This window comes from Burkholderiales bacterium (assembly GCA_023511995.1).
GTDB lineage: Bacteria > Pseudomonadota > Gammaproteobacteria > Burkholderiales > Thiobacteraceae > Thiobacter.
On the sequence record JAIMAL010000001.1, the window covers coordinates 1 to 56,582 of the forward strand.

Consider the following 56,582-nt stretch of genomic DNA (forward strand, 5'->3'; position numbering starts at 1 on the left):
CTGTTCGCCATTTAAAGAGGTACGTGAGCTGGGTTTAAAACGTCGTGAGACAGTTTGGTCCCTATCTGCCGTGGGCGTTGGAGATTTGACGGGGGCTGCTCCTAGTACGAGAGGACCGGAGTGGACGCACCTCTGGTGTACCGGTTATCACGCCAGTGGTATCGCCGGGTAGCTAAGTGCGGAAGAGATAACCGCTGAAAGCATCTAAGCGGGAAACTCGCCCGAAGATGAGATCTCCCTGGGGGCTGGCTTTATGCCTCTTGTCGGTGATGACAGGCTTGCCGCAGCGAAAACCGCGCAAGGCAAAGCCTCCTCATGACCGCCCAAGAGCCAGGGGGCATAAAGCCAGACCCCCCTGAAGGGTCGTCGAAGACCACGACGTTGATAGGCTGGGTGTGGAAGCGCAGCAATGCGTTAAGCTAACCAGTACTAATTGCCCGTGAGGCTTGACCCTATCACCCCAAATGGCTTGCATTCAGGGAACAGAAGACAGGGAACAGTCAAGGCGTGTCAGTTCCCCGTCTGTCCATCCCTCAACCCCACCGACTCCTTCCCCTTCAGGGACATCATCCCTGACCAAGTTTCCGCCTGGCGGCCATAGCAGCCTGGACCCACCCCTTCCCATCCCGAACAGGACCGTGAAACGGGCTCGCGCCGATGATAGTGGAGATCCCCTCCGCGAAAGTAGGTCACCGCCAGGCACCCCCACCCCACAAAGCCCTCGAAAAGAGGGCTTTGTCTTTTGCACGAGGTACACCCGCCAGGTGCTGTGCTACCATCCAGCCGGCCTTCCCTTCGTTCACCCCCGGCCCATGACGCCTCTGGCTTTTTCCCTGTTGCGACGCCTGTCCCCCAGCGAATTCCGCTCGGGCGAGGTGCTGGCGGCGGAACTCGGGGTCTCCCGCGCCACCATCTGCAACGTGGTGGCACAGTTATCACGCCAGGGCATTGGGATTTACCGACTGCCGGGCCGCGGCTACCGGCTGGCGCGACCCCTGGATTGGCTTGATGCGCCGCGGCTTGCGGCGCAGCTGGGCGATCGCTTCCTCCTCCACGTGCTGGAGGTGACGGACTCGACCAACACGACGCTCATGCGCTGGGCCGCGGAAGGGGCGCCGCACCGGAGCTGTCTGGTGGCGGAATTGCAGACGGCGGGGAGAGGCCGGCGGGGACGCCGCTGGGAGAGCGTGCTGGGGGGCAGCCTCACCTTCTCCGTGTTGTGGCGCTTCCAGCAGGGGGTTGCCCAACTTTCCGGTTTGAGCCTCGCCGTGGGGCTGGCGCTTTATCGCGCGATGGTGGCGCTGGGGGTGCGGGAGGCGGCCCTGAAATGGCCCAACGATCTTCTGCACCGGCACCGCAAGATGGGGGGCATCCTGGTGGAGTTGCAGGGCGATGCCCTGGGGCCGGCCGCCGCCATCATCGGTGTGGGCATCAATGTGTGGCTCGGGGAAGCGCGCGCGCGCATCGACCAGGCGGTGACGGATCTGGCCACCGTGCTGGGTGAGGCCCCTTCCCGCAACGAGGCGCTGGCCACCGTGCTTCGCCATCTCGATGAGGTGCTGTCCCTGTTCGAGGCGCAGGGGTTTGCCCCCTTGCGGGCCGAATGGGAAGCCGTCCACGCCTACCACGGCCGCCATGTCGCCCTTTCCCTCCCCTCCGGCCAGGTGGTGCAGGGGGTGGTGGCGGGCGTGGGGGAGGAGGGGGCGCTCCTCGTGCAAACCATGCGCGGCGTGGAACGCTTCGGCAGCGGCGAAATCAGCCTGCGGCCGGCGAAATTCGCTCCGGCCTGAGGGGAAATTCATGCTCCTTGCTGTCGATGCGGGAAACAGCTTCGTCAAGCTGGGCTGGTACGACGGGGCGTGGCGGGAGGTGGAGCGCGTGCCCCTCGCCGCTTTTGGCAGTTGGGTGGAAGAAACCGTGGCCCAGCCCATGCCCCGGGCGGTGGTGATCGCCAATGTGGCCGGCGAGCGCTTCCGCGCGCCCATGGAAAGGCTTTTGGCGGGCTGGCGCTGTCGCGTGCTGTGGGTGCGCCCGGCCGCCCAAGGCTATGGCATCGTCAACCGTTACCGGCGGCCGGACCAGTTGGGTGCCGACCGCTGGTGTGCCCTGGTGGCCGCCCAAAAGGCGGGGCGGGCGAAACTGGTGGTGGATGTGGGCACGGCAGTGACGGTGGATGCCCTTACTGCCGCGGGCGTGTTCGAGGGCGGCGTCATCCTGCCCGGCCCGGCGCTCATTCACACGAGTCTTGCCGCCAACACGGTGCAGCTTGCGGGTGAGCCGGGGGAGTACGAGATGTTTCCGCGGGAGACGGCCAATGCCATCATGACCGGCGCTCTGCTCGCCATTGCGGGCACGGTGGACCGCATGGCGGAGACCCTGGCGCAGCAGGCGGGCGAAGTGGAAGTCTGGCTTACCGGCGGCGGTGCCCCACCCCTTCTGCCCCTGCTGCGACCCCCCGTGCGCCATGTGCCCCATCTGGTGCTGGAGGGTTTGCTGGCCATTGCCCGTGCGGAGGGTTTGACGTGAGGGTCGTGTTTTTCATTCTGCTTCTGGCCAACGCGGCGGCGCTGGCCTATTTCCTTTTGCAGCCTCACGCCTCTGGCGGGGAGGCCCATCCGCCCCTGCGCCCCGAGGCCGTCCGCATCGTCGCCGCAGCGCCTGCCGCGGCGAAGGCGGCCCCCCAATGTGTGGCGTGGCGGGGCCTTGCCCCCGCGGATGTGCCGCGCGCCCGGGCGGCGCTCACGGAACTTGGGTTGGGCAGCCGCACGACGGTGATCGAGGAGCCGGAATACTGGCTAAACATCCCGTCCCTGAAAAACCGCGCCGAGGCCGAGCAGAAGCTGGGCGAGCTCAAGGCGCTGGGCGTGGGTGAGGCAACCGTGGTGGAGGAGGGCCCTGGCCTCTTTGCCCTTTCTTTGGGCAGCTTCGCCACGCGGGAGGAGGCGGAGGCGGCGTTGAAACGGCTGCAGGAAAGGGGCGTCAAATCCGCGCGGGTGGCGGAACGCCCGGTGCCCCGGGGCCTGCTGGTAACGGAGGTGAGTGAAGCCCTCATGGACCGCCTGCAACAGCTTGCCGCCGAATACGGCGAGTCGGCCCTCAAGCCGGTGCCCTGCCCCACGTCTTGAGCTCTTCTTCCGTGGGGAAGAGCTTGCCCGGGTTGAGGATGCCGTTGGGGTCGAAAACCCCCTTGACTTCCTGCATCAGGCGCAGGGTCACCGGGTCGATCTCCCGTCCCACGAAGGGGCGCTTTTCCCGCCCCACTCCATGCTCGCCGGAGAGGGTGCCGCGCAGCCGGATCACCAGATCGAAAATGCGGGTAAGGCACGCCTGCGCCCGCTGCATCTCCTCCTCGTCCTCCGGATGCACGAGGAGATTTACATGGATGTTGCCATTGCCGGCGTGACCGAAATTCACATTGGCCACGCGGTATTCCCTGGCCAGTTCGGCCACCCCGGCGAGGAACTCCGGCAAATGGGAAACGGGCACCGCCACGTCCTCGTTGATCTTCTTCGGCGCGATGTCCCGCAGCAGGGGGGAGAGCGCCTTGCGTGCCGCCCACAGGGTGCCCGTGTCGGGCAAGGGTTCGGCCTTGATCAGGGCAGGGTCGGCGCAGGCGGCAAGGATCGCCGCCTGGCTGGTTGCGATTTCGCTGGCACTGCCATCCACCTCGATCATGAGCATGGCGCGGCTTTCCTCCGGCACCAGGCCTGGATAATGGGCGCGGATGAGATCCAGGGCACCGGCATCGAGAAACTCCAAAGCCGCGGGCAGGCGGGGCTGCGCCATGATGCGCGTGATGGCATGGGTGCAGGCGACGAGGTCCCGGTAGTGGGCCGTCACGCCCGCGGCCGCTTCCGGCAGTGGGGTGAGCTTGAGCACCGCCTCGGTGATGACGGCGAGGGTTCCCTCGGAGCCGATCAAAAGACGCGTGAGGTCATAGCCCACCACGCCCTTGGTGGTGTAGGTTCCGGTATGGATGATCTCCCCCTTGCCGGTGACGGCGGTGAGGGCCAGCACATGATCGCGGGTGACGCCGTATTTCACCGCGTGGGGGCCGCCGGCGCAGGTGGCCAGGTTGCCCCCCACGGAGCAATAAGCGGCGCTGGAGGGATCGGGGGGCCAGAAGAAGCCGTGTGGCCGGGCCGCCTCCTGCACTTCCTGGTTGAGCACGCCGGGTTCCACCACCATGAGGCGATTGGCGGGATCGATGGAAAGAATGCGGCGCATGCGCTCCAGGGAGAGCACCAGGCCGCCCCGCTCCGGCACGCTGCCGCCGGCGGTGCCCGTGCCCCGTCCCCGCGGGGTGACCGGCACCTGGTAACGGTTGCAGATTTCCAGAATGGCCTGCACCTCCGCCGTGCTCAAAGGGAAGGCCACGGCATCGGGCGCAGTGAGCCTGCGGCTGTTGTCGTAGCCGTAGGCCAGACAATCCGCGGCACTGACGAGGAAGCGGTCCGCGCCCAACAGGCGCAGCAGACTGGAGTGGCAATCGGGGTCGAGCACGGTGGACCTGGTGCGGGTGGCTGAAGAATAGTGATCATACCCACGCCCTTGCCCCTTGCGCCACAGGGAAACGCCGCGCTTCAGGGCAGGTGGATCACGGCAAGGGAAATGTCATCGTGGGGGGTGTGCCCCGCCAGGTGCTTTTCCAGGGCCGCGAGGATGGCGGGGAAAGGACTTTGGCCGCGGGCGGCTTGCGCCGCCTCACGCAGGCGCTGAAAGCCGAAAGCCTCGCCGCTCACCCCGGTGGCCTCCAGGAGCCCATCGGAATAGGCGATGAGGAAGCTTTCCGGCTGCCAGGTGAAAATTTCCGTGGTGGCGTCGAACTGCTCCGGCTCGAGAATGCCCAGGGCCACGTGCCGGCTGTGCAGGATGTGGCTTGCACCATCGGCGGCGAGGATGAGGGGGCTTGGCATGCCGCCATTCCAGACTTCCAGGGTACGCCTTACCGGGTCCACGGCGAACAGGGCCGCAGCGACGAAACGGCCCCGGGGCAGGGCGGTGCCCAGGCGGGCATTCATTTCCGTGACGATCTTTGCCGGGGGAAAGGCTTTGTTCACCATGGCGTAGAAGATATCCACCACCGGCAGCAGGCTCACCGCGGCGGCAAGTCCATGGCCCATGGCATCGGCGACGAAGACGAAAAGCCGCTCATCCGGGCTGCGTGCACTCAGCACCACATCGCCGCTGAAGGCTTCCGCCGGCTGGAGTTTCCACTCCAGGAGGGGATCATCCGGCCGACCCCGCTTGATCATGCAATCGACGAGCGCCCGGGTGGTCTCATGCGCCTCTTCCACCCGCTTCTGGTAGGCCTCGAGTTCCTTCACCGTGCGGGCAAGGAGGTGTTCCTGCCGCTTGCGTTCGGAAATGTCCTCCACCACGGCGACGAAGTGCTTGCGCCCCAGCCATTCCATCTCGGTGAGGGAGATGAAGAGGGGCACCAGGGTGCCATCCTTGCGCTTGCCGTAGATGTCGCGGCCGCGGCCCATCACCGTCGGCTCCCCAGTGGCCTGGTAGCGGCCCATGTAGGCGTCGTGGCGGTGCGCATCCGGGAGGGGCATCAGCATGGACACGTTGCGCCCCACCACTTCATCCGCACGGTAGCCGAAAATTCTCTCTGCGGCGGGGTTGAAGCTTTCGACGATGCCCTGGGTGTCGGTGGCGATGATGCCTTCCAGCACGTGGTCGAAGAGGGTCTGGAAGCGGTGCACTTCCAGCAGGCGCCGCTGCAGGGCAAGGCCCACCCCCAGAAGATTCATGCGGGCAAGAAGCTGCCGCGGCTCGATGGGTTTGGCCAGCCAATCGTCGATGCCCCATTCCACACAGTGGGCGGGCTCCGGTGGGGTGGTGGCCATGAGCAGCGCGGGCACCCAGCGGCTTGCGCGCAGGCTTTCCCGCAGGCGGCGGGGAAGCTCAGGTTTTTCGGCGGGGCAGACCGCCTCATCGATGAGGACGACGTCGGGGCGGGATTTTTGCAGGGCGGCGATGGCCTCTGCGCTGCTCCCGGTGATGACGAGATCATGGCCCCGCACCGCGAGCAGATGTTGCAGGCTGCGCGCGATCTCGTCGCTGTCGGTGGCGACCAGAAGCCGCAGGCTTTCCGGACACTCTAGGACCTCGCCGCCGACCCCGAACACGGGCCCGGCCGGTGGGTGCCATCCCCAGGCATTCATGCCATCCTCCGCGTGGACTCAATGGGCCGAGGGGCCCGTCGCGTCTTTCTTGCGCGATTGACCATTCGATGATGTCAACTATAGCCGGCTGTCATTTTTCTGACAACCGTGGACTTTAGCTCCTGCCGCGGATGCGCGCGATGAGGTGGGTGGTGGATTGGGGATGGAGGAAAGGGATGCTGTGCACCTGGCCACCCCAGGCGAGCACTTCAGTGGCGCCGACGATGCGCTCCACGGGCCAGTCGCCGCCTTTGACCAGCACCTCCGGGCGGACGGCGAGGATGAGCTCGAGGGGCGTGTCGGCATCGAAGAGCGTCACCAGGGACACACTCTCCAGGGCGGCGAGCACGGCGGCGCGGTCGGCTTCGGGGTTGATGGGGCGGTCTTCCCCCTTGCCCTGCCGCCGCACCGATTGATCGCTGTTGACGGCCACGAGGAGGCTTGCACCCAGGGCGCGGGCTTGGGCGAGATAGGTGACATGGCCCCGATGCAGGATGTCGAAGCAGCCGTTGGTGAAGACCAGGGGGCGGGGCAGGCGCGCCACCCGTGTGTGGAGTTCCTGCGGCGGGCAGATCTTCTGCTCAAAGGCGGGTGGCGGATAGTCGCGCATCAATCCAGGTATTCGAAGAGGCGCACCACCCTTTTTACGCCCGGCGTGGTGGCGGCGATGTCGGTGGCGGCCTCGGCCTCGGCGCGCTTGACGAGACCCATGAGATAGACCACCCCGGCCTCCGTCACCACCTTCACGTGATTGGCATTGAATTTGCGTGCGTCCACCATGCGCGCTTTCACCCGGGTGGTGAGGTAGGTGTCATGGCTGCGCTCGGGGAACGAGCTGGGTTGCCCAATCACGGTTTCGTTGAAGACCTGGCGCACATTGGGTACGCCCTTGGCGATCTCCGCCACGGCGGCGCGGGTGGCCTCGTCTGGCACCTCACCGGTGAGGAGCACGGCGAGGTTGAAGCTGGTGACATTGACGTGGGTGTTGCTGCCGAAACGTTCGGCGATGCGGTTGGCCACCTTGAGCTCGATGTTCTGGTCCTCGATGTAGATACCGGAGGTGCGGCGGTCATCCGCCATCAGCACCCCGGCGCCCACGCCGGTGGCCACCACGGGGAAGCAGCCGGACAGGAAAAAGGGGAGGACAACGAGCAGGGCAAAAGGCAGGGACGGGCGCATCATTCGGCTCCCAGAAGCAGATAATCGATGGCATCGCAAAGACAATGCAGGGTGAGCAGGTGCACCTCCTGGATGCGGGCGGTGACGGTGGACGGCACGCAGATGTGCACATCCTCGGCGTTCAGAATTTCGGCGAGCTGGCCGCCACCCCTGCCGGTGAGGGCGATGACGCCCATCTCCCGCTCATGGGCGGCGTGCACCGCCTCCACCACGTTGCGGGAATTGCCGCTGGTGGAAATGGCCAGCAGCAGATCGCCGGGCTGTCCCAGCGCGCGCACCTGCTTGGAGAAAACCTGCTCGTAGGCGTAATCGTTGGCAATGGAGGTGAGCGTCGAGGTATCGGTGGTGAGCGCGAGTGCCGCCAGCCCCGGACGTTCCCGCTCGAAACGGTTGAGGAGCTCGGAGGAGAAATGCTGGGCGTCGGCTGCCGAGCCGCCATTGCCACAGGCCATGATCTTGCCGTCTTTCATCAGGCAGGCCACCATGCGCTCCGCCGCCTGGGCGATGGGCTCGGCGAGCAGCTCCATGGCCTGCAGCTTGAGATGGGCGCTGTCCGTGAACTGCTGATGGATGCGGCTGGCGAGATCCATGACGGGGAAGGGCGGGCCGGAATCAGTCGGCGCTGAAGGCATTGCGCAGCCATTCTAGCGTGGGCGGGTTGCCGGTGCCAAGCAGCACCACGTCGAAGCGGCAGGGCGGAAGGGGGTTCTGCCGGGCGAGGAAGTGGCGGGCGGTGGCGATGATGCGCCGCTGTTTGTCGGCGGTAATGCTCGCTGCGGCGCCGCCGAAACGATGGCTTGTGCGCTGGCGGACTTCCACGAACACCAGGGTCTCGCCATCGCGCAGGATGAGGTCGATCTCACCGAAGCGGCAGCGGTAATGGGTGGCGACGGGAGTGAGCCCCTGCGCCACGAGATGGGCGAGGGCCACCTGTTCCGCGGCCTCCCCTTTTTGCCGGCTCATGGGCGCGCTCCGGGCGCGGGTTCCACCACCACCACGGTATCCTGCACGAATTCGGCGGCCACCGCGCGCCGGCTGACGATTCCCTCCGCACCCAGGGTGAGTCGGCCGGTGACGCCATCGAGCTCGACTTCGCCCACCCCCTGCCGCCAGAAGATCGCGGCCAGACGTGCCGCATCAATGCCCAGGGCATAGAGGCGTTCCAGCTCCACCGGCAGCGACTGCGGCCGGGGAAGAAGCATCACCGCCGGATGATCCGGCTCCAGCAGCCAGGGGATGTCCACGAAACGCACGCCGGCGAGGTCCACGTTGCGGGGGTCGCTCAGCCGGCCGCCAAAGGCCTGGGAGGTGGCATAGACGGGTAGGGTGGCGGCGAGATAGGGGCGGACGGCGCGTGCTTCGCCTGCACCGGCGGCGAGGAAGACCATGTCCGCCCCGCCGGCGGCCACCCCTTTGACGGCGGCCTCCCGTCCCGGCGTGAAACGCACGCTGGCGGCAAGCCGTCCCCCCAGCGCCAGCCATTGCTCGGCGAAGGCCGACTGCATGCGCCGCGCAAGGGCGGTGTCGGCGACGACGACCAGGGCGTGGCGGTGCCCATCGGCAAAGGCGAGCGTTGCCACCTGGCGGGCTTCCTCCTCGGCGGAAAGGCCGAAACCCACCAGATTGGGCGGAAGCAACAGCTCCCGTTCCGGTAGGCTCAGGGTGAGGGTGGGTACAGGCACCCGGCCGCTTTTTGCCAGCGCGGTGACAGCGTTGCGGGTGAGCGGCCCCACCACCACCCGCGCGCCATTCGCCACCGCCGCCTCGTAGGCGGTGAGGATCTGTGCCACCTCCGCCCCCGTGGCCTCGATGCGCACCGGGATGCCTTCCCCCTTGGCTGCGGCGAGGAAGCCATCGCGCACCGCCTGGGCGGGCGCCTTGAGCGCCGGCTCGTTGAGGGGCAGCAGAAGAGCGATGTGGGGCGGCTGCCCCTTCTCTGCTAGGCTGTCGTCTGCGGCGCGCGCGGCTTCGCCGCGGACCAAGGCAAGACAGAGGAGCAGCAGGACATGGAAGAGGCGCATGGGGGCGAAGCAGCCGGGGGATGCGGGGCATTATATGTCGTCGCCACCCCCATCGGTAACCTGAAGGACATCACCCGGCGCGCCATCGAGGTGCTAGCCAGGGTGGAGCGGGTGGCCGCGGAGGACACGCGGGTGGCGGGCCAGCTCCTCGCCCATCTGGGCATCTCCAAACCGCTTGTCGCGGTGCATGAACACAACGAGGAGGCCGGCGCGGAAAAAATCCTTGCCGCATTGGCGCGGGGGGAATCCGTGGCCCTCGTCACCGATGCCGGCACCCCCGGCGTGAGCGATCCCGGGGCGCGGGTGGTGAGACGGGTGCGCGCCGCCGGCTTCCGCGTGGTGCCCATCCCCGGCCCCAGCGCCCTGACGGCGGCGCTGTCGGTGGCGGGGCTCAATCAGCCCCAGGTGCTCTTCTACGGCTTCCTGCCGGCAAAAGCGGCGGAACGGCGGGCCGTGCTGGAAAGCCTGAAGCACCTGCCCTATGCCCTGGCCTTCTACGAGTCACCCCATCGCATCCGCGACACGGTCGAGGATCTCGCCGCCATTCTCGGTGAGGGGCGCAGTGTGGTCATCGCCCGCGAGCTCACCAAGCGCTTCGAGGAAATCCACGCGGGCCCCTTGAGCGAGGCCGCCCGGTGGCTTGCCGCCGACCCCCACCGCAGCCGCGGCGAATTCGTGCTCATCGTCTCCGGCGCGGAAGAAGAGGCGGCGGAGGAGGCCGAAGCGCAGCGGGTGCTCAACATCCTCCTTGCGGAATTGCCCGCAAGCCAGGCCGCACGGCTTGCCGCCGCCATCACCGGCCACAAACGGAGGAGGCTCTATGAGCTCGCGCTGAAGCAGCGCGGGGACTGAAAGGGGGAAATCACAGCGTATGCAGAGGAACGCGCAGTTTTTTCTGATCCCTGATCCCTGCCCTATCGCGTCGTGCGCACTTCGTCGAAGATTTCCCCCAGGTCCTTTTCCCAGCGCTCGAAGATGGGTGCCAGCTCCGGCTGGGGGAAGAATTCCTTGAGCACGGTGGGGCGGGCGGTGGTGAGCAGGGTCTGGCCCTCCTCGGCAAAGATGGCCACGTTGAGGGGCAGGTAGGGGATGAGCTCGGGGTGTTCCGCGGCGAGTTTTTCCACCTCGCCGGGGCGCCCGAAAAAGACCACGCGGTAGCGGTCGGTCTTGTAGCCCTTCGCTTCCAGCCCCACGTCCACCCGTTGCACCTTGGCCACTTTGTAGCCGCGGGCGGCGATGGCCGCCTGCAGGGTGGACATGGCCTCTTCGAAATTCTGTGCCGAGCGGACGAGCAAAAGCTGGTCGGCCCATGCAGCGCAGGCGAAAAAAAGCAGGATGAGGCAGGCACCCAGGCGTTTCATAACGCGGCCTCCTCCATGATGGTGCGGTAGAGTCGGGACATCTGATCACACATTTCGTTGAGCTCGCTGTTGTTGAAGATTTTCGATAGACGCTTGGGATTGATGCTCATCATGCGCACCTTGCCATTCTGCTCCACCACCGTGATGCGGCAGGGGAGGAAAAGGCCGACCCGGGGATCGATCGCCAGGGCCTGGTTCAGCATGCCGAAGTTGCAGAAATAGACGATGTGCTGCCGCGGATTCTCCTGACCTTCGGCGGCGATGCCCGAATCCAGAGTTTGTTCCCGGATGAAGACGAAGTTGTTGGAGGTGGCGGCACGCTTGACGTTTTCCACCGTGGTGGCGAGATCGTAGGGGGAATCCACCACCAGGATGGGCTGGTCGGTCTCCAGCACCGGGGTGGCCGGCGGATGTTTTTCCAGGCTGCGCACGAAGGCGACGATGTCATTGAGATCGCGGTCGGAAAGCCCCCGCGATTTGAAGGCCACCATGGGGGTGCCTTCGCGGCCCCTGACCAGGGTGGCGCGGATCATGGCGTCCGAGGCAGCGGCGAGATAGCCCGGGTTGTTGAGGGCGGGCGGCATGATGGGTAGATCCCGGGGCCGGGAGAAGGTGACGCCGGTGCCGTGGCTGCCCTCGCCGCGGGGCCCATGGCAGCCGGCACAGTAACGGGCGAACAACTGTTCCCCCCGCGTCGCGTTGCCGCGGATGGGTTTGCGGTCGAAGACGGGTTTTTTGCCCCGGTGGAAACGACGTAGATGGGCCACGATGGCGTCCACCTCGGCATCGGAAAGCTGGGTGAAGGCCGGCATGACCCGCCCCGGCCGGCCCAGCCGGATGGTGCGGCGCAGATATTCGTCGTCCACCGTGGCCTGGAAGGAAGGCAGGGCCAGGGGGACACCGATGCCGCCCCGGCCATCCTCGCCATGGCAGGCGGCGCAATGACGGGAATAGAGCTCGGCGCCATCCGCCGCCCAGAGGGGAGGCGCGGAAAAGACGGCAAGGAAGAGCAAAATGAACGAGCCAGGCAGGCGCGGCATGGAAGCCTCCTTTCAGGATAAGAATATCCGCAAAAACGAATATAGCCGCAATGGCCGGTCCTGCCAAGGGCAAAAACGGAAGCCGGGATAAAACGCGAAGAACAGCGAAGCCTGCCGCAGGGGGCAGGCGCATGGGCTATACTGCCGGCCTCATTTCCCTTTTTCTTCCCATGCAGCTCACCCTCATCCGTCCCGACGACTGGCATCTGCATCTGCGCGATGGCGCCATGATGGCCGCCGTCTTGCCGGACACCGCGCGGCGCTTCGCCCGCGCCATCGTCATGCCCAATCTGAAGCCGCCGGTGACCACCACCGAACAGGCGCGCGCCTATCGGGAGCGTATCCTCGCGGCCCTGCCGCCGGGGCTTTCCTTCACGCCCCTGATGACCCTCTACCTCACCGACAACACGCCCGCGGAGGAAATCCGCCGTGCGCGAAACTCGGGTTTCGTCCACGGGGTGAAATACTACCCGGCAGGCGCGACCACCCATTCCGATGCGGGCGTGACCGACATCCGGCGCTGTGATGGGGTGTTGGCGGCGATGGAGGAATGGGGCATGCCGCTTTTGGTGCACGGAGAGGTCACCGACCCCGCGGTGGATGTCTTCGACCGCGAGGCGGTCTTCATCGATCGCGTGCTTGTCCCCCTGCTTAAGCGCTTCCCGCGTCTGCGCCTCGTGCTGGAGCACATCACCACCCGCGAGGCGGTTGAGTTCGTGGAAAGTGCACCGCCCCAGGTGGCGGCCACCATCACCGTGCATCATCTGCTCTACAACCGCAATGCGATGTTCACCGGCGGCATCCGTCCCCACATGTACTGCCTGCCGGTGCTGAAGCGAGAGACCCACCGGGCCGCGTTGCTGCAGGCCGCCACCAGCGGCAACCCGAAATTCTTTCTCGGCACCGACAGCGCGCCGCATGCCCGCCCCGCAAAGGAAAGCGCCTGCGGCTGCGCCGGCATCTACACCGCCCACGCCGCCCTCGAGCTTTATGCGGAAGTGTTCGAGGCGATGGGGGCTTTAGACCGTCTGCAGGCCTTCGCCAGCTTCCACGGGGCCGATTTCTACGGTCTGCCCCGCAACCAGGACACCATCACCCTGGTGCGGGAGCCGTGGACAGTGCCCGCGGAGCTTCCCTTCGGTGAGACCACTCTGGTGCCCCTTCGCGCCGGCGAGACCGTCGCCTGGCGGCTTGCAACGGAAAAAGAACGAAACCCATGAGCCTTGCGCCCCTGCCTGCGGAGCGTTTGTTCCGCCCCTGTGATCCCGCCTGTTTTCCCTTCGAGACGACGGAGGAGGTCCCCGACCTCGACCAATTCATCGGCCAGGACCGCGCCGAGGCCGCCATCCGCTTCGCCGCCGGCATGCGCCACGATGGCTACAACCTCTATGCCCTCGGCCCGGCGGGAACCGGCAAACGCTCCCTGGTGGAGCAGCTTCTGCGCAAGCGGGCGGCGCAGGAGCCGGTGCCCGATGACTGGTGTTATGTGCACAACTTCGCCGCCCCCCACCGGCCGCGTGCCCTGCGGCTTCCCGCCGGCCGCGGCGCGCGACTGCGTGGCGACATGGTGCGCCTCGTCGAGGAGCTGCGGGTGGCCATTCCGGGTGCCTTCGAGGCGGATCAGTACCGGACGCGGGTGGAGGCCATCCACGCCGAATACGGCGAGCGTCAGGAAAAGGCGCTGCGGGAGCTGGGGGACGAGGCGGCAGCCCATGGCATTGCGCTGCTGCGCATGCCCGATGGTTTCGTCTTCGCCCCCATCCGGGAAGGCAAGGTGCTCTCCCCGGAGGAATACGAGAAGCTGCCGGATGACGAAAAACGACACATCGACGCCCAGGTGGCGGGCTACCAGGCCCGGCTGGAGGAAATCCTGCGCGCCATCCCGAAATGGCGGCGCGAAATGCGCGAGGCCCTGCGGCGGCTCAATGAGCAGACGGCCATGCTGGCGGTGGGGCAGATCATGGACGAGCTCTTCGACGCCTACCAGGACCTGCCGGATGTGCTCGCCTATCTGCAGGCCGTGCGTGACGACGTGCTGCAGAATACCGACCTCTTTCTCAAGGCGGGCGAGGCCGCGCCGGGTGGCGAGGGTGGCATTGGCCCCTTCAACCGCTACCAGGTGAACCTCCTCGTGGATCATGGCGATGCCAGCGGTGCGCCCATCGTCACCGAGGATCATCCCACCTACAACAATCTCATCGGGCGCGTGGAGCACCTGGCGCAGATGGGGGCCCTCATCACCGACTTCACCCTCATCAAACCGGGCGCCCTGCATCGGGCCAACGGGGGCTATCTGCTGCTCGAGGCCCACCGCCTGCTTGCCCAGCCCTTCGCCTGGGAGGCGCTGAAGCGGGCGCTGTATGCCAAATCCCTGCGCATCGAATCGGTGGGCCAGATTCTGAGCCTGGTGCCCACCGTCTCCCTGGAGCCGGAGGCGATCCCCCTCGAGGTGAAGGTGGTGCTGCTGGGGGACCGCTTCCTCTATTACCTGCTGCAGGAACTGGACCCGGAGTTTGCGGAACTTTTCAAGGTGGCGGCCGATTTCGAGGACACCCTGCCCCGGGACGATCGCCAATCGGCGCTCTACGCCCGGCTCATCGCCACCCTCGTGCGCCGCGAGGGCCTGCTGCCCTTTCACCGCGAGGCGGTGGCGCGGGTGGTGGAGCATGCCTCGCGGCTGGCGGAGGATGCGGAAAAACTCACCGCCCACATGCGCAGTGTGGCCGACCTGCTGCGGCAGGCCGATTACGCGGCGCGCGCGGTGCAGGCGGAACGGGTGGAGGCAGTCCATGTGGAAGAGGCCATCGCCGCCATGGAGGCGCGCAGCGACCGCCTCAAGCGCCGCCTGCAGGAAGAAATCCTGCGGGGCACCCTCCTCATCGACACCGAGGGCGCCACGGTGGGCAGCATCAACGGGCTGTCGGTGGTGGAGCTGGGCGAAGCCCGCTTCGCCCACCCCACCCGCATCACCGCCACCACCCGGATCGGCGATGGGGACGTCATCAACATCGAGCGCGAGGTGGAACTGTCGGGCGCCATCCATTCCAAGGGCGTGATGATCCTCGCCTCCTTCCTCGCCGCCCGTTACGCCCGCAACCGGCCGCTTTCGCTGACCGCGAGTCTCGCCTTCGAACAGTCCTATGGTTTCGTCGAGGGCGATTCCGCTTCGCTAGCCGAGCTTTGCGCCCTGCTTTCCGATCTCGCCCAGGTGCCCATCCGCCAGGGGCTCGCGGTGACGGGTTCGGTCAACCAGTTCGGCCAGGTGCAGGCCATCGGTGCGGTGAACGAGAAAATCGAGGGATTCTTCGACATCTGCGCCGCGCGTGGTCTTACCGGGGAGCAGGGGGTGCTGATCCCTGCTGCCAACGTCAAGCATCTGATGCTCGCGCGGCGGGTGCGGGAGGCCTGCGCCGCGGGTCGATTCCACATCTACGCGGTGGAGACGGTGGACGAGGCGATGGAAATCCTCACCGGCGTGCCCGCCGGGCTGCCCGACGAAGAGGGCAACCTGCCGGAGGGCAGCATCAACTGGCGGGTGGCGGCCCAGCTCTACGAACTCTCCCTCATCCGTCAGGAATTCGCCGGCGCCGGCCGCAAGAGGGGCAGGAAATCAGGGAGCAGGGATCAGTAATCGGGGATGAGCGGGCAGGGGGCGCAGCACGCCGTCTCTCCCGTGGTCTTCCCAGCCTTTGCCCCCTGCTTCTTCCGTGGTGAAAGAAAAAGGGGAAGCAAAACCTTGCCCTTCCCCTTGCGGGAGGCTTACCCCCGGAAGCGCTGCACGCTGCGGCCCAGGTGTTCCGCCGCCTCCCCCAGGCGCTGGGCGAGGGCGCAGGCTTCCTGCATGGTGGCCACGGTGCGGTCGCCGTTTTCGGCAATGCGGGCGATCTGGTTGGAGATATCCTGGATGGCCCGTGCCTGTTCCTGGGTGGCACCCCCCACCTCGTCCATGCGGCCGGCGGCCTGGCGCACCGCATGGCCCGATGCCGCCATCAGTTCCGCGAAGGTTTCCATGGCCTCCTGCATGGCCGAAAGTTCCGACAGCCCTTCCTTGACGGTCTTGTCCACGGCCTGGCTGTCGGCCTCGATGGTGTGGGTGACCTGATCGATTTCGTGGGCGGCGAGGGCCGATTTCTCGGCAAGCTTCCTCACTTCGTCCGCCACCACGGCAAAACCTCTCCCCTGCTCGCCCGCCCGCGCCGCCTCGATGGCCGCGTTCAGGGCCAGCAGATTGGTCTGGTCGGCGATTTCCTTGACCTGGCGGGTCATGCGGCTGATCTTCGCCGCTTTCGCCACGAATTCCTGCACGGCGCCGGCCATGGTCTGCACCAGGTTCTCCACGGTGAAGATTTGCCCCGCCATGCTGGAAATACCCTCGTTGGCCCGCTCGGTCTGCTCCAGGCTGTGGTGGGCGTCTTCCCGTACCTGCTGGCCCAGCTCGGCGACACTCTCGACGCTGGCGGAGAGTTGCTCCACCGCCGCCGCGCTTTCCTGGGCCGCCGCGCTTTGCGCCTCGACGGCGCTGCGCACACCATCGGCATGGGCGAGGAGCTCCCGGGAAACGGTGTCCAGGGTACGGGTGGCGGCGGCGACTTCATGGCTGATGCCGCGGATCATGAGCAGCAGCGCATTGTAGGCCTTGGCCACCTGTCCGATCTCGTCGTCACTGGGAACCGGCGCCCGCCGCGACAGATCGCCATCCCCCTGGGTGGCCAGCATGGTGTCCCGCAGCGCCTCCAGCGGACGTACGATGCGGGCAATGGCCAGGGGGGCAAGGCCAAGGGTGAGCAGGAGGCTTGCCCCCGCGGTGAAGGCGGCGGGCACACCGGCAAGCCAGCCGGCCACGGGAACCAGGCCGATGACCGCCGTGAGCGTCCAGATTTTGCTGCGCAGGCCGAAGTTTTTCAGGCGTTGGCCGATGCCGTTAAGCTGCGCCCGGCCGGCGTTGAGGTCGGCGTAGAGTTTTTCCGCCGCGGCAATCTGGGCCCGGCTTGCCTTGGTGCGCACGGAAACATAGCCGGTGATGCGGCCGTTTTCCTTGATGGGGGCGACGTTGGCCTCCACCCAGTAATGGTCGCCGTTCTTGCGCCGGTTCTTGACGATGCCATTCCACAGCCTGCCCTTGCGGATGGTGGCCCACAGATCGGCGAAGGCGGCGGCGGGCATGTCCGGATGGCGAAGGATGTTGTGGGGCTGGCCGATGAGCTCCTCGCGGCTAAAGCCCGAGACTTCGACGAAATCGTCGTTGGCCTCGGTGATGATGCCCTTGGGGTCGGTCTTGGAAATGATGATGGCGCTATCGCGAAAGTCGTATTCGTGCTGGGTGACGGGCAGATTCCGCCGCATGATGTTCTCCTCTTTCCTCTGCAAAGGGCCCGGGGCCTGGGTCTGTATCGGCAGGGGGGAGGGGAACTTGAGGGCGCAGGGCGCGGCGGACCGGAGTCCACTCCGGAGGGGCAGGCTTTTTAGCGGCGGATGGCCGCCTCCACTTCCTGTTCGCGCCGGGTGATGCGGGCGAGCGCCATCATTTCCTCCGCCAGCAGGGCCAGCAGGTCGTCGAGGGAAACGATGCCCACCAGGGCCCCTTCCCCATCCACCACCGGCATGCGGCGCACCCCGTGCAGGCGCATGCGCTGGATGGTCTCATAGACGCCGTCCTGCTCCCGGGCGGTGGCGAGCTCCCGGGTGATGAGGTCCCCCATGCGGAAGAGGGAGGGGTCCACCTCCTTGGCCATGACCTCGATGACCAGGTCGCGGTCGGTGACGATGCCCACGGGCACGCGCCTGCCCTCGCGCTCCTCGACGATCACCACGTCCCCCACGTGGTACTGGCGCATGAGTTTGGCTGCTTCCACGGCACTTTCCCGGGCAAAGGCGATGACGACTTCGCGGTTGCAGATTTCTCCGATGGGCATGGTAGGTTTTCCTCGTTCAGGTTCAGGGGGTGCATGGTAAAGCCTTTTGCCGGTCGGCGAGAAGGGGCGCGGGGCAAAAAAAACGGCCCCACGGGGGCCGCAGCCGAAGGGGTACGGCTGATCAGGGGAAGGCGGGAATGGTGGGTTCCTGGCCGCCGCTCGCCGCTTCCGGATGACGGCGGCTGATGAGTTCCCGGATTTCCCGCACCCGCCCCGCTGGGACGTCCACCATGAGCAGGATGCGCCCCTCGGCAATGGCTTTCTCGAAAGCCTTGAGGCGGGAGTTGGGCACTGAGCTTGCGATCATGCTGGACACCCAGGCGCCAAAGGCCGCCCCCAGCATGGTGGTGAGTAGCAACGTCACCAGATGCAGGGGCGTGTCGGTGGGCGGAAACAGGAGCACCGTCAGACCGGCGACGATGCCGGCCACGGCACCCACCACCAGGCCCGTTTCGGCGCCGTGGACGATGTCGGATTTCTGCAGGATGGACGCCTCGTGCAGTCCGGTGAGGGGGATGTCGTCCCGCGCCAGGAAGTGCATGTGGCGTTCCTCGATCCGGGCCAGCAGGAGGTCATCGGCCACCTGCCGGGCGCTGGCGGGGTCCGGCAGGAGGAAATAGAGTCTGCGTCGCATGGCACACTCCTTGGAAGGAAGGGCGGGCAGGGCGCCCGCACCCGGTTTGGGCAGAAGGGGGAAGCCCCGTTCTTTGTATAGTAAATTGCTCGGGAATCGCCAAGGGCTTCCCGCCCCGCGGGGGGATGCAGGAAGCCGTGATTTTTGGCAGGATTCCGCTTTTTGTCCGCGCCCCCATGGATGCCGCCAGCCGTCGCCAGGAACTCAAGCGCCGCGAACGGCAGCTTTCGCTGCTGTTGTCCAAGATCCTCAAGCGGCAACTGCCCCCCGCCGTCTATGGGGCGCTGGGTGCGCTGCGCACGGGCTTTGCCGCCTTGCGGGGGGCCGAGAACAGCCGCTTGAGCCAAGCCCTCATGGAGATGATCGAGGGCTTCGATGCCCAGGCCCTGACCCAGATCGTGCGTGCCGCCGGGGTGTATTTCAGCCTGCTCAACATCGCGGAGGAATCCATTGCTCTGAAGGAGCGGCGCCAGGCCATCCGCGCCACCGCTCACATGTGGCCCGGTTCCTTCCACGACACCCTGCTGGGCTTGCGAAAGGCGGGCTTTTCCGCAGCGCAGGTGGAAACCCTGGTCAGCCGCCTCTGCTTCATGCCGGTGATCACCGCCCATCCTTCGGAAGCCAAGCGGCGCACCATCAAGGGGGCTCTGCGCAATATCTTCCTCACCATGGAGAGCCTGAACGAGGGACGGCTGCTGCCCTTTCAGCGCGCGGAGCTCATCCAGCGCTTGACCAACCAGATCCAGATCCTGTGGAAGACGGACGAGGTGCGTGCCACGCGGCTCGACGTGCGGGATGAAATCCGCGCCGGCCTGTCGTATTTTCCCCTGTCGCTTTTCGAGGCGACGGTGCAGGTGCACCGCAACCTGCGCCGCGCCATGGGGGATGTCTATGGCGAGGCGGCCGCCGCCCGGCTGGATACGCGGCGGCTTTTGCGCTTCGGTTCCTGGATCGGCGGCGACCGGGACGGGCATCCCGGTGTCACCGCGGAGGTGACCCATCTGGCCTGGCTCATGCAGGCGCGCACTGCGCTGGAGGAGTATTCGGCGCGGCTTGCCGCCCTCTCCGAGCAGCTTTCCTACTCCCTGCGCCTGTGCCAGCCCTCGGCGGCCTTCCTCGAAAGCCTGAAGGAGGATGCCCACTATGCGGCGCTGCGCTTTGCCGCCCAGCCCAACCGCTACCAGCAGGAGCCCTACCGGCGCAAGCTGGAAATCATGCGCTACCGGGTGCGGCGCAATCTGGCCCTGGTGCAGGCCGCCATCGACGGCGAGGCGGTGGAGGGCGAGGAGCCGGGTTATGCCAGCGCCGACGGGCTTTTGCGCGATCTCTACCTCATCCGGGATTCCCTCATCCAGCACGGTGACGAAGCGGTGGCGGCGGCGGAGCTCACCGATCTCATCCGCCTCGTGGAAACCTTTGGCTTTCACCTGCTGCAACTGGACGTGCGGCAGGAGTCGGCGGTGCACACCCGGGCGGTGGCGGAAATCCTCAAGGCGGCCCTCGACGTCGATTACCTGGCGCTGGAAGAAGGGGCGAGGCTTGAACTTCTCGCCGACCTGGTGGGCCGGCCGGAGGTACTGGAGTTCGACGTGGAGAAGCTGAGCGGCGAGACCCAGGAAGCGCTGCGGGTCTTCCGCGTCATCGCCCATCACCGGCGCACGCTGGGGCCGGCCTGTTTCGGCCGTTATGTGATTTCCATGACCCACCACGCCAGCCACGTCATGGAGGTGATGTTCCTCGCTGCCCTCGCCGGGCTGGCGGGACGGGTGGCGGGCAACTGGTTCTGCCATCTGGGGGCAAGCCCCCTCTTCGAGACCATCGACGATCTCGCGCGGGTGGGGCAGGTGCTGGAACAGCTCTACGCCCTGCCCGCCTACCGGCAGCTCCTGGAGGCGTTTGGTGAAGGGCAGGAGGTGATGCTGGGCTATTCCGATTCCTGCAAGGATGGCGGCATCCTCGCCTCGGCCTGGTCCCTCTATCAGGCGCAGAAGAAGATTCTCGCCCTCTCCGACCGCTATGGCATTCCCTGTCGCCTCTTCCACGGCCGCGGCGGCACCCTGGGGCGCGGCGGCGGCCCCACCCACGAGGCCATCCTCGCCCAGCCGCCGGGCACGGTGCGCGGTGAACTCAAGCTCACCGAACAGGGCGAGGTGTTGTTCTACAAGTACAACAACATGGAAACGGCGGTCTATGAGCTCACGCTGGCGCTCACCGGCGTGCTCAAGGCGAGCACCCATCTCGTGGGCGAGGTGAGGGAGGATCGCGAGGACTATGCCCGGGTGATGGACGACATCGCCCGCGCCGGGGAGATCGCCTACCGGGCGCTCACGGAGCAGACGCCGCACTTTATGGATTACTTCTACGAGGCCACACCGGTGCAGGAAATCGGCCTGCTCAACATCGGTTCCCGCCCTTCCCACCGCCGCCAGGGCGACCGTTCCCGCGGTTCGGTGAGGGCCATCTCCTGGGTGTTCGCCTGGGCGCAGTCACGTCATGCGCTGCCGGCCTGGTATGGCATCGGCGCCGCCCTCGAAGCCTGGTGTGGTGGGGATGCGGCGCGCCTTGCCCTGCTCAAGCAGATGTACCGGGACTGGCCCTTCTTCCGCACCCTGCTTTCCAACGCCCAGATGGCGCTGGCCAAGGCCGATTTCCGCATCGCCCATGAATACGCGCGCCTGTGCAGCGACCCGGCTTACGGGGAAGGGGTGTATGGCATCATCGCCGCGGAATATGCCCGCTCGGTGCGGGAGATTCTCCGTGTGGCGCAGGCGGACACCCTGCTCGCGGATAACCCCGTCCTCGCCCTCTCCTGGGATCACCGGCGTTTCTACCTCGACCCCCTCAACTATCTGCAGACCGTGGTGTTGCGCAAATTCCGCGCTGACGGCCGCGAGGACAGTCCCTGGCTCGAGCCCCTGCTGCGCTCCATCAACGCCATCGCCGCCGGCATGCGCAACACCGGCTGAGCCCTCACTGGGAGGGATTGCGCCAGGTGTGGCGGCCGGCGCTCTTGGCCCGATACATGGCGGTATCGGCACGGGCGATCAGCGACTGGGCCTCGGTGGCGTCGTCCGGGAAAAGGGCGATGCCGATACTGACGCCGATGTGGAGCACATGGCCTGCCACCTGGAAGGGCGCGCCGATTGCCTCCAGGATTTTCTCGGCCACCCGCACGGCATCGTTACGGTGGCCGATGCCGGGGAGGATCACCGTGAATTCGTCGCCGGCGAAGCGGGCCACGGTGTCGGCTTCCCGCACACAGGAAAGAAGCCGCTCCGCCACCACCCTGAGCAGGGCATCGCCCACTTCGTGGCCGTGGATGTCGTTCACCGGTTTGAAACGGTCCAGGTCGAGGAAGAGGAGCGCCACTCTGCTGCCATTGCGACGGGCAAGCGCGAGCGCCTGCTCCAGGCGGTCGAAGAAGAGGCTGCGGTTGGGCAGTCCGGTGACGGTGTCGAAGTAGGCCAGGCGCTCGATGCGGGCCTGGGCGGCGAGGGCATCGGTGATGTCCTCGTGGGTGGCGATGAAATGCTGGATTTCGCCCCGGGCATCCCGCACCGGGGTGATGATCTGATGCACGGTGTAGAGACTGCCGTCCTTGCGCCGGTCAGTGGTTTGGCTGACGAAGGTCTGGCCGGCGAGGATGGTGGACCAGAGATTCTGGTAATAAGCCGCGTCGTGGACACCGGACTTGAAGAGGCGCGGTGTGTGGCCCAGGATTTCTTCCGGCGCATAGCCGCTCAAACGGCTGAAGGCCTCGTTCGCCCACTCAATGCGGCCCTCCCGGTCGGTGATGAAAATGGCATTGGCCGCCGTGGCAAGCGCCGTCTGCAAAAGACGCAATTGCGCCTGCTCGAAGGCGGCCGCGAGCGCCGCGGCCAGATGGGTCACCCCCCTCTGCAGCAGGTGCAAAAGCTCCGCATCGGCGAAGGCTTCGCGCGCCCTCCCATAGGCGGACAAGGCCCCCCAGATTCTGCCCCGTACCACGATGGGCAGGCTGTAGACGGCGGCCACCCCCTCCTGCCGCGCCGCCTCGCACCAAGGGGCGGGCGCGGCATCGTCGAGGTATAAAAGCTGTGCCTCGCCAAGCTCCACGGCGCGGGCGGCGGGACTTTCCTCCCCCGGCCTTTGGCCCAGGGCCTCGCGTAAGCGGGCGGCGGGCCCATTAGCGGCCATCAGGCATAGTGTGCCCTCCTGCTCCCGGCGCACGACCGCGACGAGGGCAAGCCGCAAGGTTCGGGCCACCGCCTCGCAGAAAAACTCGAGCAGGGCTTCCGGGTAGCGCCCTGCCAGGAGCTGCTCGTCCATTTCCCGCAGCAGGCATTCCATGGCAAGCCGGCGGTGGGCTTCCGTGATGTCCCGGGCATAGACGGCCACAAGACGCACACCGCCACCGTCCACGATGGGTTGCATGCGGATGAGGTAGTCGCGGCCATCGAGCGTGTCCTCAAACTGCAGCGGCTGTCCGGAGCGGGTGACTTCCGCCAGCTTGAGCTTGCGGCTTTCCGCCACCTCCGGGGGCAAAAAATCCCACAGGGGCCGGCCCACCATGGCCTGGGGCGTCTGCTTGAGGCGCTGTGCGCCGGTCCCGTTGATGGCCAGCACCTGGCCCTCGGGGCTGATGAGGAGCGCCGACTCGTTGATGGCATCGAGCAGGGCCTCGAGATCGGCCCTGCTTCGCGCCTCCGCCCGCCTTCCCTCGGCCTCCAAGGGACGTAGCACGAGCCAGCGGAGGAGCGGCAGCCCCGCCGGTAGCAGGGCCATTGCGGCGACGAGGTCAAGCCACAGGGGCGCGCCTTGTGCCGGCAGTAGCCGGTGTAGCAAAGCCAGAACCAGGAATTCCGTGAAGGCCAGGGCGAGCAGGGCCGCAGTGACGCGGAAAGCGGGGCGCGGATGAGGCATGGGGTCTCCAAATCGTCAGCAGACAATAGCGTATGCCCTGCGCTTTTCTTGAGACGGGGAACCTGGGGGCGGGTTGTTATACTAAGCACCGGAAGCAGGCCAGACAGTCGCCGGCGCCAAGGCGCCGGAGGAAAGTCCGGGCTCCACAGAGCAGGGTGCCGGCTAACGGCCGGACGCCGTGAGGCGATGGAAAGTGGCACAGAAAACAGACTGCCCAAGCCCCTTTGCGGGCCGGCGATGGTGAAAAGGTGCCCTCCGCAAGGAGGGGGCGGTGAACCCGCCGGGTAAGAGCCCACCGCGGACGTGGTAACACGGACGGCACGCCAAACCCCACCCGGAGCAAGACCAAATAGGGGAACCATGACGTGGCTCGCGTCGTTCCCGGGTAGGTCGCTCGAGCGCGGCGGCAACGTCGCGCCCAGATAGATGACTGTCCTCGACAGAACCCGGCTTATCGGCCCGCTTCCCCCCCTTTCCTCTGCCCAAGCGGTTTCCATAGGTATCAATGCCTTGCGGCTTAAACCGAACAAGCCGTCTCAGCATATTGTCCTAGCCATTTATTTTTCTTGCATTTCCGTAATCACCGGTCAGACCGCGTAAGTCTTTGTCACGCCGGGCAAATTCGTCCGTTGGCCGCCGGATTTCGGCTTGACCCCCCTGTTTTTTTCCCCTATAGTGGGCCGAAGTGGAGAAAAGTGGGGGATAGTGGGAGATGGCGCCAAAGGGGGGTCGATGTTTCGCGGCGCGACGGCGCTGAGCCTGGATGCCAAGGGGCGGCTCGCCGTCCCCGCCCGGCACCGGGAAGCCCTTCAAGTGCAGGGCGGGGGCCGGCTCGTGCTCACCGCTCATCCCCATCGTTGTCTCCTTCTCTATCCCCAGCCCGAGTGGGAACCCATCCAAGAGAAGATCATGGCCCTGCCCAGCCTGGATAAGCAGGCGAGCCTCCTGCAGCGCCTGCTCGTGGGTTTTGCCGAGGACGTGGAAATGGATGGCGCCGGCCGGGTGCTCATCTCGCCGGTGCTGCGGGAATTCGCCGGACTGGAAAAACAGGTGATGCTGGTGGGGCAGGGCAGCCATTTCGAAGTATGGAGCGAGGCGTCATGGCGCGCCCAGTTGGAGGAGGCCCTCGCCCAGGGCGACCGCGTGTTGCCGCCGGAGCTGGGGAATCTTGCCCTGTGAGGAAACCGGGCGAGCACCTGCCGGTGCTCCTTGCGGAGGCGGTGGAGGCGTTGCGGGTGAGAGAGGACGGCGTGTACGTGGATGCCACCTTTGGCCGCGGCGGTCACAGCCGGGAAATCCTGCGCCGGCTGGGTCCGCAGGGACGCCTGATCGTCTTCGACCGCGATCCGGAAGCCATTGCCGCAGCGCGAAGCCTTGCGGATCCCCGCCTGGTGGCCATCCACGCGCCCTTTTCGCAACTCAAAGCGTGCCTGCGTGAGGAGCGGGTGGAAAAGGTGGACGGGGTGTTACTGGACCTGGGGCTTTCCTCGCCGCAGCTTGACGAGGCGGGACGCGGTTTCAGCTTTCGCATGGCGGGTCCCTTGGACATGCGCATGGACCCCACCCGGGGGAGGACAGCCGCAGATTGGCTGGCCGAAGTCGATGAACGCGAATTGACAGAGGTGTTGGCCGATTATGGTGAAGAGCGGTTTGCTAAACAGGTTGCAAGAGCGATTGTTGCGGCGCGCGCGCGAGGGCCGATTGTTGACACCCGACAGCTTGCCCAGATCGTGGCTCAAGCCGTGCCCACGCGTGAGCCAGGCCAGGATCCGGCGACGCGCACCTTTCAGGCTATACGGATTTACATCAATCGGGAGCTCGAGGAGCTCTCGCTAGTGTTGCCCCAGTGTGTGGACGTGCTCCGTCCGGGTGGCCGTCTGGTGGTGATCAGCTTTCACTCCCTGGAAGACCGTATCGTCAAGCGCTTCCTGCGCACTGAAGCGCGTCCCGACACGCTGCCGCCGCGGCTTCCCCTGCGCGCCGAGGAACTGCCCAAACCGCGGCTCGTCCTGGTGGGCAAACCGGTGCGTCCTGCTCCCGCGGAAATCCAGGCCAACCCCCGCGCGCGCAGCGCCGTGATGCGGGTTGCGGAACGTACACCCTGGAGGCTTGCCGCATGATCCGCCTCAACCTGGTGCTCCTTGGCATCGTCGTCGCCTGTGCGCTCGGCGTGGTCACCTCCCAGCACAAGGCCCGGCAACTCTACGCCGAGCTGCAGCACGCCGAGGAGCAGGCCAAGAACATGAACACAGAATACGGTCAGTTGCAACTGGAACAGAGCACCTGGTCGATGCATGCGCGCATCGAGAAAATCGCCAGTGAGCGGTTGCAGATGAAGGTGCCCGAGCCTTCGCGCATCCACGTGCTTCTGCCCGCGGATGGGACGAACCCATGATGGCGCCGGCTGCCGCCCTGCCGGTGAAGCTGCCCGTGTGGCGGGCGCGGCTCCTCCTCGTCGTCCTGCTTGCCACCTTCGTCGTGCTGGCCGGACGCGCCTTCTACCTGCAGGGGGTGAACAAGGATTTTCTGCGGCAGAAAGGCGAGGCCCGCTACAGCCGCGTCATCACCCTGAAGGCCAACCGCGGCAACATCCTCGACCGCAACGGGGAACCGCTTGCCATCAGCACCCCGGTGGAATCGGTGGCGGCAAGCCCCCGCGATGTGGAAATCACGCCCCAGCAGTTGGCGCGGCTTGCGCAACTCCTCAATATGCCCGCCGCCGATCTGAAGCGCCGCCTTGCCGATGACAAACGCGACTTCGTCTATCTCAAACGCCAGTTGCCGCCGGATGTGGCGGAACGGGTGCTGAGCCTCAACATTCCCGGCATCTTCCTGCAGCGGGAGTACCGGCGCTTTTACCCCTACGGCGACCAGACGGCGCATCTCATCGGCTTCACCGATGTGGATGACCGCGGCCAGGAGGGAGTGGAGCTTGCCTTCGATGCGCGTCTTTCCGGCATCAACGGCAGCCGCCGCGTGCTCAAGGATCGCCTGGGGAACATCATCGAAGGCGTGGAAAGCATCCGCGCGCCCCAGGATGGCCAGCCGGTGACCCTTTCCATCGACCGCAACATCCAGTACCTCGCCTATCGGGAACTGGTGGCCGCGGTGGTGCAGCATCGCGCCCGGGCGGGTGCGGTGGTGGTGCTGGATGCGCGCACGGGCGAGGTGCTGGCGCTCGTCAACCAGCCCAGCTACAACCCCAACCGGCGGAGCAAGGACGTGCCGCCCGCCTACATGCGCAACCGGGCGGTGACCGATGTCTTCGAGCCGGGCTCCACCCTCAAGCCCTTCACCGCCGCCATGGCGCTGGAGGCGGATCGGGTGCGTCCGGATACCGTCATCCAGACCGCACCGGGCATCCTGACCATCGGCCCGGCCACCATCCGCGACGTGCATTCGGCGGGGGCGATCACCGTGGCCCAGGTGATCCAGAAATCCTCCAACGTGGGCGCGGCGAAGATGGCCCTCATGCTGCCCGCCGAATACATGTACGACCGTTTTCAGAAACTGGGCTTTGGCCGGCCGCCCGGCATGGGCTTTCCCGGGGAGGCGGCGGGCAGGCTGCGGCCGGCGAAGCTCTGGCGGCCCATCGAGCAGGCCACCATGTCCTACGGGCATGGCATTTCGGTGAGCCTCCTGCAGCTTGCGCGGGCCTACACCGTGTTCGCCAACGATGGGGAACTGCGGGAGCTTTCCCTGTTGCGCCTCGATCATCCCGCACCCAGCCACCGGGTGTTCTCCGCCGCCACCGCGCGGGCGGTGCGCGCCATGCTGGAGCTGGTGGTGCAGGCGGGGGGCACGGCGCCGCGGGCGCAGGTGGTGGGCTATCGGGTGGCGGGCAAGACCGGCACCGCCCACAAACTCAATGCCAATGGCACCTATGCGGAGGACCGCTACGTGGCGAGCTTCGTCGGCATGGCGCCGGCTTCCGATCCCCGCCTCATCGTCGCCGTGATGATCGACGAGCCCGGCAACGGCCAGTATTACGGCGGGCAGGTGGCCGCCCCCGTCTTCTCCCGCATCATGGCCGGAGCGCTGCGCATGCTGTCGGTACCCCCGGACAATCCGGGGGCCAACGTCTTCCCCGACTTCCCGGAAATTCAGGAGAGCACATGAGGGCGGTGGCGCGCATGGCGGAGACGGGGCGGGGCGGTGGCGGCCAGCTCGCCTTCGATTTCAAGGTGCTGGATGCCCTGGGCATTCCCGTGCACGCTGTGGCCATCGACAGCCGGCAGGTTCAGCCCGGGGATGTCTTCCTCGCCTATCCCGGGGAGACCGCCGATGGCCGGCAATTCATTCCCCAGGCCATCGCCAACGGCGCCGCGGCGGTGTTGTGGGAGCCGGAGGGGTTCACCTGGGATCCGGCCTGGCGCGTGCCCCATCTGCCCGTGGCGGGCCTGCGGCAGAAGGTGGGCTTCATCGCCGCGGAGGTCTACGGACATCCTTCCCGCGCCCTGTGGACGGTGGGCATCACCGGCACCAATGGCAAGACCTCCTGCTGCCACTGGATCGCCCAGGCCGCGACCTTCTGCGGCCGGCCCACGGCCATCATCGGCACCCTGGGCAATGGCCTGCCGGGGGCATTGAGCCCGGCCACCCACACCACGCCGGACCCGGTGACGCTGCAGAAACTTTTGCGGCAGTTCCACGATGCAGGCGTTCAGGGCGTCGCCATGGAGGTGTCCTCCCACGCCCTCGACCAGGGGCGGGTGAATGGCGTGGCCTTTGACCTGGCTGTCCTCACCAACCTCTCCCGCGATCACCTGGATTACCACGGCACCATGGAACGCTATGCGGCGGCGAAGGGTCAACTCTTCCACTGGCCGGAACTTTCCACGGCGGTGGTCAATTACGACGATGCCTGGGGGCGGGAACTTGCCGCCGACTGTCGCCGCCGGGGCACGCCGGTGGTGGACTATGGCTTCGAAGGCGGCGAGGTGCGGGGTCATCACCTGGAGGTGTCGCCGGCGGGGCTTGCCTTCGAGGTCACCACGCCCTGGGGCGAGGGCCGCGTGGAAAGCGGCATCCTCGGGCGCTTCAACGCAGCCAACCTGCTGGCGGTGGTGGCCGCCCTGGGCGCCGGGGGATTGCCCTTCGACCGCATCATCGCCGGCGTCTGTCGCCTTAAGCCGGTGCCGGGGCGCATGCAAACCCTTCGCCTGCCGGGCAAACCCCTGGTGGTGGTGGACTATGCCCACACGCCGGATGCGCTGGAAAAAGTCCTCACCACGCTGCGGGAGCTTTTGGCCGAATCCCGCGCCGCTGCGGCGGGTGCGCGGCTCATCGTCGTTTTCGGTTGTGGCGGCAACCGCGACCGCGGCAAGCGTCCCATGATGGGGGAGGTGGCCTCCCGCCTTGCCGACAGTGTGGTGGTGACCAGCGACAACCCCCGCAACGAAGACCCCGCCGCCATCATCGAGGCCATCGTCGCCGGCATGGGCGCCAATTATCACGTCATCGAGGACCGCGCCGCCGCCATCGACTACGCCATCCGCGAGGCAAGGCCGCAGGACGTGGTGCTGATCGCCGGCAAGGGCCACGAAACCTATCAGGAAATCCGCGGCACCCGGCTGCCCTTTTCCGATGTGGAAGTGGCCATGCGTGCGTTGGAGAACTGGAAATGATGAGTCTTGCGGAAGCCGCGGCAGCCCTCGATGCGGAGCGCGGTGGCGAAGACGTGACCTTCACCTCGGTGAGCACCGACAGCCGCACCCTCAAGCCGGGTGCCCTGTTCGTGGCGCTGCGGGGGCCGCGTTTCGATGGCCATGCCTTCCTCGAGGCGGCGCGCCAGGCCGGTGCGGTGGCGGCCATGGTGGACGCGCATTTCCCGCAAAGCCGGGCAGTGCTGCCTCTGCTGCGCGTGTCGGACACCCGCCTGGCTCTGGGACGGCTGGCCGCCTGGTGGCGCCGCCGTTTCGAGCTGCCCCTGGTGGCGGTGACCGGCAGCAACGGCAAGACGACGGTGAAGGAAATGATCGCCGCCATTTTGCGCACCCATTGCGGGGCCGATGAAGCGGTGCTCGCCACCGAGGGCAATCTCAACAACGACATCGGCGTGCCCCTGATGCTGTTGCGCCTGACGGCGGCGCATCGCTATGCGGTGCTGGAAATGGGCATGAACCATTTCGGCGAAATCGACTATCTGAGCCGGCTGGCGGCGCCCACGGTGGCGCTGGCGAACAACGCCCAGGCCGCGCATCTGGCCGGGGTGGGCAGCATCGAGGGTGTGGCGCGCGCCAAGGGGGAAATCTACGGTGGCCTGACCGGGACGGGGATTGCCGTCATCAATGCCGACGATGCCTTCGCCCCCCTGTGGCGCACGGCGGCCGGTGAGCGGCCACGCATCGAGTTCGGATTGGAACGGCCGGCGGCGGTCAGCGGCCGCTTCGAGGTGACGGCGGAAGGTACGCTGCTTGCACTGACCCTGCCCGCAGGCCAGGTGACCACGCGGCTTGCCGCAATGGGGGTGCACAACGTGCGCAACGCGCTGGCGGCGGCGGCGGTGGCAACCGCGCTTGGCATTCCGCCGGAGACCATCGCGGCGGGGCTTGCCCGCTTTACGCCGGTGGCGGGGCGCCTGAAGCGCAAGCGCGCGATCCTGGGCGCGACGCTGATCGATGACACCTATAACGCCAATCCCGATTCCATGCGCGCGGCCATCGACGTGCTGGCGGCGTTGCCAGGCAAACGCATCCTGGTTCTCGGCGATATGGGGGAATTGGGGGACGAGGCCTGGCGTCTGCACGGCGAGGTGGGGGCATACGCGCGCGACAAGGGGATCGATGTCCTCTTCTGCCTGGGTGAGAACGCCCGCAACATGGCGGCGCAGTTTGGCCGCCATGCCCGGCATTTCGAGCGCATCGAGGAACTGCTGGCGGACCTGGAAAACCTGCTCGGGCCCGATGTGACGGTGTTGGTCAAGGGTTCCCGCTTCATGGAGATGGAGCGGGTGGTGAAAAGCTTCGAGGTGGCCGAATAGCATGCTCCTTCTCCTTACCCAGTGGCTGGCCAGTGAGTGGCAGATCCGCGCCTTCAACGTGTTCAGCTACATCACGTTGCGGGCGGTGCTGGCCACCCTGACGGCGCTTGTCATCTCCTTCCTCATCGGGCCCCTGATGATCCGCAAGCTCACCGCCTACAAAATCGGGCAGGCGGTGCGCGACGACGGGCCGCAAAGCCACCTCGCCAAGGCGGGCACGCCCACCATGGGCGGGGCGCTGATCCTGGTGGCTATCCTCGTCTCCACCCTGCTGTGGGCGGACTTGAGCAATGCCCATGTCTGGGTCGTGTTGCTGGTCACCGCCGGCTTCGGTGCGGTCGGCTGGGTGGACGACTATCGCAAGGTGGTGCACCGCAATCCAAAGGGACTGTCGGCAAGGGCCAAGTTTTTCTGGCAGTCGGTGATTGCCCTCATCGCCGCAGCCTATCTCGCCTTCACCGCGACGCTGCCGGCACAGACGGAACTCATCGTGCCCTTCTTCAAGAACGTGGCCATCCCCCTGGGGATCACCGGCTTCATCGTGCTCGCCTATTTCGTCATCGTCGGCACCAGCAACGCGGTGAATCTCACCGATGGTCTGGATGGTCTGGCCATCATGCCCACGGTGATGGTGGCGAGCGCCCTGGCCATCTTTGCCTACGTGGCGGGCCATGCGGTCTTCGCCAGATACCTTGGCCTGCCCCATATCCCGGGGGCCGGCGAGCTCGCCGTGTTCTGCGCCGCTTTGGCGGGGGCGGGCCTTGCCTTCCTCTGGTTCAACGCTTACCCGGCGGAAGTGTTCATGGGGGATGTGGGTGCCCTCGCCCTCGGCGCTGCTCTGGGTATGGTGGCGGTGATCGTGCGCCAGGAAATCGTGCTCTTCATCATGGGCGGCGTGTTCGTGGTGGAAACCCTGTCGGTGATGCTGCAGGTGGCCTCCTACAAGCTTACCGGCAGGCGGGTGTTCCGCATGGCGCCGCTGCACCACCACTACGAACTCAAGGGTTGGAAGGAAACCCAGGTGGTGGTGCGCTTCTGGATCATCACCATGATCCTGGTCTTGATCGGGTTGTCCACGCTGAAACTGCGCTAGTCAGGGAAAGCGGCTTTTGAGGGGTTGAAAGTTAGGCGATGAATGTATCGGGCAAGAAAGTCCTGGTGCTGGGACTGGGCGAGACCGGCCGCGCCACCGCGCGCTGGCTGGCGCGCCATGGCGCCCGGCTGCGTCTTGCCGACAGCCGGCCGGATGCCCCCTATGCGGGAGCGCTCGCGCAGGAATGGCCCGCCGCGGAAGTGGTGCTCGGGCCCTTCACCGATGCGCTCTTTGCCGGTGTGGATCTGCTGGCCATCAGCCCCGGCGTGCCCCTCGCCGAGCCCCATGTGGCGCGCGCCGTGGCCGCCGGCCTGCCGGTGGTGGGCGATGTGGAACTCTTCGCAAAGGCAAGGCGCCAGGTAAGCCCCGCCGCCCGCCTGATCGCCATCACCGGCTCCAATGGCAAGACCACCGTCACCGCCATGGTGGGGGCGATGTGCCGCAAGGCGGGACTGGCCACCGTGGTGGCGGGCAACATCGGCCTGCCGGTGCTGGAAGCCCTCGGCGCCATCGAAACGGGCGCGGCCGCCCCGGACGTGTTCGTGCTGGAACTGTCCAGCTTCCAGTTGGAGACCACCGCGAGTCTCGACGCCGACGCTGCGACCGTGCTCAACGTGAGCCAGGATCACCTCGACCGCTACCGGAGCATGGCGGAGTATGCGGCGGCCAAGGCGCGCATCTTCCAGGGACGCGGCGTGCAGGTTTTGAACCGCGACGATGCACAAAGCCTTGCCATGGCCCTGCCCGGGCGGCGGGTGGTGACCTTCGGCCGCGGCCCCCATGCCACCGACTGGGGGCTTTTGCAGGCGCAAAACCGCCTCTGGCTCGCCCAGGGCGGAAAGCGGCTGCTCGCAGTGGACGAGCTCCCCCTGGCGGGCTTGCACAACGCGCTCAATGCGCTTGCCGCCCTGGCCCTGTGCCGGGCCATCGGTTGCCCTCTGCCGCCCCTCCTCGATGCGCTGCGGGAATTCGAGGGGCTGCCCCATCGCGTGCAGCGGGTGGCGGAAATCGACGGCGTGCTCTTCTACGACGATTCCAAGGGCACCAACGTGGGCGCCACCGAGGCGGCCTTGAGCGGCATGGGACGCAAGGTGGTGCTCATCGCCGGCGGCGATGGCAAGGGTCAGGATTTCTCGCCGCTGGCGGAACCCGTGGCGCGCCATGCGCGCGCAGTGGTGTTGATCGGCCGCGATGCAGGGCGGCTCGCGTCTGCGCTCGCGGACACCGGGGTGCCCCTCCTTTACGCCCGGGACATGGAAGAGGCAGTGCGGCGGGCCGCCGCGGCCGCGCGCCCGGGGGATGCGGTGTTGCTTTCGCCCGCCTGCGCCAGCTTCGACATGTTCCGCAACTATGAGCACCGCGCGGAAGTCTTCGTCGCCGCCGTGCGTGCCTTGGCGGAGGGGAGGCGGTGATGCTCTATTCCACCCCCTTCAAGGCCCAGCATGCCAAACCCGAGTACGACCAGGGGCTGCTGTGGGTGAGTCTGCTGCTGCTTGCCTTTGGCGTGGTCATGGTCTATTCCGCCTCCATTGCCATCGCCGATGCCGCCGCCTACACGGGGCACCGGGAGACCTATTTCCTGCTGCGCCACGTGCTGTATGTCCTGGTGGGGCTGGTTTTGGGTTTCATCGCCTTCCAGTTTCCCACACGGGCTTTGCAGAAACTCGCCCCCTGGCTGTTTGTTGCCGGTATCTGCCTCCTGGTGCTGGTGCTGGTGCCCGGCATCGGCCGCGAGGTGAACGGCTCGCGCCGCTGGATTTCCCTCGTTTTCTTCAACCTGCAGCCCTCCGAGCTGATGAAACTGTTCGTCGTGCTCTACGCGGCGGACTACACCGTGCGCAAAGCCGGGCACATCGAAAGTTTCACCAAGGGTTTTCTGCCCATGCTGGTGGTGATGCTCTTCATCGGTGGCCTTCTGCTGCGGGAACCCGATTTCGGCGCCTTCGCCGTGATCCTCACCATCGCCATGGGCATCCTCTTTCTTGGCGGGGTGAATGGCCGCCAGTTCGGCGCCCTCATGCTCATGCTGCTGGTGGGCTTCGTCATCGTCATCTGGAGCTCGCCCTACCGCATGCAGCGCATCATCGGCTTCATGGACCCCTGGGCCGATCCCTATGGCAAGGGCTATCAGCTCTCCCACGCCCTTATCGCCTTTGGTCGCGGCGAATGGTTCGGTGTGGGGCTGGGCGCCAGCGTGGAAAAGCTCCTCTACCTGCCTGAGGCCCACACCGACTTCCTGCTGGCGGTGGTGGCGGAGGAACTGGGCTTCGTTGGTGTCCTCGTGGTGGCGCTCGCCTTTGCCTACATCGTCCTGCGCGCCTTCGCCATCGCCCGCCAGGCGGAGCGTCTCGAGCGGCCCTTCCCGGCGCTGGTGGCCTACGGCATCGGCATCTGGATCGGGGTGCAGGTGGTCATCAACATGGGGGTGAACATGGGGCTTCTGCCCACCAAGGGGCTCACCCTGCCTCTGCTCTCCTATGGCGGTTCGGGTATCGCCGCCAACTGCGCCGCATTGGCCATCCTGCTGCGCATCGACTGGGAGTCGCGGCAGGTCCTCAAGGGGTACGCGGTATGAGCCAGGCGGCGCGCACCCTGCTGGTGATGGCCGGCGGCACCGGCGGGCATGTCTATCCCGCCCTCGCTGTGGTGGAGGTGCTGGCAGCGGAGGGCTGGCGCATCGTCTGGCTCGGCACCCGCACGGGCCTCGAGGCGCGTGTGGTGCCGGCGCGGGGCATCCCCCTTTTCCCCCTTGCCATCGGTGGCGTGCGCGGCAAGGGAGGGATGGCGCGCCTCCTCTTGCCCTTTTTCCTGCTGGTTGCCTTTTTCCAGAGTGCGCGCGTGCTCTTCAGCCAGCGCCCAGACGTGGTGCTGGGCATGGGGGGCTATGCCTCCTTCCCCGGCGGGCTCATGGCCGCCCTCTTCGCCCGTCCCCTCGTCATCCACGAGCAGAATGCCGTCGCCGGACTGGCTAACCGCATCCTCGCCTGTCTGGCTGATCGCGTGCTGGTGGGGTTCCCCCAGGCCTTCCGGGGCAGGCACGACGCGCCTATCGGCTGCGGCCGGGTGGAGACCACCTGGACGGGGAATCCGGTGCGGCAGGCCATCGCCGATCTGCCTCCCCCCGCAGCGCGCTATAGCGAACGCAGTGGTCCCCTGCGGCTCCTCGTGGTGGGGGGAAGCCTTGGCGCCAAGGCGCTCAACGACACCGTTCCCCAGGCGCTGGCCTGTCTCGATCCCCCGGCGCGGCCCGTGGTGGTGCACCAGGCGGGGGAAAAACACGTGGAGACCGTGCGCGCCACCTATGCCCGGCTGGGGGTGGCGGCGGAAGTGCTGCCCTTCATCGAGGACATGGCGGCGCGTCTTGCTGAGGCCGATCTCGTCATCTGCCGCGCCGGCGCCCTCACCATCGCCGAGCTGGCCGCGGCCGGGGTGGCAGCCGTGTTGGTGCCCTACCCCCATGCGGTGGACGACCATCAGACGGCGAATGCGGCATTCCTCGCCGAGGCGGGGGCAGCCGTGCTCCTGCCCCAGTCGGCACTCACGGTCGAGGGGCTGGCCAAGTTCATCCGGAAGGCAAGCCGCGAGCGCCTCGCCGCCATGGCGGAAAAGGCGCGCGCTGTGCATCGGGCGGATGCCGCGCAAAGGGTGGCGGCGGTGTGCCGGGAGCTTGCGCCATGAGGGCGCTTCACCCCAGGAGCATGAGGCGGGGGCTCACCGCCGGGAAGACAACGGGATGAGACACAAGGTCAAGCACATCCATTTCGTCGGTATCGGCGGCGCGGGCATGAGCGGCATCGCGGAAGTGCTGCTCAACCTGGGCTTCCGGGTGAGCGGGTCGGATCTGGCCGACACGGCCACCACCCGCCGCCTCGCACGCCAGGGGGCGAAGGTGTGCCGCGGCCACGCGCCAGAAAACGTGGGCAAGGCGGACGTGGTGGTGGTCTCCAGCGCGGTGCCGGCGGACAACCCGGAAGTGGCGGCGGCGCGCAGCCGTGGGATTCCCGTGGTGCCGCGGGCGCTGATGCTGGCCGAATTGATGCGTTTCAAGCAGGGCATTGCGGTGGCGGGCACCCATGGCAAGACCACCACCACCAGCCTGGTGGCGAGCGTCCTTGCCGAAGGGGGGCTCGATCCCACCTTCGTCATCGGCGGCCGGCTGGAGGCGGCCGGTGCCCATGCGCGTCTTGGCTCCGGTGAGTTTCTGGTGGCGGAGGCCGACGAGTCCGACGCCTCTTTTCTCCACCTGATGCCGGTGATTGCCGTGGTCACCAACATCGATGCGGATCACATGGAAACCTACGGCCACGATTTCGAGAAGCTGAAACAGGCTTTCGTCGATTTCGTGCAGCGTCTGCCCTTCTACGGGGTAGCCGTGCTCTGCGCCGATGACGCCAACGTGCGCAGCATCCTGGCGCGCATCACCAAGCCCATCGTCACCTATGGCACGGTGGAGGATGCCGACGTGCGCGCCACGGACATCCGTGCCGTGGGCGGGCAGATGCATTTCCGCCTCGTGCGGCGGGGACGACGGGAGCTGGCCATCCGCCTCAACTGTGCCGGCCGCCACAACGTGCTCAATGCCCTGGCGGCCATTACCGTCGCCCAGGAGGTGGGGGTAGCCGATGCCGCCATCAAAAAGGCGCTGCTGGAGTTCCGCGGTGTGGGCCGGCGCTTCCAGCGCTATGGGGAGATTCCGCTGGCAGGCGGGGAGAGCTTCACCCTCATCGACGACTATGGTCATCACCCGGCGGAAATGGCCGCCACCCTGGAGGCGGTGCGCGGGGCTTTCCCCGGTCGGCGGCTGGTGCTCGCCTTCCAGCCCCATCGCTATACCCGTACCCGCGATCTCTTCGAGGATTTCGTGCAGGTGCTGTCCACGGTGGATGTGCTGCTGCTGACGGAGGTCTATCCGGCCGGCGAGACCCCCATCGTCGCTGCCGACGGACGGGCACTCGCCCGCGCGGTGCGGGTGCTGGGCAAGGTGGAGCCCATCTTCGTCGAGGACGTGAAAGCGCTGGCGCAAGCCATCTGCACGGTGGTGCGTCCCAATGACGTGGTGCTCACCATGGGGGCGGGTTCCATCGGTCAGGTGCCGGCGGTGGTTGCGCTGGGTTGTGGTGTGCAGGACGTGCGGGGGGAGCTATGAGGGGCAGGCTTTACCTCAACGAGCCCATGAACCGCCACGTGAGCTGGCGCGCGGGGGGTGTGGCGCGTCGTGTCTACGTGCCTGCCGATGTGGCCGACCTCGCCGCCTTCCTGCAGACGCTGCCTGCCGGGGAGCCGGTGTTGTTCGTGGGCCTAGGTTCCAACCTCCTCGTGCGCGAGGGCGGTTTCCCCGGGACGGTGATTCTGCTCCACGCCGCCCTGAACGCCATTCACCTGGAGGGAGGCCGCATCTATGCCGAGGCAGGGGTGGCGGCTCCCAAGCTTGCCCGCTTCGCTGCGCGTCATGGATTCGAGGGCGGGGAGTTTCTCGCCGGCATCCCCGGCACCGTGGGCGGTGCGCTGGCGATGAACGCGGGCTGCTTTGGCGCGGAAACCTGGCAGATCGTGGACGAGGTGATGACCATCGACCGCAGTGGCACCCTGTGCCTGCGCAAACCCGCCGAATTCGACATCGGCTATCGCCATGTCGCCCTGCGCGGCCAGGGGGAGGAAGCGTGGTTCGTGGCCGGCTGGTTCGTGCTGCAAGCCGGCAGCGAGGCAGCGGCAAAGGAAAAAATCAAGGCGTTGCTGCAAAGGCGCATTGCCAGCCAGCCCATTTCCCTGCCCAATGCCGGCTCGGTGTTCCGCAACCCGCCGGGCGATCATGCTGCGCGCCTCATCGAGGCCTGTGGGCTCAAGGGCAGACGCATTGGTGGGGCGCAGGTCTCGGAGAAGCACGCCAATTTCATCGTCAACCTGGGTGGGGCCACGGCAAGCGACATCGAGGCGCTGATTGATCTGGTGCAGGAGACGGTGGCGATGAAAACCGGCGTGCGGCTTGCGCGCGAGGTGCGCATCGTGGGGGAAAGGGCTTCAACCACGGCCTGCGCCGAGGACACCAGAGAAAACCCAGTCGGTAATGACTCCGTGTCCCCCACGTTCCCCGGGGTGAAAGGAGCGGTCCAATGAAAGCAGACGAATTTGGCAAGGTGGCGGTGCTCCTCGGCGGGCGGTCCGCCGAGCGGGAAATTTCCTTAAAGAGCGGGGCGGCGGTGCTCGCTGCGCTCAAGGAAGCCGGTGTCGATGCCCATGCCTTCGATCCGGCCGAGGAGGAGCTTGCCGGGCTTGCCGCCTACGATCGCGTCTTCATCGCCCTGCACGGGCGCTATGGCGAGGACGGCACCATCCAGGGGCTGCTGGAGCTTTTCGGCATCCCCTATACCGGCAGCGGGGTGCTTGGCTCGGCCCTGGCCATGGACAAGTGGCGCACCAAGCTCGTGTGGCAGGCGGCGGGCATTCCCACGCCGCGCTACGCCCTCCTCGATGCCAACACGGATTTCGACGCCGTGGTGCGGGAGCTGGGCCTGCCGCTGATGGTGAAGCCGGCCTCCGAGGGCTCTTCCCTGGGCATGAGCAAGGTGATGCGGGCCGAGGATTTGCCCGCGGCTTACGCCACCGCGGCACGCCACGATTCCTTGGTGATCGCCGAGGCCTTCATCGCCGGCACGGAATATACGGCGGCCATCCTCGGCGAGCGGGTGCTGCCCTTAATCCGTCTGGAAACGCCGCGCACCTTCTACGACTACGAGGCCAAGTACTTCGCCGACGACACCCGCTATCTCTGTCCCTGTGGCCTGCCGCCGGAAAGGGAGGCGGCCCTGCAGGGCCTGGCCCTGCAGGCCTTCCGCATCCTGGGCTGCCGCGGCTGGGGACGCGCCGATTTCATCGTCGATCAGGCGGGCACGCCCTGGTTCCTGGAAATGAACACCGCCCCCGGCATGACCGATCACAGCCTGGTGCCCATGGCGGCGCGGCAGGCGGGGCTGTCCTTCACCCAACTGGTCCTGCGCATCCTGGAACTCGCCCAGGTCGGAGAAACACGGCATGTGGTTTAAGCGGGCCGACAAGGGGGATCTGGCACGGCGGCCGATGGCGGCGCCAAGCGCCAATTTCCTCGTCCTGTCCCTGTGGGATCGGGCGCAGCTCATGCTGTGGCTGGCCAACGCCCTCTATGCCCTGGCCGCCATCCTGCTCCTCTATGCCGTGCTCTTCCTCGTCATCCATCTGCCGGTCTTCCCCATCCGTCACGTGGAGGTGAAGGGCGATCTCCGCCATGTCACCTATCAGCAGGTGAGCTACATCGTCACCCGCGAGTTCAGGGGCAATTTTTTCACCCTGGATCTGGCACGGGTGACGGAAGCCTTCGAGAAACTGCCCTGGGTGCGCCATGCCAGCCTGCGCCGGCAGTGGCCGGACCGTCTGGAAGTGACCTTGGAGGAGCACGTGGCGCTCGCCCGCTGGGCGGCGGGGGGCCTGGTAAACACTCGCGGCGAAGTGTTCCAGGCCGCATCCGACGCGCCGCTGCCGGTGTTTTCCGGCCCGCCGGGCGCGGCGCAGGAGATGGCCCGCCAATACGAAATCTTCCGCACCACCCTGGCGCCGGCGGGGCTCAAGCCGGTTGCGCTTGCGCTCAACGCGCGCCGGGCCTGGCAGATCACCCTCGACAATGGCCTCACGGTCGCCCTCGGCCGGGAGCAGGTGGAGGCACGGCTTGCCCGCTTTGCCCGTTATTACGCGGCTACGGTGGGGCGCATGCCGCAGCCGGTGGCCTACGTGGACCTGCGTTATCCGAACGGCTTTGCCGTGCGTCTGCCGGCGCGGACGAAGGGGGAAGCGGGGGCAAAACAGACGGAGCAAACATAGGGATGGCCAAGGGCAAGGAACAGAAAAATCTCATCGTCGGACTGGACATCGGCACCTCCAAGGTGGTGGCGCTGGTGGCGGAAGTGCTGCCGGAAGGCCGCCTGGAGGTGGTGGGGCTGGGCGAGGCCCCGGCGCGGGGACTGAAAAAGGGGGTCGTGGTCAACATCGAATCCACGGTGAGCTCCATCCAGCGTGCGCTGGAGGATGCGGAGCTCATGGCCGACTGCAAGATTCGCGAGGTCTATACGGGGATCGCCGGCAGCCATATCAAAAGCCTCAATTCCCACGGCATGGTGGCCATCAAGGACAAGGAGGTGACGCAGGCGGACGTGGACCGGGTGATGGAAACCGCCCGGGCAGTGAACATCCCCATGGACCAGCAGATCCTGCACATCCTCACCCAGGAATTCATCATCGACGGCCAGGATGGCGTGCGGGAACCCCTGGGCATGAGCGGGGTGCGTCTGGAAGCCAAGGTGCACATCGTCACCGGCGCCGTGTCGGCGGCGCAGAACATCATCAAATGCGTCAAGCGCACCGGGCTCGAGGTGCGTGACCTCATCCTGCAGCCGCTCGCCTCCAGCATGGCGGTGCTTTCGGAAGACGAAAAAGACCTGGGGGTTTGCCTGGTGGATATCGGCGGTGGCACCAGCGACATCGCCGTCTTCACCAATGGCGCCATCCGCCACACGGCGGTGATTCCCATCGCCGGTGACCAGATCACCAACGACATCGCCATGGCACTGCGCACACCCACCAAGGAGGCGGAAGACATCAAACGCATGCATGGCTGTGCGCTGCGGCAACTGGCCAGCCCCAACGACATGATCGACGTGCCCAGTGTCGGCGAACGCGGCCCGCGGCAATTGTCGCGGCAGACGCTCGCGGAGGTGATCGAGCCCCGCGTCGAGGAACTCTTTTCCCTGGTCCAGGCGGAGCTCAGGCGCAGCGGTTTCGAGGACCTCATCTCCTCCGGCATCGTGCTCACCGGCGGCTCCAGTCTCATGCAGGGCATGGTGGAGCTGGGCGAAGAGGTTTTCCACATGCCGGTGCGGGTGGGCGTGCCCCAGTACGTGGGGGGGCTGCAGGAGGTCATCCGCAATCCGCGGTATGCCACCGGGGTGGGGCTTCTGCTCGCCGGGCTGGAACAGTACCAGCGGCACCAACTGGCGCGGCTGACGAGCTCTTCCTGGCAGCAGATTCTGGAGCGGATGAAGGCATGGTTTCAGGGGTTCTGAGGAGGGAAGGGTGATGGCGACACAGGCGCGACCGCCCTGAGGGCGCACGATTCTCTGTGGCAATGGGTTTCTTTGACTGGCTTGATGATGAGGAGGTGAACATGTTTGAAATTCTCGACAATGCATCCCAGGAGGCGGTGATCAAGGTGATCGGTGTGGGGGGCTGCGGCGGCAATGCCGTCGACCACATGATCGAAAGCGGGCTTTCCGGCGTGGAATTCATCGCTGCCAACACCGATGCCCAGGCTCTCGCCAAGAGCCGCGCGAGCCGCAAGTTGCAGATCGGTGCCTCCATCACCAAGGGACTCGGTGCGGGCGCCAATCCGGAAATCGGCCGCGAGGCGGCGCTGGAGGACCGCGAGGCGATCGCCGAGGCCATCGATGGCGCGGACATGCTCTTCATCACCGCCGGCATGGGAGGGGGTACCGGCACCGGTGCCGCTCCGGTGGTGGCCGAGGTGGCCAAGGAACTAGGCATTCTCACCGTTGCCGTGGTGACCAAGCCCTTCCAGTTCGAGGGGCGGCGGCTGAAGATCGCCCAGGCCGGCATCGAGTCCCTCTCCCACAACGTCGATTCCCTCATCATCATTCCCAACGAAAAGCTGATGCAGGTGCTGGGCGATGATGTTTCGGTGCTGGACGCCTTCCGCTCCGCCAACGATGTCCTCTACGGGGCGGTGGCCGGCATCGCGGAGGTGATCAGCTCGCCGGGTCTGGTCAACGTGGACTTCGCCGACGTGCGCACGGTGATGAGCGAGATGGGCATGGCCATGATGGGTTCGGCACGCGCCCAGGGGGCGCAGCGGGCGCGCCTTGCCGCAGAGCAGGCGGTGAAAAGTCCGCTCCTCGAGGATGTCAACCTGCACGGGGCGCGCGGCGTTCTGGTCAACATCACCGCCAACCAGTCGCTGAAGATGAAGGAGATTCACGAGGTGATGAACACCATCCGCGAGTTCACGGCGGAGGATGCAACGGTAATCTTCGGCGCGGTGTTCGACGACAGCATGAACGAGGATTTGCGCGTGACCGTGGTGGCCACGGGTCTTGGCATGCCCGCCGTGGTCAAGCAGCCCCGGCCGCAGATGCAGGTGATCCGCACCGGCACCGATCCCATGCCCTCACCCATGGCCGATGCGGTGGACTACGGTGCGCTGGAACAGCCGGCCGTCATGCGTCGCCGGCGGGATGCCACGGTGGAGGCGATGAAGGCCAACGGCGTCGATCTTCTCGACATCCCGGCCTTTCTGCGCAAGCAGGCGGACTGAAAAAGGCGGCGCGGCGGCCCCCGCCCACCGGGCGCGGCAGGCGCCCGTGCTAGAATGCGCCTCTCATTCTGCGGGGGCTTGTGTTCCTGGCCGGGAGAGGGGCGCGCGAAGCCATGCCGGCCGCGCAGTTGCCTCACAGGGGAAGGTTTTGTGCTTAGACAACGGACACTGAAGAATGCCATCCACGCCACCGGGGTGGGGCTGCACACCGGACGCAAGGTGACCCTCACCCTGCGCCCGGCGGCGCCTGACACCGGCGTGGTGTTTCGCCGCGTCGATCTGCCGGGTCTGCCGGAGATCCCGGCGGATGCGCGCCTGGTGAGCGATACCCGGCTTTGCTCCGCCATCGAGGCGGCGGGGGCCAGGGTGATGACTGTCGAGCACCTCATGGCGGCTCTCTTTGGCCTGGGGATCGACAATGTCTATGTGGAGCTCAACGGGCCGGAGGTGCCCATCATGGACGGTTCCGCCGGCCCCTTCGTCTTCCTCATCCAGTCGGCGGGGATCGAGGAACAGAACGCGCCGAAGACTTTCCTGCGTGTGCGGAAGACGGTAGAGGTGACCGAGGGGGACAAATGGGTGCGCCTTTCCCCCTACAACGGCTTCCGCGTTACCCTGAGCGTGGATTTTGCCCATCCGGTGTTCGCCGAGGGGCAGACGGTGAGCGTGGATTTCGCCGACACTTCCTTCGTGCGGGAAATCAGCCGCGCCCGCACTTTCGGCTTCATGCACGAGGTGGAGGCTTTGCGCAGCAATGGCCTGGCTTTGGGGGGCAGTCTCGACAACGCCGTGGTGATGGATGAGTTCCGCGTCCTCAACGCCGAGGGCCTGCGCTACGACGACGAGCTGGTCAAGCACAAGGCGCTGGATGCCATTGGCGATCTCTATCTTCTGGGCCATCCCCTCATCGGCGCCTTTACCGGCCACAAATCCGGCCATGCGCTCAACAACCGCCTTTGCCGGGCGTTGCTTGCCGATGAAAGTGCCTGGGAGCCCGTGCGCTTTTTGCGCGAGGAGGAGGCACCGGACGCCTTCGTCCGCCTCGCCGCGCAACCGGCGTAAGGTGCCGCCGGTGCAATGCCCCTCCTGCGCCTCTATCTGATCCTCGCGGGCCTTGCCGTGGCGGGTGCCCTGCTGCTGGGCCTTCTGCTGCGGGACCGGCGCTGGTTCCGCTTTGCCTGGCAGGTCTTCAAGTTTTCCCTGGTCCTCCTCATCCTGGTCCTGGGCGCCGCCGCCCTGACGCGGGTTTTCCTGCGCTAACGTTCCTCCCCCTTTTGTGACCGCCTTTGCCGCCGGATCAGGTTGGTGAGCGCTTCCTTCAACGGGGAGGCGTGCAGTTCCGTGGCAAGCTTTTCCAGCTGGGCAAGGGCCTGGGGCGGCAGCGGCGGCCGCGCCGGGGGCCGGGGCGCGGATGGCGTCACGTTCACTTGCACTTCGACCCTGATTGCAGTAATGTCGTGGCCCCGCTGACGAAAACTCGACAAAAGGCGGGGCAGCTGCGCCTTGAGTTTCGCCGCGGCTGCGCCGTTATCGGCATAGAGGGTGAGTGTCCCATCCTTCACCGGGCCCACCCGTGAAAACCGCGCCAGCCCCGGCGGCGCGATCGCTTCCCACACATGATTGAGGTCGGCAAGCCGCTTTGCCTCGCGGGCAAGGCGGCCAAGACCCGAAGTCGGCTCGCTCAGGAAGCCAGAGAGTTTCCGGGCCGTCATCTTGCTGTGACCGGTGCCAGGCGGGCGCAGGGCGATGCGCCGGCGGGCACGCCAGCGGAGGATGCGTCATGAATATCATCATCGTGCCCGACCGGCTCAAGCCCAGCCGCACCATCTGCCTGGGACGCTGTGGCACGGCGCTGTTGCTGGCTGGCTTCGGCGCCGTGGTGGTCCTCCTGGCGGCGCTGCTCTCTTATGTGGTGCTGTTCCATCTCGACGACGTTCCCCTGCCCTTCGCCAGAAAACTCATCCTCTCCCACCAGCTCGCGGAAACGGAAAAGAACCGTCTCCTCCTCCAGGAGAGCCTCAATGCCATGGCGGTCAAGGTGGGCGAAATGCAGGCGCAGATGATGCGTCTGGACGCCCTCGGTGAGCGGCTTGCGCGGCTTGCCGGCCTGCGCGCCGAGGAATTCCAGTTCGAGCGCAAACCCGGTCAGGGCGGCAACGTCTCCCGCACCCCCGCCCAGCCCCTCTCCGTCGATGAGTTTGCCACGGAAATCGACCGGCTGGCGCGCCACATGGACGAGCGCGCGGAACGCCTGGCGGTGATGGAATCCCTGCTCACCCGGGAGCGCGTGCGCCAGCATGCCCTGCCCAGCGCGCCGCCCGTGCCGGGTGGTTTCTTCACCTCCAATTTCGGCTGGCGCATCGATCCCTTCACCGGGCTCAGGGCCATGCATGAGGGTGTGGATTTCATGGCCCCGGTGGGCACGCCCATCCTGGCGGCGGCGGGCGGCATCGTGGTGTATTCGGATTACCATCCCGGCTATGGTAATATGATCGAAATCGACCACGGCAACGGGCTGATCAGCCGGTACGCCCATGCCGAGCGGCGTTTCGTCAGGGAAGGCGACGTGGTGCTGCGGGGGCAGAAGATCGGCGAGGTCGGCAGCACGGGCCGCTCTACCGGACCCCATCTCCACTTTGAAGTCCTCAATCGCGGCGTTCCGCAGAATCCAACCCGTTATCTGCAGCCTGCAGGCTGATTCAGTCCTTCGGCCGGGTTTTGCCGGGGTGCAGGCGGCTGCCTGCACCTCGTTTCCCATTCCGTCACAAGAATACACCCCATGATCGCTGGTTTGCTGAAAAAAATCTTCGGCAGCCGCAACGAGCGGCTGATTCGGCAGTACTCCGAGGTGGTGCGCGTTATCAACGGCCTGGAGCCGACGGTCGCGGCGCTGTCCGACCAGGAGCTCGCGGGCAAGACCGTGGAATTCAAACAGCGTCTGGCCAACGGCCAGTCCCTGGACGATCTGCTGCCGGAGGCCTTCGCCGTGGTGCGGGAGGCGGCCCGGCGTGTCCTCAACATGCGCCATTTCGATGTGCAGTTGATCGGCGGCATGGTGCTGCACCAGAGGAAGATCGCCGAGATGCGCACCGGCGAGGGCAAGACCCTGGTCGCGACGCTGCCGGCCTACCTCAATGCTCTCACCGGCAAGGGCGTGCACATCGTCACCGTCAATGACTATCTCGCCCAACGGGACGCGGAATGGATGGGGCGCATCTACCGTTTCCTGGGGCTCACCGTGGGCTGCAACCTGTCGCAGATGGACCATGCGGCAAAGCAGGCGGCCTATGCGGCGGACATCACCTACGGCACGAACAACGAATTCGGTTTCGATTATCTGCGCGACAACATGGTCTTCAGCCCTCAGGAGCGGGTGCAGCGGGGCCTCCATTACGCCATCGTTGACGAGGTGGATTCCATCCTCATTGATGAAGCGCGCACGCCCCTCATCATCTCCGGGCAGGCGGAGGACAACACCGAACTCTACATCCGCGTCAATGCCCTGGTGCCGAAGCTCGTCAAGCAGGAAGAGGAAAACGGTCCCGGAGATTACAGCGTTGATCTCAAGGCGCACCAGGTGATCCTCACCGAGGCGGGTCACGAGAAGGCGGAACGGTTGCTCGTCGAGGCCGGGCTGCTGCCGCCCGGCAGCAGCCTGTACGAGCCGGCCAACATCGCCCTCATGCATCACCTCTATGCCGCCCTGCGTGCCCATGCCCTCTATCACCGGGACCAGCACTACGTGGTGCAGAACAACGAGGTGATCATTGTCGATGAATTCACCGGTCGCCTCATGCCGGGGCGCCGCTGGTCCGACGGCCTGCACCAGGCGGTGGAGGCGAAGGAAGGGGTGCCCATCCAGAAAGAGAATCAGACTCTCGCCTCCATCACTTTCCAGAACTATTTCCGCATGTACGAGAAGCTTGCCGGCATGACCGGGACCGCGGAAACGGAGGCCTACGAGTTCGAGCAGATTTATGGCCTGGAAACGGTGGTGATCCCCACCCACCGGCCCATGATCCGCAAGGATTATCTCGATCTCGTCTATCGCACGGCGGCGGAAAAATACAAGGCGGTGATCGCAGACATCCGCGATTGCCACAGCCGTGGCCAACCGGTGCTGGTGGGCACCACCTCCATCGAGATCAACGAGTATCTGTCGGGCCTCCTGAAAAAAGAAAAACTGCCGCACCAGGTGCTCAATGCCAAACACCATGCGCGGGAGGCGCAGATCGTCGCCCAGGCGGGCAAGCCGGGCATGATCACCATCGCCACCAACATGGCGGGCCGCGGCACCGACATCGTCCTCGGCGGCAACCCGCAGCCGGAGATCGATGCCGTGCTCAACGACGATACCCTGAGCGAGGCGCAGAAGGAGGAACGCATCAATGCCATTCGCGCCGAATGGCAGAAGGCCCACGATTTCGTCATCGCCCAGGGCGGGCTGCACATCATCGGCACCGAACGCCACGAATCGCGCCGGGTGGACAACCAGCTACGGGGCCGGGCCGGCCGCCAGGGCGATCCCGGTTCCAGCCGATTCTATCTTTCCCTGGAGGATCCCCTGCTCAAGATCTTCGCTTCCGACCGCGTCGCGGCCATCATGCAGCGGCTCAACATGCCGGAAGGGGAGGCCATTGAACATCCCTGGGTCACCCGCGCCATCGAGAATGCCCAGCGCAAGGTGGAGGCGCGCAACTTCGATATCCGCAAGCAGTTGCTGGAATACGACGATGTCGCCAACGACCAGCGCAAGGTGATCTACGAACAACGCAATGCCATTCTGGAAGCCGAGGACATCTCGGACACCATCGCCGCCATGCGCGAGGATGTGATCCGCAGTCTCTTCTACCAGCACCTGCCGCCGGAGAGCGTGGAGGAACAATGGGACGTGGCAGGACTGGAAAAGGTGTTGAAGGCGGAATTCACCCTCGACGTGCCTGCGCGCCGCTGGCTGGAGGAGGACAGCAAACTGGATGCGGAAGGGCTGCTTGGCCGCATCCTGGAGGCGGCCGCCGCCCACTACCAGGCCAAGGTGGATGCCGTGGGGGCCGAGGCCATGCGGCATTTCGAGCGCGGCATCCTGCTGCAGAGTCTGGATACCCATTGGCGCGAACATCTGGCCGCCCTCGATCATCTGCGCCAGGGCATCCACCTGCGTTCCTATGCGCAGAAACAGCCCAAGCAGGAATACAAGCGGGAAGCCTTCGAGCTCTTCTCCCTCATGTTGGATACGATCAAGCACGAGGTCACGCGCATCACCATGTCGGTGCAGATCCGCAGCCCCGAAGAGGTGCAGGTGGTGGACAGCCGCCCGGCGCCGGCCAATGTGCAGTACCACCACGCCGATTACGACGAAGTGCTCGCCCAGCCGGAGCAGACCGCGAGCGGCCAGACGCCCTTCGTCCGTGCCGGGCAGAAGATCGGCCGCAACGATCCCTGTCCCTGCGGCTCGGGCAGGAAATACAAGCATTGCCACGGCAGGCTCGTTTGAAAAACGCACTCCCCCGGGTAGAATGACCCGGTGGCAAAAAGAACCATCAGCCCGCCGTGTCCACCACCACGCTCAAAGCCTTGATTGCCTTCCTCGCCTGGATTGCCCTGGCCCTGATCACCGGCTTTGCCGCCCGGGAGCCCCTCACGCGGCTGCTCGGCCCCGATGTGTGGCTGTGGGCTGCGCTGTGGGCGGGCTCCATCCTGGGGCTCATCAATGTCCTGGTGGTGCGGCTTCTCGCCCGCCGCTGAGGGGCGGCGGGTCGTCCGTGGGATAGTTCACCAGCCCCATCATCAGACGTGCCACACCGTAACTCACCCAGATGAGCATGCGGCGCCAGAGGGGCACCTGGCGCCAGCTTTGCGCCGTAACCGGATTAGCGTGGGTCTCCATCTCCTGCAGCATGTCCTCCCGCAGCGCGGCCGCAAATTCCCGGTCGTGGACCAACACGTTCGCCTCCCGGGACAAAAGCAGGCTGAAGGGGTCGATGTTGGAGGAGCCGACAGTGGCCACGCGGCCATCCACCACCATGGCCTTGGCATGGAGCAGGCTCCTCTGGTAGGCGTGGATTTCCACGCCAGCGGCGAGCAGCCGGCCGTAAAGGGCCTGGGCGGCGTATTGGACGAAGGGGTGATCGGTCTCCCCCTGCACCAGAAGCCGCACCCGTACCCCCCGCGCCGCTGCCCGCAACAGGGCATGACGGAAACGCGTGCCGGGCAGGAAATAGGCGTTGGCGAGGAGGATCTCCCGGCGTGCCTTGCCGATGGCGCGCAGGTAGGCGCGTTCGATGTCGCGCCGGTGGCGCAGATTGTCCCGCAGCAGGAAACGCGCCCGCACGTTGCCCGCCGGCGGTGGCACGGCGATGGGTTCCAGCGCCCGGCGGCGCACGCCCGAGAACTGGGTGAAGGCCACCAGATTCCACAGCCTGCGCATGGCGATGAGGATTTCCGCCACCAGCGGTCCCTGCACGGCCACCGCGTAGTCGTACTGCGGGGGCCCGTCTTTCGGGTCGGCGTCATCGAGGATGTTGATGCCACCGACGAAGCCCACCGTCGTGTCCACCACCGCCAGTTTGCGGTGCAGACGTCTCAGGCGGTGTCGCCGCAGTCGCCAGAGGGCGGTTTCCGGCCGGTAGATCAACACCTGCACGCCGCCGCTGGCCAGCTCCTGGAGGAGGGCAGTGGGCAGGGGCTTGGAGCCGAAGCCGTCGAGCATGAGGTGAGTGGCCACGCCGCGGCCTGCCGCGCGCAGCAGCGCCGCGCCGATGCGGCGGCCGGCGGTATCGTCGCGGAAGATGTAGGTTTCCAGGTAAACATGGTGGCGTGCCGCATCGATGGCGGCCTCCAGTGCCGGGAAATACTGGGTGCCGTTCTTGAGCAGGGTGAGGCGGTTGCCGGGAACGAACCCCTTCATGCCGCGGCCCTCAGGCGCGGCTCATGGCCGCGGTGAGCACGGCGTGATCGGAGATGCGCGACCAGGGTCGGCCGTGGTAGATCTGCGCGCCTTTCACCTTGAGGCCGCGGAAATAGATGCGGTCCAGGCGCAAAAGGGGCAGTGAGGCGGGATAGGTGCGCGCCGGCGCGCCATGCACGTGCTCGAACACCTCCTGCACGCCCAGGGTGCGGGCGAGGAAGTCCCCCACCGTGCGCCGCCAGTCGTTGAAGTCACCGGCGATGATGAGGGGCGCGTGGTGGGGCACCACGCGCTCGATGCGGTCGCGGATGGCGGCCGCTTGTTTTTTCCGGCCCCGGCTGCCCAACCCCAGATGCACGTTGATGCAATGCAGCGGTACATCCCAGCCGGGCACGGCGATCTCGCAGTGGAGCAGGCCACGGCTTTCCAGAGGATGGGCGGAGATATCGACGTTTTCCCAATTGAGGATGGGGAAGCGGGAGAGGATGGCATTGCCGTGGTGGCCTTCGGGATACACCGCATTCTTGCCGTAGGCGTACTCGGGCCAGATGGAATCGGCGAGGAATTCATACTGCGAGCGCGTCGGCCAGTTGTGGCGCTCGGCATGCAGCCGGTGCTCGCCCACCACTTCCTGCAGAAAGGCAATGTCGGTGTGTACCCGCCGGAGTTCTTCTTTGAGCTCCGGCAGCACCATGCGCAGGTTGAACTGGGAAAAGCCCTTGTGGATGTTGTAGGTGGTGACGTGGATGATGTCCATCATCTTCCAAGCAGCCGGCGAATCGCCTCCGCATTGCTGGGGGAGAAGCATTTCTCCGCCGCTTCCTGCCAGGGCAGCCACTCATAGCGCAGATGTTCCCTTTCGGCGAGGCGGATGGGTAGCGGTTCCGGCACTTCCAGTCCGAACACGTGTTCCCGGTTGTGGGTGACGCCCGGCGCATAGCGGTGCCGCCATTCGGGATAGATTTCGTACACGTTCTCCAGGTTCCAGTCGGTCAAGCGGAACCGGCTTGCATCAAGTCCCGTCTCCTCGGCGACCTCGCGCAGCGCGGCCTCACGCAGGGTCTCGTCGGGGTTGCGCGAGCCGGTCACCGACTGCCAGTAACCGGGATGATCGGCGCGTTCCAGAAGCAGCACCTGGCCATCCGGAGTGTGGATGACCACCAGCACCGATTCGGGAAGCTTGTAGGTTTTCGTCACGGCGACTTCAGTAGGTGAGCTTGAGCCCGATGATACCGACGAGGATGAGCGCCATGAAGGACAGCCGCAACAGGGTCACCGGCTCACCGAAGAGGAGGATGCCGAGCACGCTGGTCCCCAGGATGCCGATGCCGGTCCAGATGGCGTAGGCTGTGCCCAGATGCAGATGTTTCATCGCCAGGCCCAGCAGGACGAAGCTTGCCGTCGCGGTGACCAGGGTGATGAGGGTGGCAAGGGGCCGGGTGAAGCCCTGGGAATATTTCTGGCTGGTGGCCCACACGATCTCGAACAGGCCGGCGGCGAAGAGGTAGAGCCATTCCATGGTGACCGCGAAGGCGCAAAATGCCGCATCAAACCGGGTTCAACCTTTCTTCTGCTCCACCTGACGCAGCCGGATGTGCAGCTCGGCGAGCTGTTTTTCATCCACGGTGTTGGGGGCGTGGGTCATGAGATCGTTGCCCTTCTGCGTCTTGGGGAAGGCGATCACGTCGCGGATGGAGTCGGCACCGGCCATGAGCGCCACCAGGCGGTCAAGGCCGAAGGCCAGGCCCCCGTGCGGCGGGGCACCGTATTGCAGGGCGTCGAGGAGAAAGCCGAACTTGTTGCGCCGCGCCTCGAGGTCGAGGCCGAGGGCGGCGAAAACCTTTTCCTGCACCTCCTCGCGGTGGATGCGGATGGAGCCGCCGCCCACCTCCCAGCCATTGATCACCATGTCGTAAGCGCGGGACAGACAGGCACCGGGATTGCTCTTTAGCCACTCCTCATGACCCGGTTTGGGCGCGGTGAAGGGATGATGCAGCGCTACCCAGCGTTTTTCCGTCTCGTCGTATTCGAAGGCGGGGAAATCCACCACCCAAAGAGGCTTCCATTCGTCGCGGGCGTAGCCCTTCTCGTGGCCCAGTTTGGTACGCAGGGCCCCCAGCGCGTCGTTGACGATTTTCGCCTTGTCCGCACCGAAGAAGATGAGGTCGCCATCCTGGGCGCCGGTGCGCGCGAGCAGGGTGGCAATCGCTTGATCGTGCAGGTTCTTGACGATGGGCGATTGCAGTCCCTCGCGCCCCTTTGCCCTATCGTTGACCTTGATCCAGGCCAGGCCCTTGGCGCCATAGATTTTCACGAACTCGGTGGCGGCGTCGATCTCGCTGCGGGAAAGCTTCTGCCCGCCGCCGGGAAGGCACAGGGCCGCCACCCGCCCCCCCGGCGTGTTGGCGGGACCGGCGAAGACCTTGAATTCCACATCCCGCATGACGTCGGTCAGCTCGGTGAGCTCCAGCGGCACCCGCAGGTCGGGCTTGTCGGAACCGAAGCGCTGCATGGCTTCCTGCCAGGACAGGCGGGGGAAGGGATCGGGCAGCGTCACGCCGAGGACCTTGTGGAACGTGTCGCGGATCATCCCCTCCACGAGTTGCATGACGTCCTCTTCCTCGACGAAGGACATCTCCAGGTCCACCTGAGTGAATTCGGGCTGCCGGTCGGCGCGCAGGTCTTCGTCGCGGAAGCACTTGGTGATCTGGAAATAGCGGTCGAAGCCCGACACCATGAGGAGCTGCTTGAAAAGCTGCGGCGACTGGGGCAGGGCATAGAACATGCCCGGATGCAGCCGCGAGGGCACCAGATAGTCGCGCGCTCCTTCCGGCGTGGAGCGGGTGAGCATGGGCGTTTCGATTTCGATGAAGCCATGGCGGTCGAGATAATCCCGCATGCTCTTCGCCACCCGGTAGCGCAGGCGCAGGTTTTTCTGCATCGCCTCCCGGCGCAGGTCCAGGTAGCGGTAGGTGAGCCGCACGTTCTCCGCCGGTTCCTCGTCCAACTGGAAAGGCAGCGGAGCGGAAGCGTTGAGAATGGTCAGCCGGCTGGCCACCACCTCCACCTCACCGGTGGCAAGATGCGGATTCACCGTCCCCTCCGGGCGGCGCCGCACGCGGCCTTCCACCTGCAGCACGTACTCGTTACGGACCTTTTCCGCGGTGGCGAAGGTACCCGCCTCGGCACGGGTTTCCGCCGGGTCGCACACCACCTGCACGATGCCTTCGCGGTCGCGCAGGTCGATGAAGATGACACCGCCGTGGTCGCGGCGGCGGTGGGCCCAGCCGCAGAGGGTGACGGTCTTGTCAAGAAGTTGAGCGGTGACGTGGCCGCAGTAGTGTGTACGCATGCTGCTATCCTGAAGGGCGCGCAAAACGGCGAAAAAACGGTAATTATACGCGCGGCGGCGTTCAGTCGCCGGGATAATCCAGTGCGGAGGGCCGCGTTGCGGCACCCATCACGCCCATGGAGACGATGTACTTGAGGGCGAGATCGACGCTGATGTCCACCTCCCGGGTCTCGCTCTTCTTCACGTAGAAATAAAAGCCGTTCACCGGGCTGGGGGTGGTGGGGATGAAGACCGCCACGTAATCGTCGCCCAACTCCTGGCGCACCTCGGCCGGCACGTGGGTCTGGAAGGCGAGCGACCAGGCTTCGGTGTGGGGATAGCGCACCAGCAGCACCTTGCGGAAGGCCTCCCCCTTGCCGGAAAAGAGCGTATCGCTCACCTGCTTGACGCTGCTGTAGATGGATTTCACCACCGGAATGCGCGCCAGCAGGCTTTCCCACAGGGCGAACAGTTGGCGGCCGAAATAATTGGCCGTCACCACGCCGGTGAGGAAGATGATGGTGAGTACCACCGCCGCACCCAGTCCCGGGATGTGCACGCCGAGCCAGGCGTCGGGGCGGTAGGGCGCGGGCAGCAGGTCGAGCACACCGTCCAGGGTGCCGACGAGAAAGGCGATCACCCAGACGGTGATGACCAGGGGAACCCAGATGAGCAGTCCGGTGACGAAATAGCGTTTAAGGGGCAGGGTGCGCATGGCAACAAAAAAGGCGGAACGGGTGCGACCCGATCCGCCCGTCTCCTGGAAGGGTCAGGCCTGGCAGGCGGGGCAGGCGCCGGCCCCGCAGGTGGGTGCGGGGGTTTCCTCCTTCTTCGGCGCCTGGCTGCCGCCCTTGAAGTCGGTCGCATACCAGCCACTGCCCTTGAGCTGGAAGCCGGCCGCGGAAAGGAGCTTGGTGAAGGTTTCCTTGCCGCACTGGGGGCAGGTGGTGAGCGGCGCATCGCTCATTTTCTGGATGTATTCCTGCTGGAAGCCGCACTCGCTGCAGCGATACTCGTAGATCGGCATGATACGCTCCTGGAAAACAAACGGTTGGATTATACAGGCAAGGCCATACCGGCGGCGGAAATGGGGGCGGGGCGGAAAAAAACAAGGGGCCGGGGACCGGGCGGAAAACGAGTGGGGCAGCCGCCGGTCTGATACAATGGAAACATCGATAAATCCATGATCCCGCGTGGGTTTTCGCGGGCGCGAGAGGAGCGGACCATGTCTGAACTGTTTGATGCAATCGAAGCCGGCGATGTCAGCCGGGTGCAGGCGCTGATCGCGGCGGGCAGCGATGTCAACGCGGCGGGGGAAGGGGGGCTCACGCCGCTGATGGCGGCGGCGCGGCTGGGGCATTTGCAGATCGTGCGCGATCTGCTCGCCGCCGGCGCCGATGTCAAGGCGACCGACGAGCGGGGGCTGACGCCCCTCATGCATGCCTGCTACAACCCCGATCTCGACCGTGGCTTCGCCGACGTGGTGCAGGTGCTCATCGAGGCCGGCTCCGACATCGAGCACCAGATCTTCTACGGTGTGCGGCCCCTCATGCTGGCCGCCGGTGCCGGCGAGGCGGAGGTGGTGGACGTCCTCATCAAGGCCGGTGCCGACGTGAAGGCGCGCAACGAAGGGGGACGCACCGCCCTCATGATGGTGAAAGACAAGGACTACGTCGAGGTGATCAACCTCCTCCACGAAGCGGAATCGCTGATCGAGTGGGAGCGGGGCGAAGCGGGTTGTGGCTCCCGCAACGCGCCCAACGCCAACGTGGTGACCTTCCTCAAACCTCAGAAACGCTGATGCCGCTACCGCGTGCCTGACGCGCAGCGGCATGAGGTTCGAGACCCCCCTCCTCCCCGGCACGCTGGTTGCGCGCTATCGCCGGTTCCTCGCCGACGTGAGACTTGCCGACGGCCGCATCGTCACCGCCCATTGTCCCAATACCGGTTCCCTGCTGGGCTGTGATACACCGGGCGAGCGGGTGTGGCTTTCCTGCGCAACCCACCCCCGGCGCAAGCTCGCCTATACCTGGGAGCTTGCCGAAGTGGCGCCCGGGGTGCTGGTGGGCCTCCACACAGGACGCGCCAACCGGCTGGTGGAGGAGGCCATCCGCGCCGGCCGGATCGCGGCGCTCGCGGGTTACACGGACATCCGCCGGGAGGTGCGCTGCGGGCGGGAGGCAAGCCGCATCGATCTGCTCCTTGCCGCCCCCGACCGTAGTGCCTGTTACGTGGAGGTGAAGAGTGTCACCGCCGCGGTGGAAAACGGCATCGGTCTTTTCCCCGACGCGGTCAGCCGGCGGGCGGTGAAGCATCTGCGGGAGCTCATGCATCTCGCAGGGGAAGGCCGGCGGGCAGTATTGTTCTTCTGCGCCCAGCGTGCCGATGTGGTGGAGGTGCGTCCCGCCGATGCCATCGATCCCCACTATGGGCGGGTCCTGCGCGAGGCCATGCGCTGCGGGGTGGAGGCGATGGCCTGGCGCGCCGAGGTGACCCTCGACGGCATCCGCCTCACCGAGCCGGTGCCGGTGGTGTGTCCGTAGGCCCGGTGATTTCCTGCCAGGCCTTTTCCAGACGCTTCCAGGAGACGGGATAGGGGGTGCGCAGTCCCTGCGCCCAGAGGGAGACGCGCATTTCCTCCAGCATCCAGCGGAAAGCAAGGAGCCGGGGATCGACCCGCCCCGCCTTGCGTTGCGCCGCCAAACGTTCCTCGTAGCGTTGCCACCAGCTCATCAGGGCGCTGGCGTGGCGCCCATCCCGTTCCCCATTGCCCGGGTATTTGTCCAGACGCTGGCCGATCGCCTTCAGATAACGCGGCAGATGGCCCAACTGCTCCCAGGGCGTTTCCGTGAAGAGGTGTTTGTGGATGAGGTGCGCAAGCTGCATGCGCACGTCCTGCACCAGGGGTGCGGGCAGGCGCCCGCCAAGACGCTGGGTGAGGGCATGGTATTCGGCAAAGATTTCCGCAGCCAGGCGCAACAGTCCTTGGCTCACCGCAGGCAGCCGTGTCCTCGCCCGCTCCCGCTGTCTTACGAAGTCCCGTTCGTTGCGCGGCAGGGGATCTTCGCCGAGGAAGGCGCGGTCGGCGATCGCGGTGAGGAGGTCGGTGCGCAGCTCCTCGGGGCTCATCACACTGCGGGCCTGCAGGGCCAGCGCGTTGAAATGGGGCAGATTCTTTTCCAGCTGTCGCATCTGCTCCTTCAGCGCAAGCCAAAGGAGGCGTCTGATTCCCTTGCGTGTGGCTGCTTCCGCCGCCTCCTTGGTGTCCATGAGGCGCAGGGCCACCGATTCCCCTTCGTCCATGACGGCGGGATAGGCTTCCAGCGTCTGGCCGCTGCGGCGCACGTGGATGACCTCGGGCAGGTCGCCGAAATCCCAGCGGGTGATCCCTTCCCGCTCGTATTCGGTGGTGGTGGAGCGGGCGAAACTCATGCTCGCCGCCTGGCCGAGTTTTTCCCGCAACTCGCGCAGATCGCGGCCACTGGCGAGCTCCTGGCCGGCGTCGTCGATGACGCGGAAATTCATGAAAAGATGCGCCGGCAGTTCCTTGAGCCGCCAGTCCTCCGCCGTGGGGGAAAGCCCCGTCTTTTCCCCGATGAAGGCGGCCAGCCGGTCGAGGAGCCGGCCGTCGGGCTGGGGCACCGCGGTGAGGAAGGCGGTGACGAATTCCGGCAGGGGTACGCAGGCATTGCGCAGCCGCTTGGGCAGGGTCTTCACGAGGGCGGTGATTTTTTCCCGGATCATACCCGGCACCAGCCACTCACAGCGCGCCTCGTCAACGCGGTTCAAGAGGGCAAGGGGCACGGTGAGGGTCACCCCGTCGAGGGGATGGCCGGGTTCGAAGCGGTAGCCAAGACGGCAGGGCACGCCGGCCACTTCCAGGGTTTCCGGGAACAGGGCCTCGGTGACCGCCTCCGCGCCGTGACGCATGAGGTCCTCCCGCGCCATGAATAGAAGCTTCGGGTTGGCTTTTTCCGCTTCCCGCCGCCATTTTTCGAAGCCCTGACCGTTGACGATGTCGGCGGGCAGGCGCGCATCGAAGAAGGCGAACATGCGCTCCTCGTCCACCAGCACGTCCTGCCGACGCGACTTGTGCTCCAGCTCGCGGATTTCCTCCACGAGCTTGCGGTTGTGCTGGAAGAAGGGGGCGCGGCTCGCGTACTCGCCCGCCACCAGCGCGGCGCGGATGAAGATCTCCCGCGCCTGTTTCGGATCGATGCGGCCGTAATGCACGCGCCGGCGGGGGGTGAGGGTGAGACCATAGAGGGTGGTGCGCTCATAGGCCATCACCTGCGCGGTACGGCTGTCCCAGTGGGGATCGAAGTAATGGCGACGGATGAGATGGGCGCCCACCTGTTCCACCCATTCGGGTTCGATTCTTGCCACGCAGCGGGCGTAGAGTCTGCCGGTCTCCGTGAGCTCGGCTGCCATCACCCATTTGCAGCCCTTGCGGTGCAGCACCGAGGCGGGGTGGATGTGGAAGCGGACATCCCGCGCGCCCTGGTAATGCCCTTCCTCGGTCTTCACGCCCACGTTGCCAATCAATCCGGCAAGGAGCGCACGGTGGATCTGCTCGAAGCTCGCCGGTGTCGTGTTGAGGCGCATATTCATCTCCGCTACCACGGCGGCGAGCTGACCATGGAGGTCGTGCCACTCGCGAAGCCGGAGATAGGAAAGGAAATGCGCATGACACGCC

The 56,582-nt window shown here is 66.2% G+C and carries 52 protein-coding genes, 2 rRNA genes and 1 other RNA gene (1 of these 55 running past the window's edge); 33 read left to right on the forward strand and 22 right to left on the reverse strand.

What is annotated here, in order from left to right:
- The 5 genes from K6T56_00005 to K6T56_00025 form a co-directional block, all read left to right on the forward strand.
- A 23S ribosomal RNA gene (locus K6T56_00005) occupies positions 1-454 on the forward strand; the annotation flags it as partial.
- Between the two features lie 133 nt (positions 455-587).
- Positions 588-701 (forward strand): 5S ribosomal RNA (gene rrf, locus K6T56_00010).
- A gap of 111 nt (positions 702-812) precedes the next feature.
- Entirely contained in the window at positions 813-1,790 is a 978-nt protein-coding gene (locus K6T56_00015; GenBank protein MCL6554723.1) for a biotin--[acetyl-CoA-carboxylase] ligase, read from the forward strand.
- A gap of 10 nt (positions 1,791-1,800) precedes the next feature.
- Positions 1,801-2,526, forward strand: coding sequence for a type III pantothenate kinase (locus K6T56_00020; GenBank protein MCL6554724.1), 726 nt, complete (start codon positions 1,801-1,803; stop codon positions 2,524-2,526).
- The gene (locus tag K6T56_00025) at positions 2,523-3,125 is read left to right on the forward strand and encodes an SPOR domain-containing protein (GenBank protein MCL6554725.1); all 603 of its coding nucleotides are present in this window, start codon (positions 2,523-2,525) and stop codon (positions 3,123-3,125) included. Before K6T56_00020 ends, K6T56_00025 begins: the two co-directional genes overlap by 4 nt.
- On the opposite strand, the gene K6T56_00030 is transcribed toward K6T56_00025, so the two are convergent.
- The 7 genes from K6T56_00030 to K6T56_00060 all read right to left on the reverse strand — a co-directional run bounded on the left by K6T56_00030 (position 3,097) and on the right by K6T56_00060 (position 9,373).
- Complete coding sequence (locus K6T56_00030) at positions 3,097-4,503, reverse strand: FAD-binding protein (protein MCL6554726.1); 1,407 nt, start codon at positions 4,501-4,503, stop codon at positions 3,097-3,099. The genes K6T56_00025 and K6T56_00030 overlap by 29 nt on opposite strands.
- Before the next feature lie 80 nt (positions 4,504-4,583).
- Positions 4,584-6,173: a SpoIIE family protein phosphatase gene (locus K6T56_00035; protein MCL6554727.1), complete on the reverse strand. Its 1,590-nt coding sequence runs from the start codon at positions 6,171-6,173 to the stop codon at positions 4,584-4,586.
- 115 nt (positions 6,174-6,288) lie between these two features.
- Positions 6,289-6,783 (reverse strand): D-glycero-beta-D-manno-heptose 1-phosphate adenylyltransferase, encoded by a 495-nt coding sequence (gene rfaE2 / locus K6T56_00040; GenBank protein MCL6554728.1) that lies wholly within the window; start codon positions 6,781-6,783, stop codon positions 6,289-6,291.
- Positions 6,783-7,355 carry a BON domain-containing protein gene (locus K6T56_00045; GenBank protein ID MCL6554729.1) on the reverse strand — a complete coding sequence of 191 codons (573 nt, stop codon included), beginning with the start codon at positions 7,353-7,355 and terminating at the stop codon, positions 6,783-6,785. Before K6T56_00045 ends, rfaE2 begins: the two co-directional genes overlap by 1 nt.
- Complete coding sequence (locus tag K6T56_00050) at positions 7,352-7,942, reverse strand: phosphoheptose isomerase (protein MCL6554730.1); 591 nt, start codon at positions 7,940-7,942, stop codon at positions 7,352-7,354. Before K6T56_00050 ends, K6T56_00045 begins: the two co-directional genes overlap by 4 nt.
- Positions 7,943-7,964: 22 nt before the next feature.
- Positions 7,965-8,315: a YraN family protein gene (locus K6T56_00055; GenBank protein MCL6554731.1), complete on the reverse strand. Its 351-nt coding sequence runs from the start codon at positions 8,313-8,315 to the stop codon at positions 7,965-7,967.
- The gene (locus K6T56_00060) at positions 8,312-9,373 is read right to left on the reverse strand and encodes a penicillin-binding protein activator (protein ID MCL6554732.1); all 1,062 of its coding nucleotides are present in this window, start codon (positions 9,371-9,373) and stop codon (positions 8,312-8,314) included. The genes K6T56_00055 and K6T56_00060 overlap by 4 nt, the downstream gene beginning before the upstream one ends.
- Here K6T56_00060 and rsmI point away from each other — a divergent pair.
- On the forward strand, positions 9,359-10,225 hold the full coding sequence (gene rsmI, locus K6T56_00065; protein ID MCL6554733.1) for a 16S rRNA (cytidine(1402)-2'-O)-methyltransferase: 867 nt from the start codon (positions 9,359-9,361) through the stop codon (positions 10,223-10,225). The genes K6T56_00060 and rsmI overlap by 15 nt on opposite strands.
- Before the next feature lie 62 nt (positions 10,226-10,287).
- On the opposite strand, the gene K6T56_00070 is transcribed toward rsmI, so the two are convergent.
- Positions 10,288-10,734 carry a DUF302 domain-containing protein gene (locus K6T56_00070; GenBank protein MCL6554734.1) on the reverse strand — a complete coding sequence of 149 codons (447 nt, stop codon included), beginning with the start codon at positions 10,732-10,734 and terminating at the stop codon, positions 10,288-10,290.
- Positions 10,731-11,774, reverse strand: a complete 1,044-nt coding sequence (locus tag K6T56_00075; GenBank protein ID MCL6554735.1) for a c-type cytochrome — start codon at positions 11,772-11,774, stop codon at positions 10,731-10,733. Before K6T56_00075 ends, K6T56_00070 begins: the two co-directional genes overlap by 4 nt.
- Before the next feature lie 131 nt (positions 11,775-11,905).
- Between K6T56_00075 and pyrC the strand changes: the two genes are divergently transcribed.
- A complete protein-coding gene (pyrC, locus tag K6T56_00080; protein ID MCL6554736.1) occupies positions 11,906-12,994 on the forward strand; it encodes a dihydroorotase in 1,089 nt (362 codons plus the stop codon).
- Entirely contained in the window at positions 12,991-15,405 is a 2,415-nt protein-coding gene (locus K6T56_00085) for an AAA family ATPase (GenBank protein MCL6554737.1), read from the forward strand. Before pyrC ends, K6T56_00085 begins: the two co-directional genes overlap by 4 nt.
- Before the next feature lie 128 nt (positions 15,406-15,533).
- On the opposite strand, the gene K6T56_00090 is transcribed toward K6T56_00085, so the two are convergent.
- The 3 genes from K6T56_00090 to K6T56_00100 all read right to left on the reverse strand — a co-directional run bounded on the left by K6T56_00090 (position 15,534) and on the right by K6T56_00100 (position 18,320).
- The gene (locus K6T56_00090; protein ID MCL6554738.1) at positions 15,534-17,117 is read right to left on the reverse strand and encodes a methyl-accepting chemotaxis protein; all 1,584 of its coding nucleotides are present in this window, start codon (positions 17,115-17,117) and stop codon (positions 15,534-15,536) included.
- A 119-nt stretch (positions 17,118-17,236) separates the two neighbouring features.
- On the reverse strand, positions 17,237-17,686 hold the full coding sequence (locus tag K6T56_00095; protein MCL6554739.1) for a CBS domain-containing protein: 450 nt from the start codon (positions 17,684-17,686) through the stop codon (positions 17,237-17,239).
- Positions 17,687-17,807: 121 nt separating this feature from the next.
- Positions 17,808-18,320 carry a DUF1269 domain-containing protein gene (locus K6T56_00100; protein ID MCL6554740.1) on the reverse strand — a complete coding sequence of 171 codons (513 nt, stop codon included), beginning with the start codon at positions 18,318-18,320 and terminating at the stop codon, positions 17,808-17,810.
- Between the two features lie 137 nt (positions 18,321-18,457).
- On the opposite strand from K6T56_00100, the gene ppc reads away from it, so the two are divergent.
- Positions 18,458-21,286 (forward strand): phosphoenolpyruvate carboxylase, encoded by a 2,829-nt coding sequence (ppc, locus tag K6T56_00105; GenBank protein ID MCL6554741.1) that lies wholly within the window; start codon positions 18,458-18,460, stop codon positions 21,284-21,286.
- 4 nt (positions 21,287-21,290) lie between these two features.
- Here ppc and K6T56_00110 read toward each other — a convergent pair whose 3' ends face one another.
- Positions 21,291-23,222: a diguanylate cyclase gene (locus K6T56_00110; protein ID MCL6554742.1), complete on the reverse strand. Its 1,932-nt coding sequence runs from the start codon at positions 23,220-23,222 to the stop codon at positions 21,291-21,293.
- Between the two features lie 91 nt (positions 23,223-23,313).
- Between K6T56_00110 and rnpB the strand changes: the two genes are divergently transcribed.
- From rnpB to K6T56_00205, 19 genes are all read left to right on the forward strand, one after another.
- Positions 23,314-23,692: RNase P RNA component class A (rnpB, locus tag K6T56_00115), an RNA gene on the forward strand.
- A 262-nt stretch (positions 23,693-23,954) separates the two neighbouring features.
- The gene (mraZ, locus tag K6T56_00120) at positions 23,955-24,401 is read left to right on the forward strand and encodes a division/cell wall cluster transcriptional repressor MraZ (GenBank protein ID MCL6554743.1); all 447 of its coding nucleotides are present in this window, start codon (positions 23,955-23,957) and stop codon (positions 24,399-24,401) included.
- A complete protein-coding gene (gene rsmH / locus K6T56_00125) occupies positions 24,323-25,342 on the forward strand; it encodes a 16S rRNA (cytosine(1402)-N(4))-methyltransferase RsmH (protein ID MCL6554744.1) in 1,020 nt (339 codons plus the stop codon). The genes mraZ and rsmH overlap by 79 nt, the downstream gene beginning before the upstream one ends.
- Positions 25,339-25,617 (forward strand): cell division protein FtsL, encoded by a 279-nt coding sequence (gene ftsL, locus K6T56_00130; protein MCL6554745.1) that lies wholly within the window; start codon positions 25,339-25,341, stop codon positions 25,615-25,617. Before rsmH ends, ftsL begins: the two co-directional genes overlap by 4 nt.
- Positions 25,614-27,341 carry a penicillin-binding protein 2 gene (locus tag K6T56_00135; protein ID MCL6554746.1) on the forward strand — a complete coding sequence of 576 codons (1,728 nt, stop codon included), beginning with the start codon at positions 25,614-25,616 and terminating at the stop codon, positions 27,339-27,341. Before ftsL ends, K6T56_00135 begins: the two co-directional genes overlap by 4 nt.
- A complete protein-coding gene (locus tag K6T56_00140) occupies positions 27,338-28,849 on the forward strand; it encodes a UDP-N-acetylmuramoyl-L-alanyl-D-glutamate--2,6-diaminopimelate ligase (GenBank protein MCL6554747.1) in 1,512 nt (503 codons plus the stop codon). The genes K6T56_00135 and K6T56_00140 overlap by 4 nt, the downstream gene beginning before the upstream one ends.
- Entirely contained in the window at positions 28,840-30,204 is a 1,365-nt protein-coding gene (gene murF / locus K6T56_00145) for a UDP-N-acetylmuramoyl-tripeptide--D-alanyl-D-alanine ligase (GenBank protein MCL6554748.1), read from the forward strand. Before K6T56_00140 ends, murF begins: the two co-directional genes overlap by 10 nt.
- Before the next feature lies 1 nt (position 30,205).
- Complete coding sequence (mraY, locus tag K6T56_00150) at positions 30,206-31,297, forward strand: phospho-N-acetylmuramoyl-pentapeptide-transferase (GenBank protein MCL6554749.1); 1,092 nt, start codon at positions 30,206-30,208, stop codon at positions 31,295-31,297.
- A gap of 38 nt (positions 31,298-31,335) precedes the next feature.
- Positions 31,336-32,709 (forward strand): UDP-N-acetylmuramoyl-L-alanine--D-glutamate ligase, encoded by a 1,374-nt coding sequence (gene murD, locus K6T56_00155; GenBank protein ID MCL6554750.1) that lies wholly within the window; start codon positions 31,336-31,338, stop codon positions 32,707-32,709.
- Positions 32,709-33,872 (forward strand): putative lipid II flippase FtsW, encoded by a 1,164-nt coding sequence (gene ftsW, locus K6T56_00160; protein MCL6554751.1) that lies wholly within the window; start codon positions 32,709-32,711, stop codon positions 33,870-33,872. Before murD ends, ftsW begins: the two co-directional genes overlap by 1 nt.
- The gene (gene murG, locus K6T56_00165) at positions 33,869-34,975 is read left to right on the forward strand and encodes an undecaprenyldiphospho-muramoylpentapeptide beta-N-acetylglucosaminyltransferase (GenBank protein MCL6554752.1); all 1,107 of its coding nucleotides are present in this window, start codon (positions 33,869-33,871) and stop codon (positions 34,973-34,975) included. Before ftsW ends, murG begins: the two co-directional genes overlap by 4 nt.
- A 55-nt stretch (positions 34,976-35,030) precedes the next feature.
- Positions 35,031-36,443, forward strand: a complete 1,413-nt coding sequence (murC, locus tag K6T56_00170) for a UDP-N-acetylmuramate--L-alanine ligase (GenBank protein ID MCL6554753.1) — start codon at positions 35,031-35,033, stop codon at positions 36,441-36,443.
- Entirely contained in the window at positions 36,440-37,411 is a 972-nt protein-coding gene (murB, locus tag K6T56_00175) for a UDP-N-acetylmuramate dehydrogenase (protein ID MCL6554754.1), read from the forward strand. The genes murC and murB overlap by 4 nt, the downstream gene beginning before the upstream one ends.
- Positions 37,408-38,337: a D-alanine--D-alanine ligase gene (locus K6T56_00180; GenBank protein MCL6554755.1), complete on the forward strand. Its 930-nt coding sequence runs from the start codon at positions 37,408-37,410 to the stop codon at positions 38,335-38,337. The genes murB and K6T56_00180 overlap by 4 nt, the downstream gene beginning before the upstream one ends.
- A complete protein-coding gene (locus K6T56_00185; GenBank protein MCL6554756.1) occupies positions 38,327-39,145 on the forward strand; it encodes a cell division protein FtsQ/DivIB in 819 nt (272 codons plus the stop codon). The genes K6T56_00180 and K6T56_00185 overlap by 11 nt, the downstream gene beginning before the upstream one ends.
- A 2-nt stretch (positions 39,146-39,147) precedes the next feature.
- A complete protein-coding gene (gene ftsA, locus K6T56_00190; protein ID MCL6554757.1) occupies positions 39,148-40,383 on the forward strand; it encodes a cell division protein FtsA in 1,236 nt (411 codons plus the stop codon).
- 101 nt (positions 40,384-40,484) lie between these two features.
- Positions 40,485-41,648: a cell division protein FtsZ gene (gene ftsZ, locus K6T56_00195; GenBank protein MCL6554758.1), complete on the forward strand. Its 1,164-nt coding sequence runs from the start codon at positions 40,485-40,487 to the stop codon at positions 41,646-41,648.
- Positions 41,649-41,798: 150 nt separating this feature from the next.
- On the forward strand, positions 41,799-42,710 hold the full coding sequence (lpxC, locus tag K6T56_00200; GenBank protein MCL6554759.1) for a UDP-3-O-acyl-N-acetylglucosamine deacetylase: 912 nt from the start codon (positions 41,799-41,801) through the stop codon (positions 42,708-42,710).
- A 15-nt stretch (positions 42,711-42,725) separates the two neighbouring features.
- Positions 42,726-42,908: a hypothetical protein gene (locus K6T56_00205; protein MCL6554760.1), complete on the forward strand. Its 183-nt coding sequence runs from the start codon at positions 42,726-42,728 to the stop codon at positions 42,906-42,908.
- Here the strand turns inward: K6T56_00205 and K6T56_00210 are convergent.
- Positions 42,905-43,360: a DUF721 domain-containing protein gene (locus K6T56_00210; protein ID MCL6554761.1), complete on the reverse strand. Its 456-nt coding sequence runs from the start codon at positions 43,358-43,360 to the stop codon at positions 42,905-42,907. The two genes, K6T56_00205 and K6T56_00210, sit on opposite strands and share 4 nt — an antisense overlap.
- Positions 43,361-43,428: 68 nt before the next feature.
- Between K6T56_00210 and K6T56_00215 the strand changes: the two genes are divergently transcribed.
- The 3 genes from K6T56_00215 (at position 43,429) to K6T56_00225 (ending at position 47,393) form a co-directional block, all read left to right on the forward strand.
- On the forward strand, positions 43,429-44,346 hold the full coding sequence (locus K6T56_00215; protein MCL6554762.1) for a M23 family metallopeptidase: 918 nt from the start codon (positions 43,429-43,431) through the stop codon (positions 44,344-44,346).
- A gap of 81 nt (positions 44,347-44,427) precedes the next feature.
- Positions 44,428-47,142, forward strand: a complete 2,715-nt coding sequence (secA, locus tag K6T56_00220) for a preprotein translocase subunit SecA (GenBank protein MCL6554763.1) — start codon at positions 44,428-44,430, stop codon at positions 47,140-47,142.
- A 56-nt stretch (positions 47,143-47,198) separates the two neighbouring features.
- Positions 47,199-47,393 (forward strand): hypothetical protein, encoded by a 195-nt coding sequence (locus K6T56_00225; protein ID MCL6554764.1) that lies wholly within the window; start codon positions 47,199-47,201, stop codon positions 47,391-47,393.
- Here the strand turns inward: K6T56_00225 and clsB are convergent.
- From clsB to K6T56_00260, 7 genes are all read right to left on the reverse strand, one after another.
- Positions 47,356-48,555 (reverse strand): cardiolipin synthase ClsB, encoded by a 1,200-nt coding sequence (clsB, locus tag K6T56_00230; GenBank protein ID MCL6554765.1) that lies wholly within the window; start codon positions 48,553-48,555, stop codon positions 47,356-47,358. The two genes, K6T56_00225 and clsB, sit on opposite strands and share 38 nt — an antisense overlap.
- Positions 48,556-48,565: 10 nt before the next feature.
- Positions 48,566-49,315, reverse strand: coding sequence for an endonuclease/exonuclease/phosphatase family protein (locus K6T56_00235; protein MCL6554766.1), 750 nt, complete (start codon positions 49,313-49,315; stop codon positions 48,566-48,568).
- On the reverse strand, positions 49,312-49,752 hold the full coding sequence (nudB, locus tag K6T56_00240) for a dihydroneopterin triphosphate diphosphatase (protein ID MCL6554767.1): 441 nt from the start codon (positions 49,750-49,752) through the stop codon (positions 49,312-49,314). The genes K6T56_00235 and nudB overlap by 4 nt, the downstream gene beginning before the upstream one ends.
- Before the next feature lie 7 nt (positions 49,753-49,759).
- Positions 49,760-50,074: a multidrug efflux SMR transporter gene (locus K6T56_00245; protein ID MCL6554768.1), complete on the reverse strand. Its 315-nt coding sequence runs from the start codon at positions 50,072-50,074 to the stop codon at positions 49,760-49,762.
- 39 nt (positions 50,075-50,113) lie between these two features.
- Positions 50,114-51,907, reverse strand: a complete 1,794-nt coding sequence (aspS, locus tag K6T56_00250) for an aspartate--tRNA ligase (GenBank protein ID MCL6554769.1) — start codon at positions 51,905-51,907, stop codon at positions 50,114-50,116.
- A 61-nt stretch (positions 51,908-51,968) separates the two neighbouring features.
- Positions 51,969-52,601: a DUF502 domain-containing protein gene (locus tag K6T56_00255; protein MCL6554770.1), complete on the reverse strand. Its 633-nt coding sequence runs from the start codon at positions 52,599-52,601 to the stop codon at positions 51,969-51,971.
- 54 nt (positions 52,602-52,655) lie between these two features.
- Positions 52,656-52,913 (reverse strand): zinc ribbon domain-containing protein, encoded by a 258-nt coding sequence (locus tag K6T56_00260; GenBank protein ID MCL6554771.1) that lies wholly within the window; start codon positions 52,911-52,913, stop codon positions 52,656-52,658.
- Between the two features lie 198 nt (positions 52,914-53,111).
- On the opposite strand from K6T56_00260, the gene K6T56_00265 reads away from it, so the two are divergent.
- Both K6T56_00265 and sfsA read left to right on the forward strand, forming a co-directional pair.
- Positions 53,112-53,687, forward strand: coding sequence for an ankyrin repeat domain-containing protein (locus K6T56_00265; protein ID MCL6554772.1), 576 nt, complete (start codon positions 53,112-53,114; stop codon positions 53,685-53,687).
- 31 nt (positions 53,688-53,718) lie between these two features.
- The gene (gene sfsA, locus K6T56_00270; GenBank protein ID MCL6554773.1) at positions 53,719-54,429 is read left to right on the forward strand and encodes a DNA/RNA nuclease SfsA; all 711 of its coding nucleotides are present in this window, start codon (positions 53,719-53,721) and stop codon (positions 54,427-54,429) included.
- Here sfsA and hrpA read toward each other — a convergent pair.
- A protein-coding gene (gene hrpA, locus K6T56_00275) for an ATP-dependent RNA helicase HrpA (protein MCL6554774.1) crosses the window boundary here: on the reverse strand, positions 54,398-56,582 show its 3' portion. It continues 2,078 nt past the right edge of the window; 2,185 of the gene's 4,263 nt are visible here — the last part of the coding sequence; its start codon lies beyond the right edge, outside the window; it ends in the stop codon at positions 54,398-54,400. The genes sfsA and hrpA overlap by 32 nt on opposite strands.

Bases quoted from the DNA above. Each gene is read 5' to 3' on its own strand.
- K6T56_00015 (MCL6554723.1), top strand. From the start codon at position 813: ATGACGCCTCTGGCTTTTTCCCTGTTGCGACGCCTGTCCCCCAGCGAA.
- K6T56_00020 (MCL6554724.1), top strand. From the start codon at position 1,801: ATGCTCCTTGCTGTCGATGCGGGAAACAGCTTCGTCAAGCTGGGCTGG.
- K6T56_00035 (MCL6554727.1), bottom strand. From the start codon at position 6,173: ATGAATGCCTGGGGATGGCACCCACCGGCCGGGCCCGTGTTCGGGGTC.
- rfaE2 (MCL6554728.1), bottom strand. From the start codon at position 6,783: ATGCGCGACTATCCGCCACCCGCCTTTGAGCAGAAGATCTGCCCGCCG.
- K6T56_00045 (MCL6554729.1), bottom strand. From the start codon at position 7,355: ATGATGCGCCCGTCCCTGCCTTTTGCCCTGCTCGTTGTCCTCCCCTTT.
- K6T56_00050 (MCL6554730.1), bottom strand. From the start codon at position 7,942: ATGGATCTCGCCAGCCGCATCCATCAGCAGTTCACGGACAGCGCCCAT.
- K6T56_00055 (MCL6554731.1), bottom strand. From the start codon at position 8,315: ATGAGCCGGCAAAAAGGGGAGGCCGCGGAACAGGTGGCCCTCGCCCAT.
- rsmI (MCL6554733.1), top strand. From the start codon at position 9,359: ATGGAAGAGGCGCATGGGGGCGAAGCAGCCGGGGGATGCGGGGCATTA.
- K6T56_00060 (MCL6554732.1), bottom strand. From the start codon at position 9,373: ATGCGCCTCTTCCATGTCCTGCTGCTCCTCTGTCTTGCCTTGGTCCGC.
- K6T56_00070 (MCL6554734.1), bottom strand. From the start codon at position 10,734: ATGAAACGCCTGGGTGCCTGCCTCATCCTGCTTTTTTTCGCCTGCGCT.
- K6T56_00075 (MCL6554735.1), bottom strand. From the start codon at position 11,774: ATGCCGCGCCTGCCTGGCTCGTTCATTTTGCTCTTCCTTGCCGTCTTT.
- pyrC (MCL6554736.1), top strand. From the start codon at position 11,906: ATGGGCTATACTGCCGGCCTCATTTCCCTTTTTCTTCCCATGCAGCTC.
- K6T56_00085 (MCL6554737.1), top strand. From the start codon at position 12,991: ATGAGCCTTGCGCCCCTGCCTGCGGAGCGTTTGTTCCGCCCCTGTGAT.
- K6T56_00090 (MCL6554738.1), bottom strand. From the start codon at position 17,117: ATGCGGCGGAATCTGCCCGTCACCCAGCACGAATACGACTTTCGCGAT.
- K6T56_00095 (MCL6554739.1), bottom strand. From the start codon at position 17,686: ATGCCCATCGGAGAAATCTGCAACCGCGAAGTCGTCATCGCCTTTGCC.
- K6T56_00100 (MCL6554740.1), bottom strand. From the start codon at position 18,320: ATGCGACGCAGACTCTATTTCCTCCTGCCGGACCCCGCCAGCGCCCGG.
- K6T56_00110 (MCL6554742.1), bottom strand. From the start codon at position 23,222: ATGCCTCATCCGCGCCCCGCTTTCCGCGTCACTGCGGCCCTGCTCGCC.
- mraZ (MCL6554743.1), top strand. From the start codon at position 23,955: ATGTTTCGCGGCGCGACGGCGCTGAGCCTGGATGCCAAGGGGCGGCTC.
- rsmH (MCL6554744.1), top strand. From the start codon at position 24,323: ATGGCGCGCCCAGTTGGAGGAGGCCCTCGCCCAGGGCGACCGCGTGTT.
- ftsL (MCL6554745.1), top strand. From the start codon at position 25,339: ATGATCCGCCTCAACCTGGTGCTCCTTGGCATCGTCGTCGCCTGTGCG.
- K6T56_00135 (MCL6554746.1), top strand. From the start codon at position 25,614: ATGATGGCGCCGGCTGCCGCCCTGCCGGTGAAGCTGCCCGTGTGGCGG.
- K6T56_00140 (MCL6554747.1), top strand. From the start codon at position 27,338: ATGAGGGCGGTGGCGCGCATGGCGGAGACGGGGCGGGGCGGTGGCGGC.
- mraY (MCL6554749.1), top strand. From the start codon at position 30,206: ATGCTCCTTCTCCTTACCCAGTGGCTGGCCAGTGAGTGGCAGATCCGC.
- murD (MCL6554750.1), top strand. From the start codon at position 31,336: ATGAATGTATCGGGCAAGAAAGTCCTGGTGCTGGGACTGGGCGAGACC.
- ftsW (MCL6554751.1), top strand. From the start codon at position 32,709: ATGCTCTATTCCACCCCCTTCAAGGCCCAGCATGCCAAACCCGAGTAC.
- murG (MCL6554752.1), top strand. From the start codon at position 33,869: ATGAGCCAGGCGGCGCGCACCCTGCTGGTGATGGCCGGCGGCACCGGC.
- murC (MCL6554753.1), top strand. From the start codon at position 35,031: ATGAGACACAAGGTCAAGCACATCCATTTCGTCGGTATCGGCGGCGCG.
- murB (MCL6554754.1), top strand. From the start codon at position 36,440: ATGAGGGGCAGGCTTTACCTCAACGAGCCCATGAACCGCCACGTGAGC.
- K6T56_00180 (MCL6554755.1), top strand. From the start codon at position 37,408: ATGAAAGCAGACGAATTTGGCAAGGTGGCGGTGCTCCTCGGCGGGCGG.
- K6T56_00185 (MCL6554756.1), top strand. From the start codon at position 38,327: ATGTGGTTTAAGCGGGCCGACAAGGGGGATCTGGCACGGCGGCCGATG.
- ftsA (MCL6554757.1), top strand. From the start codon at position 39,148: ATGGCCAAGGGCAAGGAACAGAAAAATCTCATCGTCGGACTGGACATC.
- ftsZ (MCL6554758.1), top strand. From the start codon at position 40,485: ATGTTTGAAATTCTCGACAATGCATCCCAGGAGGCGGTGATCAAGGTG.
- K6T56_00205 (MCL6554760.1), top strand. From the start codon at position 42,726: ATGCCCCTCCTGCGCCTCTATCTGATCCTCGCGGGCCTTGCCGTGGCG.
- K6T56_00210 (MCL6554761.1), bottom strand. From the start codon at position 43,360: ATGACGGCCCGGAAACTCTCTGGCTTCCTGAGCGAGCCGACTTCGGGT.
- K6T56_00215 (MCL6554762.1), top strand. From the start codon at position 43,429: ATGAATATCATCATCGTGCCCGACCGGCTCAAGCCCAGCCGCACCATC.
- secA (MCL6554763.1), top strand. From the start codon at position 44,428: ATGATCGCTGGTTTGCTGAAAAAAATCTTCGGCAGCCGCAACGAGCGG.
- clsB (MCL6554765.1), bottom strand. From the start codon at position 48,555: ATGAAGGGGTTCGTTCCCGGCAACCGCCTCACCCTGCTCAAGAACGGC.
- K6T56_00235 (MCL6554766.1), bottom strand. From the start codon at position 49,315: ATGATGGACATCATCCACGTCACCACCTACAACATCCACAAGGGCTTT.
- K6T56_00245 (MCL6554768.1), bottom strand. From the start codon at position 50,074: ATGGAATGGCTCTACCTCTTCGCCGCCGGCCTGTTCGAGATCGTGTGG.
- aspS (MCL6554769.1), bottom strand. From the start codon at position 51,907: ATGCGTACACACTACTGCGGCCACGTCACCGCTCAACTTCTTGACAAG.
- K6T56_00255 (MCL6554770.1), bottom strand. From the start codon at position 52,601: ATGCGCACCCTGCCCCTTAAACGCTATTTCGTCACCGGACTGCTCATC.
- K6T56_00260 (MCL6554771.1), bottom strand. From the start codon at position 52,913: ATGCCGATCTACGAGTATCGCTGCAGCGAGTGCGGCTTCCAGCAGGAA.
- K6T56_00265 (MCL6554772.1), top strand. From the start codon at position 53,112: ATGTCTGAACTGTTTGATGCAATCGAAGCCGGCGATGTCAGCCGGGTG.
- sfsA (MCL6554773.1), top strand. From the start codon at position 53,719: ATGAGGTTCGAGACCCCCCTCCTCCCCGGCACGCTGGTTGCGCGCTAT.